The sequence below is a fragment of the Chthoniobacterales bacterium genome (genome assembly GCA_018883245.1).
Taxonomy (GTDB): domain Bacteria; phylum Verrucomicrobiota; class Verrucomicrobiia; order Chthoniobacterales; family JACTMZ01; genus JACTMZ01.
In genome coordinates this window covers 1-55,696 of record VEQL01000004.1, presented here as the reverse complement: position 1 = coordinate 55,696, position 55,696 = coordinate 1, and the positions used below count along the sequence as shown (strand labels likewise).

Here is a 55,696-nt window from a genome sequence, read left to right as displayed (position 1 = left end):
GCCGTTATGAAACAACTGATTACAGCCCTCTGCCTCGTTTTCCTCGGCCCCGCGCTCACGGGCGCCCAAACCGCCGACGCCCCGCCGTCCGGCCCGTTCACACTGCCCGCGCTTCCCTACGCTTACGACGCCCTCGAGCCGCACATCGACACCGAGACGATGAAAATCCATCACGACAAGCATCACGCGGCTTACGTGAACAATGCCAACAAGGCCCTGGCCGGACAGCCCGACCTGGCCAAGATGACGGTCTGGGATCTCATCGCCCACCTCGATGAAGTTCCGGAAGAAATCCGCACCACCCTGCGCAACAACGCCGGTGGCCACGCCAACCACTCGCTGTTCTGGCTCATGATGAAACCCGGCGGGGGCGGCAAACCCTCCGGCAAGTTGGCCGAGGCCATCGATGAATCCTTCGGAAGTTTCGAGCAATTCCAGAAAAAGTTCACCGAGGCCGCGATGAAAGTTTTCGGGAGCGGATGGGCTTGGCTCAGCCTCACTCCCGACGGCGAGATGATCATCGAAACCACGCCCAACCAAGACAGCCCGATCATGAACGGCGGCAAACCGCTCCTCGGCTTGGACGTCTGGGAACACGCTTACTACCTGAAGAACCAGAACCGCCGCGCCGATTACATCACCGCCTGGTGGAACGTGGTCAACTGGGACTACGTCTCCGAGCGATACGCCGAAGCGAAAAAATAACGACACCGCGCCCGTGGCGTCATTGGCTCCCGGCCAAAGATGATCCGGATTCATCGGCAAACCGAAGCATCGCGTGGATGGCCCGCAGGCGAAACCACCGTAATTCCGATGGGTCTTCGCAGTCATTTTCAACAATCTCCGAACAATCGTTGTGCAACCTTTTGTCGCGGCCGCGACAAAAGGTTGTCAACGTTGTTTCCGTAAACTTGCGAGAGCAGGGTGGTCCTTCGAGGCCGAGTAGGGTTCGCCGTGCCAAGATCAGTTCCGATATTAGAGGAGAAGGTCTGGCGGATAAGTCCTAGCATGCCTTCGTGGTGGCTGGTGAAAACGGGACACCACCCTAGTCGTTCTTATAAGCGGTGAATATGCCGATTCAGCAAAAAGTCGTCGTTATCCGCGATGCCGTCGCGGAGAAAAACATTCCGCTTGGTCACGCTCTTGTCCGCCGGGCATGATCGCTTCTGCAAGCGATGCAACAGACCGTTCTCCGTATCCTCGCCTATCCGCTGGCCGCGGTGGCTCTCGCCGCCTTGTGGTCGCTGCGCCCCGTCGCGGAGGAGCGATCCGGCATCACGGAGTTCGGCCGCGTGAGTTGGGCCGAAACGCAGCCGCGAGTTGCGGCCGGCGAATGGTTGCTGGTCGATGCGCGCGACGAGGAACATTACACCGCGCAACATATTCCGGGAGCCATCTCATTGCCGTCACATGTTTATCCCGAAATGCTGCAATTTTTCGCCGAGGACCACGGCACGGAAAAAACGACCGTCGTGTATTGCGGGACGGAAGATTGCAACGTGAGCACAGAACTCGCCGTCCGCCTGCGGGATGAAGCCGGATTGGCCGATGTGCGCATTCTCGACGGCGGTTTCCTCGCGTGGCAACGCAGCCAGTAGAAGCGCCATCCTTGGCACTTCTACTTTTATCACCAGTCTTCCCCGCATCATGATTTATCCTCTTTCATCGTTAGCCGGCATTCTGTTTTCTGAAGATCCGACATGAAACGCGCGGCCATCCTTGCCATCCGCATCTTGCTGGGCGGACTGTTCCTCGCCGCGGGACTTTCCAAAGTCGGCGCACCGCTGCAGACACTCGCCACCGTTTACTCGTATCAGATCGTGCTGCCCGACTGGCTGGCCAACACGATTGCGCACACTTTGCCGTGGATGGAGATTCTGCTCGGACTCGGGCTCATCGCCGGGCTTTGGTTGCCCGTCACTGTGGGATGGACCGCGGCCACGCTCGCTGTATTCACCGCGCTCACCGCGCAGGCTTGGTGGCGCGAGTTGCCGATCGATTGCGGGTGCATCGACTTGAGCGCAATTCATCCGGCCCTGGCCGCCTTGACCACACCCGGCGGCGCAACCATGCGTAATCTGGTGCTGCTTGTGTTGTGCGGAGTGCTGCTGCGGTGGTCGCGCGAGCATTGCGCAAAGTAGAAGCGTCATCCTGCCGCCTGACCGCCAAAAAAAAGCGCGAAGATGGCGCTTCTAATTTTTTCTCAGCGCAAAACGGCGAAAAACTGCGTGTCCATCGAGGGAGGCGTTGGCGGCTCGGTGGTCAACTGAACGCGGACGCGCCCGGGCACGAGTCCCGTTCCGGGTTTCGGGGTCACGACGAGTGTTTGCCGTCCGGGCTCGGGCCCATCCGTGACGGCGATATCAAGAACGTCCGGCGTTGCCTGCGCGCCGGTGATCTTGAGGACATCGTCTTTTTTCAGGCGGATATCGATATTCTTCGGAGTCCGGGATTCGTCCTTGGCCCAGTTGATGACACGCGGCTGGATCGTGACTCGCGGATTGTTCGTCACCTGCAATGTCAGAATGTGCTCGCGTCCCCCGCCCTCGTCGGTCCGCACGTTGATGCGGTAAGCGCGCACGCCGGTCCCGGGCTTGGGCTTGTGCTTGACCGGTAGCACACCGCTCTCGCCCGGGGCGTAATGTGTTTTGTCCGGGCTGCCGACGGTGCAACCGCAAGAGGTGTTGACGGAGCGTATGACAACAGGCCGGGGACCGTTGTTGCGGAATCGGAAAACTGTCTCCTGCGGCGAAGAGGTGCCGTCGGTCTCGAGTTGGACTATGGTCTGCTCCCAGGCCAGTCCCGGGGACGCATCCTGCGCGGTGGCACCAACAGCGACGAACAAAGCAAAAGCCAAAGAAAACGGAGCGACGCGAAGAGACATGCGCAATGAAGAAAGCCTCACCCTTGGCCGCATGCAACCCGGAGTTTCAGAAGAAATCGGCAACTATGCAGTTTCGGAAGATCCGAACCGATCAGCCGCTCAATGGCCCGTGCTTTTGGAAAATAAATTGATCACTGCGACCCCGGCGATGATGAGCGCCATGCCGCCGATGGCGGCTGCATCGAGTTTCTGGCCGAGAACCAGCCATCCGATCAACGCGACGAGCACGATACCCGCACCGCACCAGAGAGCATAGGCAATCCCGACCGGCATGGTGCGCAGCGTGAGCGAAAGGAAATAGAATGCGACCGCATAACCCGCGACGACGAACAGCGACGGGCCGAACCGGGTGAAACCGTCGGAAGCTTTGAGGGCGGACGTGGCGATAACTTCAGCGACGACGGCGATGGCGAGGTAGAGATAGGTCATGAGCCGGAAATTTGGAGTTTTTGCAGTAAGGTAGACGTATTGTGCCGCCTGACCATCAATCACGAAGCGGCAGGGGTGCTTCTACTCGATGAATACGATCAGTCCGACAATGAGCGCCGTGATCGATGCAAAGAGCACGGCGGCGGCGGCGAGGTCTTTCAGTTTTTTCACTTCCGGGTGCTCGTCGGGGTGCGCGAGGTCGGCGACGTATTCGATGGCGGTGTTGAGCGCCTCGGCGGTCCAGACCAAGCCGATGGAGAGAACGACCGCGATCCATTCGCCGGCGGAGATTCCGAACCACCATCCGAGGGCAAGGGCGGCGACCGTGGCGGCCAGATGAAATCGTGCGTGGACTTCGCTCTTGAGTAGCGCGGCAAGGCCGCGGAAGGCACAGGCGAAACTTCCGATTTCGCGTGAGAGAAAACCGCGCCGGTTCATGGCGCCCGACGTTCAGTGGCTTTCCTGCTTCGGGAAAAACGCCGGCGGGTTTTCCGCGGCACCGAGCGGTTGGCCTTCAGACTTTTCTTTGGCGGCTTCTTTCTCGCCGTAGCCGGGGATGCTGACCGAGGGCGGGATGCGCTCGCACGCGGGTGCCAAGACGAGCACCGCGGCGAGGATGAGCAAAGCAGGACGGGCTGGCATGGAATCAGTCGGGGACGACGAGGCGGACCTTGCCTCCGTGCTTGGCCGCGGCGGCATCGAGCAAGCTGCGGATGGCGTGGATGGTTTGACCGCGTTTGCCGATGATACGGGGAAGATCGGTCTGCCGCGCCTGCACGGTAAAAACGTCTTTGCCATCGACGGCGGCGTGGGAGAGGAACACCTCGTCGGGATGGCCGGCGAGTCGGCGGAGGACGAAGTTGAGGAATTCCTCCATGGGTCGCGGCGTCAGGCGGCCTTGCGGGCTTTCTTCACCAAGCTGCGCACGGTGTCCGACATCTGGGCGCCGTTTTTCACCCAGTGATCCACCCGGGCAACATCGATCTTGTAGTTGGTGCCGGTCTTCTTCGGATCGTAGTTGCCGATGATTTCGATGAATTTGCCGTCGCGCGGACTGCGTTTGTCCGCGACCACGACCTTGTAATAGGGCGCGTTGCGCGTCCCTTCCCTGCGGAGTCTGATTGCCACTGCCATAAGTTATTTCGTTAGTTCCGGCCAAGCATGCCCATGGCGCCCGCTCTGGCCATCATTTTTTTCAATTTGCCGGGGCTTTTCATGAGTTTTTTCATGTCGGAAAACCTCAGCAAAAGGCTGTTCACTTCGGTGACCGTCGTCCCGCTGCCGCGGGCGATGCGCTGGCGGCGACGGGCGTTGAGAAGCTCGGGCCGCGCCCGCTCGCCGGGCGTCATGGAGAGGACGATGGCCTCCACCCGGCGCATCTGTTTTTCATCAACGCCGGATCCTTTCAGCTTATCCATCCCGGGCAGGAGACCAAGGAGATTCTCCAAGGGGCCCATGCGGCGGATGGCTTTGAACTGGTCGAGGAAGTCGTTGAGGTCGAAATTCCCGCCGCGGAGCCGCTCCTCCATGCGCGCGGCGTCCTCCACGCGAAAATTCTCGGCCGCTTTCTCGACGAGGCTCACCACGTCACCCATGCCGAGGATGCGACCGGCCATGCGGTCGGGGTGAAACACTTCGAAAGCGTCAACCTTCTCGCCGGTGCCGGCGAACTTGACCGGCTGGCCGGTGACCTCGCGCAGGGAAAGCGCAGCGCCGCCGCGGGCATCGCCGTCGAGTTTGGTGAGGATCAATCCGGTGACACCGACGGCGCCATGGAATTTTTCCGCCACGCCGACGGCCTGCTGTCCGGTGGCCGCGTCGCACACAAGCAGGCTTTCGTCGGGTTGGACGAGATCCTTCACCCTGCGCAGTTCACCGATGAGGTCGTCGTCGAGATCCTGGCGTCCGGCGGTGTCATAAATTTCGACGTTGTGGCCCTGCGACTTGGCCCAGTCCATGCCCTCGCGCACCGCGCGCAGCACATCTTTCTCCCCCGGCGCCGGCCGGTAAACTGGAACGCCGATCTGCTCCGCAAGGGTGGCCAGTTGCTCGATGGCGGCCGGTCGCTGCAGGTCGCAGGCGACAAGCACGGGCTTGCGTCCGTTTTTCTTCAGCCAGGCCGCCAACTTCGCGCAGGTGGTTGTTTTGCCCGCGCCGTTGAGACCGACGACAAGGATGCGGGCCTGCGGGCCGAGTTGCAGCGGGGCAGCGTCGCTACCGAGCAGCGTGGCGAGTTCGTCGTGGAAAATTTTGACGATCTGCTGTCCGGGCGTGACGCTGCGCAGCACTTCCTCGCCAAGGGCTTTGTCTTTGACCCGCGCGATGAAGTCCTTGGCGACCTTGAAGTGCACATCGGCCTCGAGGAGCGCCATGCGCACCTCGCGCAGGGCGTCGTTGACGTTCGACTCGCTGATGCGCCCGTGACCGCGGAGGTCCTTGAAGACATCCTGCAGTTTGTCGGAAAGGCGGGAGAACATGATGCAGGAAGGATTTTAGCAGAGGAGGTGCAGCCGCGCACACGCGGCGAATTCAGAAACAGCGTGAGGGATTTTTCATTCTGGCGGGCAAGCGTTCCGCGAAGGAAACCGGCTGGCGCAATCCACCTACAGACCCAGGTCTTTGAAAACTTTGTCCACGTGTCGGAAATGGCGGTCCAATCCGCAGGCATCCTGCAACTCGGCATCGGTGAGCGCCGCACGGATTTCGGAATCGGCGGCAAGGTTGGCGAGAAACTCTCCGTCGCCAGCCCACGTCTTCAAGGCGGCGCGCTGCACGGCCTCGTAAGCCTTTTGCCGCTCGAACCCTTTTTCGGTGAGTTTGAGCAGCACCGACTGGCTGGCGAAAAGGCCGCGCGACTTCTCCATGTTGGCGCGCATATTCTCGGGATAGACCTGCAGCCCGCGCACGAGTTTGGCCAAGAGAGCGAGCATGTAGTCGAGCAGGATACAGCCGTCGGGCATGATGATGCGCTCGGCGCTGCTGTGGCTGATGTCGCGCTCGTGCCAGAGGGCGACATTTTCCATTGCGGTGACGGCATGGCCGCGTATGACACGCGCCAGCCCGCAGAGACGTTCGCCGGTGATCGGGTTGCGCTTGTGCGGCATGGCCGAGCTGCCCTTCTGGCCTTTGGCGAAAAATTCTTCCACTTCGAGAACCTCGGTGCGCTGCAGATGGCGGAACTCCGTGGCCCAGCGGTCGATCGAACTCGCGGCCAAAGCGAGCACGGTCATGAACTCCGCATGGCGATCGCGCTGGATGACCTGCGTGGAAAGGGTCGCGGGTTTGAGGCCCAGCTTGGCGCAAACTTCCTCCTCGACCCGCGGATCGAGGTGCGCGCGCGTCCCCACCGCACCGCTGAGTTGCCCGACGGCCACGCGTTTGCGCATTTCGACGAGTCGCTCGCGCATGCGGCCGAATTCGTCATACATCAGCGCCATCTTGAGGCCGAACGTCACGGGCTCGGCGTGGATACCGTGGCTGCGCCCCATCATCGGCGTGAGCTTGTGCGCGCGCGCCTGTTCGGCGACGGCCGCGCGGACCTCGTCCACGTCCTTGATCAGAAGGTCGCAGGCCGCAGTCATCTGCACGGCGAGCGTGGTGTCGAGAATATCGGAGGATGTCAGCCCCTGGTGCATCCATCGCGCAGCCGGACCGACCGAGGCGGCGACGTTTTCGAGGAACGCGATAACGTCGTGGTTGGTGCGCTTTTCGATCTCGAGAATCTCGGGAATGGAAAATTTCGCTTTTTGCCGGATCTGCACGGCATCGGCCTCGGGGATCAGCCCCAAGCGCGCCATGGCCTCGCAGGCGAGGGTTTCGATCTCGAGCCATATTTCGTATTTGCGCTGTTCGGACCAGAGGGCTCGCATCTCCGGCCGGGAATATCGGTCAATCACCGCATCACTTTAGCGCAAGCCCGCGTGCATGACCATTGCGGAAAACAAGAAGGGCCGCGGCCCCGCGGCCGCAGCCCTTGCTTGCCATGAAAAAAATTCTTACGCGCAGACCCTCACGCGCTTCAAGTGGCCGTGTTCCCTGATTTGGACACGCCCGGTCTGGAACATGTCCACCAAGGCGGCGATGGCTTCGCGGCTGTCCTGGGTTGCGGATCCGAGTGCTTCCACCAGCTCGCCGAGCGAGTGGCGTCCACGGTTGAATTTGCGGTAGGGGTTGAAGGGCTTTGTTTTCATGAAGGCTTTGACCGCGCGGCGCTGCGGCCGTTCAAAAAATCAAACGGCCGTTTGGCGATCTGCGGCCCGGCAAATGCCTTCTTTTCCATCGGGGTGCGCCTCTGTTATGAAAACACCCTTGGCTCGCGGAACAACAGAAGGAGGCAGCAAGGCTTGGAGTGAAGTGCTGGGGTTGCTTCTCCTCGGCGCCGGGACTCTTTTGTTCCTGGCACTCGTTTCGTATTCCTCGGCCGATGTTTCCTCCTTCTGGTGGTTCGGCACGCAGGAACCGCCCCAGCGTCCGCCGGAAAATTTCATCGGTCCGGTTGGCGCCATCGTTGCCGCATTCTGCTACTTCCACCTGGGAGCGGCATCCTATCTCCTGGCCGTCATGCTGATCGGTTTCGGGGGCGCGAAATTCCTCCATGCCGGACTCGATTTGAAACGCCGCCTCGGATGGATGGCGGCTTTCGTTCTCTCCGGCGCGTGCCTCGCGGGGATCCAACCATGGTTTCTCCAGGGGTGGAAAACGCATTTCAAGATCGAGGGACCGGGCGGGTGGTTCGGACTGGTCTTCGGCGAGAATCTGCTCAAGGCGCTGCTCGGCGGAATCGGCGCCACAATTCTCCTGCTCATTGTTTACCTCGCCAGCCTCATCCTCATGACCGGCATGCATCCGGTGAAATTCTGCAAGGCGGTGATGGCGGCAATCCCGGAAAAACTCCGCCAGTGGCGCGAGGCGCGCATCGAGAAAAAACGTGCCGAGCAGGAAATGCTCGTCGAGGAAGCCCTTGCCACGACACCCAGGAGCAAGCCGCGCACGGCGGCGCCACGCGCGCGGCGCAAGCCGACACCGGCCGCGGAAGAGGAAGAAGACGAAGAGGAGGAGCAGGAGGAAATCGGGCCCGAGCCTCCTTTGCCCGAACCGAAAATCATCGATACCGGCGCGATCCAGCCCCCGGCCAAAAAGCCCCCTGCTCCGCCGCCGAAAAAGAAAAAGGAAGCCGGACCGCTCGGTTCACCGCCCGATGTCCATATCGAGAATTACCAACTTCCGCCGCTCGACCTTCTCGACTCGGCCGATGCCGGTTCGCGCCAGTCGGCCGACCCGAACGAGTTGCTCGCCACTCAGAGCACCATCCTCGAGACGCTCAAGCAATTCGGCCTCGAGGCCAGCGCTGGCGACATCACACGCGGTCCCACCGTCACGCGCTTCGAGGTCTATCCGGCGCGCGGCGTGCGGGTGGACCGCATCACCAGCCTCGAACGTGACATCGCCCGCGCGACGCGCGCCGAAAAAATCAACATCCTCGCGCCGATCCCCGGCAAAGACACTGTCGGCATCGAGATCGCCAACAGCAAAAAGATCAAAGTCGTCTTCCGCGAGCTTCTCGAAAGCGAGGAATGGGCCAACAGCAAAGCCAAGATCCCGCTCGCGCTGGGCAAGGATGTTTACGGGCGCACGATCATCGCCGACCTCGCGCAGATGCCGCACCTTCTCATCGCGGGAACCACCGGCAGCGGCAAAAGCGTGTGCGTGAACGCGATCATCGCCAGCATGCTCTACAAGTTTTCCCCCGAGGAACTGCGGTTCATCATGATCGACCCGAAGGTCGTCGAGATGCAGCACTACGGGAAGCTTCCGCACCTCGCCGCCAACGTCGTCACCGAGCCGAAAAAAGTCCTCCTCGCGCTCCGGTATGTCATCGACGAGATGGAGCGTCGCTACCGCATCTTCGCCAAATGCGGGCTGCGAAACATCCACGGATTCAACGCGCGGCCGTTGGACAAAAAAGAGGCCGGCGACACACCTCCTCCCGAGCCGGAAACCGCGGAAGAGGAAAGCGAAGGCGGCATCGAGGACGAGGTGCTCGGAGCGCCGCCCCCGGCCAAAAAGGAAGAGGAACTCAAAATTCCCGACCGGCTTCCGTTCATCGTGGTCATCATCGACGAGTTGGCCGACTTGATGCAGACCGCGCCGGCCGACGTGGAAAACGCCATCGCCCGCATCACGCAGATGGCGCGGGCCGCGGGCATCCACATGATCGTCGCGACGCAGACGCCGCGGGCCGACGTGGTCACGGGCGTGATCAAGGCCAACATCCCGAGCCGTATCGCTTTCCAAGTGGCATCCAAGCTCGACAGCCGCGTGATCCTCGACGCCAACGGTGCGGAGAAACTGCTCGGGCAGGGAGATATGCTCTATCTTCCGCCGGGCACCTCGACACTCGTCCGGGCGCAAGGCGTGCTTGTCACCGACGACGAGATCCACCGTGTCGTGGACTGCGTGTCCGCGCAGGCGCAGCCGACTTTCGATCCGGGGTTCCATGAGGCCATGACTTCTACTGCTTCCGCCGACGACGACGTGACGGAGGAAGACGAGGAACTCGTGGCCAAATGCCTCGAAATCATCAAGCAGGAGCGCAAAGCCTCGACCTCCATGCTCCAGCGCCGCCTCCGGCTGGGCTACACCCGCGCGGCGCGCGTGGTCGATATCCTCGAGCAACGCGGGATTGTCGGCCCCAAAGATGGGGCCAAGGACCGCGAGATACTTGTGGACTTGGACAGCCTGCCCTGATGAGGCATATTGGGAAACCGATGAATCCTCATCCCGGCCAGGAACTCAGAAAGCTGCGCGAATCCAAGGGCATCAGCCTGGAAAAAGCGGCGGCTGACACCCGCCTGCGCGCCGGCTTGCTGCAGGAGTTGGAGGAAAGCGCGGACGTGAACATCCTTCCCGACGTTTACCGCAAGCTCTCGCTCCGGATGTATGCGCGCTACCTGGGCCTTGATTTTGAAGTCACGCGCCGCGCCACCCAAACCCGCGAGGGAGTCCGCATCATGCCGGTCGGCAAATTCGTCCGCCGCATGGGACGCCCGCTGAAAAGCTCGCGCCTCGATACCGCCCAGCGCAACCGTTTGCTTTCCGTTGCCAAGACTGCCAGTGCGGCCGTCGTCGTCGTTCTGGCCATCGGGCTCTGGTCGCTCAACGCCAAACTCTCGCGCCTCAACCTCGACGATCGTCCATCGACCGGACGCCACGTGGCACAGGCGGCGCCACAGGCCGTGCCGCAAAGCACCGACGCGCCGTCACAACTGCAGATCCACGCGGTGCTGCCGCGGGAAAATGTCGTCCTCGAGGATCCGGTGACCCTCACCCTCGCGCCGGGCCCGCAAACGCAGCACGCCGAAGCGGGATTCTGATCTCCGCCGCGCACCGGCCGCACGCATGCGCCAGAGCAAGGAATCTGCCCGCCCCCGCATCGGCATGGTCAGCCTCGGCTGCGCCAAAAACCTCGTGGATGCCGAAATCATGCTGGGCGGGGCGGCCAAGGGCGAATTCGACCTGACGCGCGATCCGGACCAGGCGGATGTCCTCGTCATCAACACCTGCGGCTTCATCGACTCGGCCAAGGAAGAATCGATCAACACCATCCTGGAAATGCACGAGCGGCGCATTTCGTCGCGCCCCGGGCAGAAACTCATCGTCAGCGGTTGTCTGGCCCAGCGCTACCACGAGGAACTCAAAGCCGAGATCCCTGAGGTGGACGCCTTTATTGGGCTGGACCAGGTCGCCGAGTTTCCGCGTATCGTGCGCGAGGTGCTGGAGCGTCCGTCGGCGCAAAGCGCCGCACCGCTCGACCTTGTCACCCGCGGGTCGCGCTACATCCCGGATTATGACACTCCCCGTTTTCTGCTCACCCCGCGCCACACGGCTTATGTGAAAATTGCCGAGGGTTGCAACCATCCCTGCAGCTTCTGCGTCATCCCCCAAATGCGCGGACGCCACCGCAGCCGCACCATCGATTCGGTCGTAGCCGAGGCGCGCCAACTCGTCGCGCAAGGCGTGAAGGAGTTGAACCTCATCAGCCAGGACACCACGTATTTCGGCATGGATCACTGGGAGCAAAAGGCCGGGCCCCGCCAGCCGGTGGATTCCTCGCGCGGGCCGACGCTTTGCCGTCTTCTCGAGGAACTCGACGGGATCGAAGGCGACTTCTGGATCCGCCTGCTCTACACGCACCCCGCGCACTGGAGCGACGAACTCATCGCCGCCATCGCGCGGAGCAAGAAGGTCGCCCGCTACGTCGATATGCCTTTGCAGCATATCCACGAGGAAATGCTGCGGCTCATGCGCCGCGAAACCTCCCGGGAACACATCGAGGATCTCATCGTCCGGATGCGCGAGGGCATCCCGGGCCTCGCCATCCGCACCACTTTCATCACCGGCTTTCCCGGCGAAACCGACGAGCATTTCGAGTCCCTGCTGGAATTCATCGAACGCGTCCGCTTCGAACGCCTCGGGGTTTTCAAGTATTCGCAGGAGGAAGGATCGCGTGCGGCGAAAATGGACGGTCAGATACCGGCCGCGGTGAAAAACCGGCGGCATGCGCGTGCCATGAAGCTGCAGCAGAAAATTGCGCGGGAACTGGCCGCGGCACGGCAGGGCCGCACAATCAAAGTCCTGGTCGACAAGCCGCAGGTAGCACGTTCGGAGCATGACGCCCCGGATGTCGATTGCCGCGTCCTGTTGGAAAAACCCCTGCCGGTCGGCGAATTTGCCGAAGTCACCGTCACGGGGTCGCAGGTTTACGACCTCACGGCTCAGGCGGTGTAGGAAGCCTCGACCCGTTCGGCCACGTCGAGGTAGCCGTAATCTACCTCGTAGATCTGCTTCATGCAATCGAGCGACTTTTCTTTGTCGCCCATGCGTTCGTAAACAAGCCCCAGATTGTAGATGATGTCTTTTTTCGTGCCATCCATGCCGGGAATTTCCGACGCCGCATCGGCGAGCGTCTTGGCCGCGAGGTCGAGCATGCTGCGCTCGGTGTAGCATTTTCCCAGCAGGTTGAGCGCCTTGGTGCGCGTGTTCGGGTTGGACCGCGCTTTCTGAAGCTCGGGGATGGCCTCTTTGTAATGCCCGGCGATCACCAGCTGCTCGCCGAGTTCGAAGCGGTATTGCAGGTCGGTCGGGTTGCGGTCCACGCGGCGCTGCGCCTCGCCCAGCATCAACTCGGCCCGATCCCGGCGAAGTTGATCGAGTTCCGTCTTTGCTTGCGCGGCCGCGGCTTCGTCCAAGCCCGAGGCTTCAAGCTGCTTTTCCTTGTCGGCGATGGTCTTGGACAGCATGCGCGCCTGCGAGTCGCTGATTTTGCGCAGGAGCCCGGGATCGGTCTCATTGGCGAGCGCCGAAAGGTATCGGTAATATTCCACCGCGTTGCCGTAATCTTCGCGGTTGAAATAAAGATCCGCCAACTTCCTTGCGGCCTCGCGATCGGGATTCCCCGCCTCGTGGGCCTCATATACGATGCGTGCCAGATCCTCGGCGGATTCCGCGGCGGTCACGACCTTCTCGTCGGCACCCGCGGATTGGCGCTGCTTGACGAGATCGGCGAAGGACGCGGTTTCGAGGCGCCCGCGCTGCATCGAGCGGCGCGCCGCCGCTTCCCTTGACTTGTCGCGCGCATCGAGATCCGCCGGGTTTTTGTGCAGGATCTCCTCGAATATTTTGAACGCCTCGTCGTAGTCTTCCGTGGCCAAGAGGTAATCCCCCAGGTCGTGCTTCGCCTGGTTGGCATTCTTGGGGTCGTGCGCGATGGTCTCGAGCGCGAGCCGCGCGATCGCATCGAACGTCTGCATTCTGTCGCGGGCCGCGTGCACCGACTTCGCGGTTTCCGCGTCATTCGGGGCGTTCTTGAGGATGAATTCGATCTGTTCTGCGAGACGCGGGCGCTTTTTGTCCGATTCCACCTTTTCCCCGCCGTGCTTCACGTAGGTTTCGTAGATGAAGTTGCGTTCGGCTTTCGACGCCGTCGAGGCCGCCTCGAAGAGATCTTTGTTGGGGGCGACGCCGAGCGGATCCGCGTCCAGGGCTTTCTCGGCTATCTCGATCGCCGCCTTCCAATCGCCGGACTCGAGGAGTTTTTTGATTTTTCCGCGGCCGAGCGAAATGCCGGTGCCCGAGATCCCGAAAAACGAGGACTTGCCGCGCGAGCGCAAGATCTGGGCCTCGCGCAGAAGACGGCGGCCGACGAGAAATTCCGGCTCCTCGATCACGAGCGGTTGCAACAACTGAACCACCAGCGCCGGATTTTTCATCTCAAGGGCGCTCAGGGCCTTGAGATAAATCGAACGCTTCTGGGTGGGCAGGTCGTGTTCTGTCTTCACGTGCAGCCGCGCAGTTTAACAGGTGCTTCCGCGCGGTGCAATCCGCGTCAGGCAGCCGGAACGTCGGGGTAGCTTCCGAGCAGCCGGGTGAAAGCGCACACGCCTTCGAGCTTGGCCAAGGCTCCCGCCACGGCGGGGTCCGCGGAATGGCCGGCGAAGTCGGCGAAAAAGTAGTATTCCCAGGGGCGCCGCTTCGAAGGACGGCTCTCGATGCGCGTGAGGCTGATCCCGGACTTCTCGAAAGGCTCCAGAGCGCGGGCAAGCGCTCCGGGTTGGTCTTTCACCGCGAACATCACCGAAGTCTTGTCGTGGCCGGACGGCCGTGTGTCCTGCCTTCCGATGACGAAAAACCGCGTGACGTTGCCGGTTGCGTCCTGGATGGAACGCGCGAGGACCGGCAAGCCGAACTCCGCGGCCGCCATGTCGCCCGCGATGGCCGCAGCGCCTTCCTCCGACGCGGCCAGTTCCGCGGCGCGGGCGGTGCTGGAAACCTCGACGCATTCCGCGGAGGGAAGATGCGCCGCCAGCCAGCGGCGGCACTGCCCGAACGGCTGCGGATGCGAGTAAACGCGGCGGACCTTTTCCACCGGCACACGTCCGAGCAGGTTGAGATCGACGGGTAAAAACGTCTGCGCGCAGATGCGGGCCGCAGTGTCCATGAAGCAGTCGAGGGTCGCGTTGACGCCTCCTTCGAGCGAATTCTCGATCGGCACCACGCCATAGCCGGCGCGGCCGCGTTCGACGGCCTCGAAAACCTCGGGAATGGTGCGCTCAGGCTGGAATTTCACCGAGCTGCCGAAGTGCCGGGCAGCGGCCTGGTGGCTGAACGTGGTGCGCGGTCCGAGATACGCCACGGTGATTGTCTGCTCGAGGGCGCGCATGGCCGAGAGGATTTCCCGGTAAATGGCGCGGATTGATGTTTCGGGCAGGGGACTTTTGTTGGCGGAGACAAGACGGCGAAGCAGCGCATCCTCGCGCTCCGGAGCATAGTAGGGTCCGCCGGACTTCTCCTTGAGGCGGCCGATTTGTCCGACCAGCTCCGCGCGCTCGCGCAGCAGGTCGAGAATCCGGTCGTCCACCGAATCCACCGCGGCGCGGAGGTCATCGAGATTCACGGCGTCACCTCCGCGGCCGCCTCCTGCGGCGGCTCCGCTGCGGACTCTGCGGCGCCATTCGCTCCCCCTTCGGCGGGAAACGGCAAATTCGGCTGGGCGTCATCCGTGGCGATGGCGGCCGGCAACTCGATGCGGCGCAATTCCGCGCAGTTGGGAAGTTCGTCGAGCGAACGCAATCCGAAGTGCTCGAGGAAAAATTCCGTCGTCCCGTAGAGCAAAGGCCGGCCGGGCACATCGGCCCGCCCGGTGATGCGTATGACACCGCGCTCGAGCAGCGTCTGCATCACGCCATCGACATTCACACCGCGCACGGCCTCGATATCCGCCCGTGCGATCGGCTGGCGGTAAGCCACGATCGCGAGGGTTTCGAGCGCCGACGGGCTGAGGCGCGCCGGGCGGTTCTCGGGAAAAAGCTGGCGCACCCACGGCGCGGCGTCGGGCGCGGTCACCACCTTCCAGCCGGCGGCGCTTTCCACCACCCGGAATCCGCGTTGCTGCTCCTCGTAAGCGGCCTGCAATTCGCGCAGCACAACGGCCACATCATCCTGTTTGGTCTTGGCCAAGGCCGCGATGTCCGCGTCCTCGGGCGCGGATTCAACCGCTCCCTTGAGATATTTCACGCATTCGGATGCTGAGAGCGGCTTGTCCGAGGCAAACAGCATGGCCTCGAGCACACGGGTGAGATGGTTCATCGGATGGACGGAAAAAGAGAAATGCGAGGATTCGACATTTGCCGCGGGGCATCAACCGAGAAATGCGCTTTTCACGGGGAGACCGCACCGGATCCCCGGCGCTGGAGCAGGATTTCTCCGAAGGCCGCATCCTGCCGGACGAGAACATGGCGCAGCCGCACCAGCTCGAGCAGGGCGAGAAAGGTCGCCACGACCTCGCCGCGCGTTGTCTGACCGGCGAACAGCTCCTCGAAACGCAGGGGCTCCGCCTCCGGGAGCACCTTGAGGACGAATTCGATCTTTTCCGACACCGTGAAACGGTCAGCTTCGATTTCGCGTTCGGCGCCCTTCTTTTTTTCCAGGCGGTCGAGCACGCGCTGGAAAGCGGCGATGAGGTCGAGCGCACCCACCTCGCCCGCCAGCAAGGTCGCCCCGCCGTCGGAAGGAGGGGCGGACGGAGAACGGCCGAAAAGTTTCACCGCCAGTTCCTCGCGGTTACGCAAATCGCCGGCAGCTTCTTTGAACTTTTTGTATTCGATAAGCTGCCGGATCAGTTCCCAGCGCGGATCCTCCTGCTCGCCCTCCTCTTCCTCGGGACCCTGCAAATCGGCGGGCAGCAAGGTGCGGCTTTTGATGTAGAGGAGGTTGGCGGCCATGACGATGAATTCGCCGCCGATTTCCACGTCGATCGATTCCATAGCCCCGAGGTATTCAAGGTATTGGCGGGTGATGCGCCCGATCTCGATGTCATAAACATCGATCTCGTCCTTCCGCACAAGATAGAGCAGAAGGTCGAGCGGACCCTCGAAAACATCGAGTTTGACCTTGTAGGCCGCTTCGGTCACGGCCGTTGTCAGAGTCCGCGCTTGCGGCGCTCTTTGGCCTTTTGCACCTTGTGCTTCTTGCCGTCCACCATGCGCGTCTTGCGCTTGCGCAACTGGCTGGCGATTTTTCCCACCACGAGATCGATGGCGGCATAGAGGTCTCCCTCGCGGTCCTCGGCGTGGATGTCCTTGCCCGGCATGGCGAGGTGGACTTTGACCACGTAGTTGCTCTTGGTCTTCGACTCATCATGCATCAGGACAACGTGCGCGCCGATGATGCGGTCGGATTGGTGGTCGAGGTGGGCCAGTTTGTTGACGACGTAAGAATTGATGGCGCCCGTCAGAACGAGGTGCCGCGGACTCAAATGGATATGCATACAACTCCAATAAACCATCACCCGCCGCCGCGGCCAATCCAAATGGGTCAGACCCTGCCGGCTTCGCCGAGGATCACGCGGGCGGCCGCATCGAAATTCTGCTTGTTTTTCTTGCCCCTGATCGACTGCAAGGCGTTGGCATGGATGGTCCGCGCCGCCTCGGGATCGCGGTAAACCCGGATCCAGATTTCCATCATGCGCAAATGCGGCGCGATCTCGGACGGGTGCGCGGCCGCCAGCTCTGCGTAGGCCTCGAGCGCGCCCGCGTAATCTTCGGCGGCCAAGCGGCCCTCGGGGATGCTATACATCGGTTGCGGGCGCGAATGCCTTTCACCGGGCATGAAAAGATTCGCGCACAAATCACCGAACCAGCCTGCCAAGGGCTTTGCCAGCATGATCGCCGCCACAATGAGAAGTCCGTGGCCGGCAACAATGAGAAGCATGCCGCCGGGGATCCCCTCGGTTTGACCTTTGGCCGACAACCACCACCACAACGCGGCACAAACGAGCAGGCCACCGACGCGGGCAAGCAAACCGGGCATGGCGGGAGCATGACACATCACAATCCGCGGGTGCATTGAAAATGCGATTGATTCCGGACGCCTTATTTGGTGCGTTGTCGCCCCTCTATGCGTATCCGGGCATTCCAAGGACTCATCCCGCGGGCCGATCTGGCCGCTCAACTCGCGTCGCCTCCCTACGACGTTCTCGACACGGAGGAGGCGCGCGCCATCCTCGCCGCGCAGCCGAAGTCTTTCCTGCGCGTCGTGCGGTCGGAGGCCACATTGCCGCAGGCCACCGATCCCTACAGCCCCGGGGTTTACGCGCGGGCGAGGGAAAATTTCCAGAGCCTGCAGAATGACGGCGAACTAATCCGCGAAAAATCCCCGCAGATTTACCTCTACCGCCAGATCATGGGCGGGCATTCGCAATCGGGCATCACGGCCCTTTGCCATGCCGATGACTACAACGCGGGCCTGATCAAAAAACACGAGAAGACGCGACCGGACAAAGAGGACGATCGCGTGCGGCTGAACAGCGCTCTCTCCGCGCACATCGAGCCCGTTTTTCTGGCATTCGAGTCAACGAGCGAAATCCGGCGGCTCATGGACGAAGCCGCGCAAACCGCACCGCTTTTCGATTTCACGGCACCGGACGGCGTGCATCACACGCTCTGGCGCATGCCCGATGCTATGGCGGTGCGCGCTGCCTTCGACGCCGTGCCGCACACTTACATCGCCGACGGACACCATCGCTCGGCCGGGGCGGCGCGCGTGGGTTCGGCACGGCGCGCGGAAAATCCCGCCCACACGGGGGAGGAAGACTACAACTGGTTCCCCGCGGTGCTTTTCCCGCAGGACCAATTGCAGATCATGCCCTACAACCGCCTCGTCGCGGATCTCAACGGCCTCTCGCCGGAGGAATTCCTTGTGCGCGTAGGACACGCCTGCACGCTTGCGCCCCAGGCCGCGCCATCACCCGCCGGGCCGGGTCACGTCTCGATGTATTTCGCCGGGCATTGGCTGGATTTGAAATTCGACGTTCCCGCCGGTGCGGACCCCGTGTCCCGTTTGGATGTGAGCCTGCTGCAGGACCGTGTCCTCGCCCCGATCCTCGGTATCGACGATCCACGCACAAGCAAACGGATCGCATTCGCCGGGGGAATCCGAGGCACCGATTACCTGCGTGACGAAGTGGATGCCAAACGCGCCGCCGTTGCGTTTTCCATGCATCCGGTCAGCATGCGGCAACTGATGGACATCGCCGATGCGGGGCAAATCATGCCTCCGAAAAGCACCTGGTTTGAACCGAAACTGCGCTCGGGACTGTTCATCCACACGTTTTAGATTTGTGACCGGCGTCAGAGGCGGCGGATGTCCCGGGCGCACGCGCTACAGCCGTCCGAATGCGACAAGCTTTCCTTTTTTCCGGAACAGTCCGAGGAACCCTCCGTGTCCGCCGTAGGGTGTTCGCGGGTGAAGCTTGTAAATGCCGACTCCCCGCGAATTTTGGGCACCGGCCATGAGCAATTCGCCCCGTTCGTCGCGGCCCAGATACACCATCACGTGGGTCACCGGGGGTTTGCGCTTCGGTTTGTAGGTGTGTTCCCAGAAAAGCAGATCGCCTGGTTGCAGGCGTTTGGCCCACCACGACTTTTCCGGCACACCACCGAAAAGACCCCCCACTCTTTTAATGCGACCCTCTCGGCGAACATAATTGTATTGGTCCGAGGCGGTGCGCGGCAGCTCGATCCCGCGGGTGCGGCTCAAAAGATACCGGGACGTGTTGGAGCAATCCATCGTCCACGGCGCGGATCCCCCGGCAGGCACCATCGCCCCGCCGTAGGGAATTCCTCGGGAAGCCAGCGCACTCGCTTCGGAGAGAAGAATTCCGGAATCCTCGGCCCATGTTGCCGCATGAACGGCAAGGAAGATCGCGAGCATTGCCGTGACGCGCGGCATCGCAGTCAACAATAACACGGGGCGACGGGCTGTCCACAACCCCGCGGCACCTCTCAAATGGCTTTCGCGAAAGCGCGCCGCATGCGATAGAGAAAAAGGTCTCCATGAATTTGCCGACAAGAGTCAGGATCGCCGCCTTGCTCACCCTGGGCCTTTTGGCCGCGGCATGCGAGACGACGCCCATACAACCTTCCACCAACTTCGCGGGCGACATGGAGGTGGTCACCGACTACGCCTCGTTTTTCCGGCTCGGTCCGCAACAGGCTGGAGGAGCCGACCGCAGCCTCCGGCTCAAAGACCGCGTCATGCTGCTGCGAAAAGAATTCGGCTACAGCCGGGTGCAGTTGGAGGACGACCAGGTCGGATACATGGCGAACGAGGACATCAAGCCCGTTCCCCCGGAGGCGCGCAAAAAGCCCGAATCGCGTCGTTCCTCCCCGGGCCGTGGCCGCGCATCTTCGGAGGAGGAGTTTTACGACCAGATCGATCTGCCCGATCCGAACCTGGACATCATGCCCGAGGATGTTCCGCTCGAGCCCTTGCCTGATCTGCTTCCGGAATCCGTGGATACACCCGCACCCGCGGCGCCCCCCCAACCGCAGGAAACAGCCCCGGCTTCGGCTCCCGCCCCAGCTGCGGAAAACACCCCCGTATCAACCTCAACCTGACGCGGCACAGGGCGCGTCAGACGGAGCTTCCGGCGATCACGGCGGCGACAAACTTTTCGTCTTCGTCGAGCAGCTTGCTCCACTTCGCCCGGTAATCCGGGTCATAACGATGGTCCATGAAGTCCGCCATCTTGGCGCGGCGGGCCACCAATTCTTCGAGCACCGGCCGTAATTCGGCATAGGCATCGCGCAGCACGCGCATGGCGCCGGCTTCCCTCTCCCACAGCATGCCGAAGGATCCGGCAAAGTCGGCCGCGGGGAGCGGTTCCTCGCGCTCGCTCGGATGATAAATGTCCTCGGGGGGCTGCCTTTCACCGAGCAGGCGCGGCGCGATGTAGATATTCGCCATCATGCCCTCCCGGTATTTTTGTCTCGCGCCTTGGTCGTCGCCTTCGAGACAAAGCGCCAAGGCCCAAGCGAAGCTCAACCAAGCGTTGGGCATGTCTCCCGGATAACGCTGCGCGTAGCTGCGGAAAAATGCGATGGCGTCGTCTTGCTCGCCGGCCAGGAGAAGGAAAAGCGGGGTGTAAAAACGCGCGCCCAAATGATCGGTGGCATCTATCTCGAGCAGCCGGCGCCCCGAGTCGGCCGCGTCGGGACTGCGCCCGAGGTGCCATTGGCAAAGCATTTGACCGAAAAGCGAACGCAACAATGGCCGGGTTGCATGGTCGGTCCACCAATCCGCATGCCCGCGCCGGAAACGCGGCGCGTCGATTTGCTCGACCTCGCGCGCCAACTCGAGGCTGCGCGTGTAGCGGCCGGCGTGGAATTCCATCTCGGACAATTCCATGCGCGCTGCAGTGTTGGCCTGGTCCAACTCGACCGCTTTTTCCAGCGAGGACCGACGCTTGCGTTGCGATCGCACACGCCGCACGTTGCGCACCAGACCCTCGGAAATCTCCGCACGGGAAACCGACGGCGCGCTCTTGCCCGAAGAACGGCCCGCCGTGGCGAGTTCCGATTGCATGCGAGCCTCGTGCGGCGGCGGGGTGACGATCTTCACTTTCGTCTTCCAGTCTCGCGCGAAATACTTCCAGTCGCCGGGAACCCATTCGTCCGCCCTCCAGACAAGCAATTCGTCCGGCGTGCCGATATCGTCGAAGATCCGCGCCAGCCATTCCTCCGCTTGGATCTGATCAAGCTCCGCAAAAATCCCGGGCGGTGCCAGTGGTTCGAATTGAGGCCCGGCCAAAAGCAGGATCGTCGGCAGATAAAAATCCCCCTCGACCGGCAGGGGTTCCTTCAAGTCGACCCAGCAAAGCGACCAGACGGACGGTTCGCTCTTGAGCGGTTGGATCATGCCGCCGCGCGCTCCCTCCCCGGACCATGCCAGTCGACCTCGACGCGCTGACGCCGGCCGAGCCTGTCTTGGTAAAAGACATGGCCGTTGGCCAAGCCGAACTCGTGGACCGTGCGCGTGACTTTGACGTCGAAGCAACAATAGCGCGCGACATCGAGCTTGCGCCCCTGTCTCCACCACTTGATGGCATCCAGACCATCAGCGGTTTTGCCGCATCCGAGCGTGCTCTGGGCCACGGCATCCAGACCGATCCGGTGGCCGATCCGCTGCTCCAAAGAAACCATGAGGTCCAATGTCGGCACGCTGTGCGCCAAATCGATCACCGTGTAGCCCATCAACACCTCGTAGTCGAAGTTCACCACATTGAAGCCCACGACCATGTCGGCTGCTTGCAGTTGTGCCACCAGATCATGGACCCGGTTTTCGCCATACACCGCGTATTGTCCAGTGGCCGTGCTGTAGGTCGCGCCGACCGTCATTCCCATCGCGGCCTTCTTGTCCCACCCGCCCGCATCATTGGCGGTGCGCTGTGTTTCCAGATCGAAATAAACAATGTTTCGCGCCATGCGTCATCAATTTCTACCGCTTGGGAGACGCTGCGGCAATCGCCGCTTGAGCCTGCCGCGCCGCTGGGCTTTATTTGCCGTTTGCAAAGCACCCGTAGCTCAACCGGATAGAGCGTCGGCCTCCGAAGCCGAAGGTTGTGGGTTCGACCCCCGCCGGGTGCATTTTGCGGGGGGCTCGGGTGCGGCTGCGCAGCTTACTTGCCGCCGCGGCGGCTGGCGTCCCTTTGCAGAAGGACCATGGTGATGCCAAGGAAGACAGCGATCAGGACCACGGGCAGCCAGCTCACAAGGATGGAAGCTTGCGTGACGGCGATCGCTCCTGCGAGGGTGATCGCGACTCCCCCCGCAAAACCGAGAAGAATGGCAGCGATGATGAGGCCGCGGATGGCGTTTCGTGGATAGGCAGGTTGCACGGGCGCTTTTCTAACTTTGCGACGGCGCCGGATCAAGCATTGCGGACACCAAGGACCAATCTTGTTCACATCGCTGTCGCATTCTCGGCCCAACTGTTTGTGAAAAACATGTGTGTCTTGTGGACAACGTAGTCACAGCCGCCACTTGTGCGGGCATTCTTCCGATTCATTCACATAGCTTTTGTCGCGGGGAACACCTGACGCTGCGATGGTTATGCGGGGAACAAGCAGTTGTTCGCCGGCTTATTGCTGTGTTCTTGTTTCGGTTTCCAGAAAATCAAAACAATCATCGTTGTGAATATCAGGCGGGAGGTCTTCCGTTGTCTCCCGCACCCTGCCGCTGGTATCCTTGATGCAGGTCATGTCCATCCAATCCTTGCTCAAGCCCCTGCGCGTCGGCGCCATCGAAACCCCCAACAGAATTTTCATGGCGCCCCTCACACGGTGCCGGGCCGAGCCCGGTCATGTGCCCGGGAGATTGATGGCGGAATACTACGCGCAACGGGCCAGCGCCGGGCTGATCATCGCCGAGGCGACGATGGCCATGGAGGGCAATTCGGCATTTTATGCCGAGCCGGGGATTTACTCGGAGGCGCAGTTGAAGGGATGGCAGCAGGTGACGCAGGCGGTGCACGGCGCGGGCGGGCGCATCTTTCTCCAGCTTTGGCACGGCGGACGCGCATGCCATCCGTATTTCAACAACAACACGCAACCGGTCGCGCCAAGCGCGATAGCCATCACAAACGATACAGTCAACACGCCGGAGGGGAAAAAGCCCTATGTGATTCCGCGCGAGTTGGGCGACGACGAGATCCCCGGTATTGTGGAGGGATTCAAAAAGGCGGCGGCCAACGCCAAAGCAGCTGGTTTTGACGGAGTGGAAGTGCATGGTGCCAACGGGTATTTGCTCGATGAGTTTTTGCGCGACGGTGCGAACAAAAGAACCGGGCCATACGGGGGTCCGATTCCGAATCGTGCGCGCCTGCTTCTCGAGGTGATCGAAGCGGCCTCGGGCGTCTGGGGCGCGGATCGCGTGGGTGTGCGCGTGTCACCGCTCAACAGTTTCAACAGCATGAGCGACAGCGATCCCGTCGGGTTGGTATCATGGCTCGGGGAAAGACTGAACGGCTATGGCCTTGCCTACTGGCATGTGATGCGCGCGGATTTCCTCGGTCAACAAAGCGGCGACGTGATGACAGCGGCACGCGCGGCATATCGCGGAGTGCTCGTCGGGAACATGGGTTATTCCGCCGATGAGGCGGCCAAGGCCGTGGCCGAGCACAAACTGGATGCCGTGGCGTTTGGAACACCGTTCCTTGCCAACCCGGATCTGCCCGCGCGCTTCGAAAAGGGCGCGCCGCTCAACGCGCCGGACCCCGACACTTTCTACACTCCGGGTGCGAAGGGATATACGGATTACCCCACCCTTTCGGCAGGATAAGCGACAAAAGACGCGCGATGAGTTGATGCGGCACGGCGCTGGCCGGCACCGGTTGCAGATCAGATATGTATCGCGTGGCCCAGCGCTTGCTCCGCGGCCTCGTGCACGGCCTCGCTCAGCGTGGGGTGGGCGTGGATCGTGGAAATAAGTTCGTCGTGGGTTGCCTCCATCTCGATGGCCAGACCAAGCTCGGCGATCATTTCCGTGGCATCGGCCCCGATGATGTGCGCTCCGAGGATTTCACCGTGCGGGTCGGCAAAAATGATTTTCACGAAGCCTTCGCTTTCACCCACGGCCAACGCCTTGCCGCTGGCCATGAAGGGGAATTTTCCGACTTTGTATTTGAGGCCTTTTTCTTTCGCGGCGCGCTCGGTGAGTCCGACGCTTGCGACCTGGGGTTGGCAGTAAGTGCAGCCCGGGAACACGTTGACTTTGCGGGGGGATTTTCCCGCGAACATTCCCTCGACGGCTTGGATGGCCTCGAAGCTCGCGACGTGGGCGAGCCATGGCGGCCCGATGATATCGCCGGCCGCGAAGATGCCGCGCACGGATGTTTCGTAGCAGTCGTTGGTTTGGATCCAGCCCTTGGGGTCGAGGTTGACCTTGAGTCCTTCCGGCATGAGTGGCGAGACGCCGATGGCCACAAGCGCGACCGGAGCATCGAGGGTTTCGCTGACCTTGCCGCTGACCGTCAGTTTGACGCCTTTGTGCGTCGCTTCGGCTTTGTCCACCTTGGTTCCGGTGAGGATGCGGATGCCTTGTTTGGTGAGTGATTTTTCCAGCGCTGCGGAAACATCGGTGTCCTCGACCGGGAGAATGTTGGGCATCATTTCCACGACGGTGACTTTCGTGCCGAAGGCATTGAAGAAATAGGCGAACTCGATGCCGATGGCGCCCGCGCCGATGATGATGATTTCCTTGGGTTGGTCGGGAAGAACCATCGCCTGCTTGCTCCCAATGACGCTTTTGCCGTTGAAAGGAAACCCCGGCATCTCGCGCGAAACGACGCCGGTGGCAACGAGTATCTTCGATGTGGTGTGCGTTGTTTTTTTGCCGTCTTTGTCGGTGACCTCCACCACGCCCGCCTTGGGGATCGCCGCGATGCCGCGGAGGTAATCGACCTTGTTCTTTTTGAAGAGCATCTCGATGCCCCCGGCAAGTTTGTCGGCCACACCGCGGCTGCGGCTGATGACTTTGGCCCAGTCGAATGTGAGCTTGTCGAACGCCAGGCCGAAATCCCCCGCGTGCTTCGACATCAGTTGGTAAAGCTCGGCATTGCGCAGGAGTGATTTGGTCGGGATGCATCCCCAGTTTAGGCATGTGCCGCCGGCCCGTTCCATTTCGACACAGGCCACTTTTTTCCCGAGTTGCGCCGCGCGAATCGCGCCCACGTAGCCCGCGGGACCGCCTCCTACCACAATCAGATCATAAGCCATAGCCCGTCATCTTGGGCGATTGCCTGCGTGGATTGAAGCATATTAACACTTGCGGGCTTCGGCATTTAAAAATTCTCCATCGGCCTGTAGATTCGGCGAATGCCGGAATTGGCCGAGGTAAAATGGTATTCCGGCCAATGGGCGCCCGGACTCGGTCATCGTGTCATCGGAGTTTTTTGCCGGGAGCAATCGCGCATTTACCGGACGGCTGATCCGGCTTCTGTCCGGCGTGGACTGAAGGGTTGCCGTCTCGGCGGCATACAGACCAAGGGCAAACAGATGTTGTTTGTTTTCGAGCGGTGCAGTCTGGGTCTGCATCTCGGAATGACCGGCCAACTTCTCGTCGAGACCCCAGACCACAATCCCGGACGTCATGATCATCTGGTCATCCGGCAGAAAGAAAGATCCCTCGTCTTTCGTGATCCAAGGATGTTCGGCTCGCTGAAGTTTTCACGCAGCGTCGAACCGGTTTGGTGGCGGTCTTTGCCGCCGGAGATTTTGTCGCCGGCATTCACGCTCTCTTTGCTGCGCGGACGCCTGCAGCGGAGCAAGTTGAGCGCGCTGAAGGCCGCCTTGCTTCGGCAGGATTTGTTTCCCGGAGTGGGTAATTGGATGGCCGACGAGATTGTGTGGCGCTGCCGTATCCGCCCTGATACGAAAATCGGAAACTTGAAAGATAATGACTTCAATATTCTTTGGCGCGAAACCATCGAGGTTTGCCGCGCGGCGTTGAAAACCATCGGAACCCACGGCAAGCAGCCGCCCCGGGCTTGGCTTTTTCATTCGCGATGGGCGGATGGCGGTCGGTGTCCGCGGGACGGAACTCTTCTCCTCCGTGCTCAGGTTGGAGGGCGGACCACAGCTTGGTGCCCGCGTTGCCAGCCGATACGTTAAGACGAGGCTCTCAGAACTTCACAGTGGCAATCGACTCATCGAACAACTGGCAACCACTGTCCCGGTAAATCGACTTCGCGGCCGAAAGGTTTTTCCGTGCCCTGCTTTCGTCGCCGGCCTTGCGGGCGAAAACCGCCTGCGCGTAATACCATGCCGGAGTGCTTCCTGTCGGAACGAGGCCCGCGGCGGTTTTTTTCGCATCTTCGTCGCGGTTGAGCACCAGTTGGCAAAGCGCGGTCTTGAACCGGAGCAATTCGTTGCGCGGGTCGCGCGCCAACATGGTTTGGAAAGATTCCAGCGCGGGCTCGTATTGGCCCTGCATGAACAACAGCTCGCCCAAGTTGAAAGCGGCCGGAAAATAATCCGGATTGGCCGCGAGAATACTGCGGAACAATTCGCCGGCTTGGCTGTAGTCGCCGGTTTTGCTCAGGATTGCCCCGCGAAGATTCAGCACAGCGAGATCCTTCGCCGCCGCGCCCTGCACCGTGTCGAGGCGCTGGAGCGCGGCCTGATATTGGCCAGCTTCGTAAAGCTTGGTCGTCTCGCGCAACACCATGGCGAGCCGCTGCTGTTGCAGCACGGCGTTCCCGGTCTCCTGCGCTGCAACGGAAGCCGCGGCAAAAAGGACCAACGCCGCCGCCAGCCGTTTCATTGCCCGCCGCCGAGGAAAAGCCGCAGGGGATTTTCGATGGCTTCTTTGACCCGCACGAGGAATGTCACCGCTTCCTTGCCATCGACCACACGGTGGTCGTAGCTCAAAGCGAGATACATCATGGGTCTGATTACCACCTTCCCATCGATCGCGACCGGACGGTCCTGGATTTTGTGCATGCCGAGGATGCCGCTCTGCGGCGGATTCAGAATCGGCGTGCTCAGCAGGGATCCGTAAACGCCGCCGTTGGAGATGGTGAACACGCCACCCTGCAAATCTTCGACGGTGATCGCGCCATCCCGCGCCTTTTTGGCGTAGTAGGCCAACTCGTGCTCGAGTTCGGGGAAAGATTTGCGGTCGGCATCGCGGATCACCGGGACGATCAGCCCGCGTTCGGTCCCGACCGCCACGCCGATGTCATAAAAATGGTTCTGCACGAGTTCGTCGCCGTCGATGCGCGAATTGAGCTGCGGTTCGCTCTGCAGGGCATCGACGACCGCTTTGATGAAGAACGACATGAAGCCGAGTTTGATCCCGTTTTGTTGGGTGAACGGCTCCTGCACGTCGGTGCGCAACTTCATCAGCGCGCCCATGTCGCACTCGTTGAACGTGGTGAGGATCGCGGCGTTCCGCTGGGCCGCGACCAGTTGCGTGGAAATTTTGCGGCGCAGCGGGGAAAGTTTTTTCCGCGTGACGCGCCGTTCCTGCGGCTCGAGTTGCGCCGACGGAGGGCGCGGGGCGGGTTCGACCGGCGCCGCGGGCTGGGGTGCAGCGGGGGCGGTCGCGCCCGCCGCTGGCTCGGGGGCATCCTCGATTTTTCCGACAACATCCCCGATTTTCACCTCGGTGTCCGCGGGAACGGTGATGCGCAGGAGGCCGGCAGCCGGTGCAGCAACCTCGGTGGAAACTTTGTCCGTATCCAGAGTGAAGATGACGTCGCCGGAACGCACGTATTCCCCGTCCTGCCTGTGCCAGACGGAGATGATCCCGGAGGAAATGGACTCCCCGACGGTGGGGACTTTGATGTCGGCGCTCATGATTCCGGAAGATCCTAGACCTCGAAGGCCCGGCTGACGAGTTCCGCTTGTTGCAGCTTGTGAAGCGCAAGTGCGCCGACAGCCGGGCTCGGGCTTTCCGGACGTCCGGCGTAGGCCACGGGGCGTCCGAGGAGTTCGCGCAGCTGGGCCGACATGTAAAACCAAGCACCCATGTTTTTCGGTTCCTCCTGGCACCAGACGATGCGCTTGAGGTTCGGGCAGGCGTTGACGATGCGTTGGATTTTCTCCCCGTGCAGCGGGTAAAGCTGCTCGACCCGGACGATGAATGCATCCGTCGCGCCGAGCTCGTCGCGTTTGGCAGCGAGGTCGTAGTAGACTTTGCCCGAACAGAGAATGACGCGCGTGATGCTTTCCGGCTTGGACGGAATCGGCGCCATGATCGCGTAAAAGCGCCCCTTGGTGAAATCCTCCGCCTTGGAAACCGCCAGAGGGTGCCGCAGGAGGCTCTTGGGTGTCATAATGACAAGAGGCTTGCGGTAGTCGCGGTGGATCTGGCGGCGCAGCGCGTGGAAATACTGCGCCGGGGTCGTCAGGTTGCACACCTGCATGTTGTTGTCCGCGCACAACTGCAAAAAGCGCTCGAGACGCCCGCTCGAATGTTCCGGTCCCTGTCCCTCGTAGCCGTGCGGCAGGAGCATGACGAGCGAGCTGGGTCGCTGCCATTTCGATTCGGCGGAGGAAATAAACTGGTCGATCATCACCTGCGCGCCGTTGACGAAGTCCCCGAACTGCGCTTCCCAAAGGCACAGCATATCGGGGTAGTCCAGGGAGTAGCCGTAATCGAACCCGAGAACGGCCGCTTCGCTCAGCAGGCTGTTGTAAACGCAGAGTTTCGCCTGCCCCGGCGCCAGATGGTTCAACGGGATGTAGTCCTCGTTTTTCTGCGCGTCGTGCAGGACGGCGTGCCGCTGGCTGAACGTGCCGCGTCGGCTGTCCTGACCCGACAAGCGGACGGGCGTGCCTTCCAGCAGAAGTGAACCGAAAGCAAGCGCTTCGGAGAACGCCCAATCGTAGGGTCCGCCGTCGCGCAGGATCTCGAGCCGGCGCTCGATGAGCATGCGCCGCACCTTGGAAAGAATATGGAAATCCTCCGGAACGCGGCACAATCCCTCGACAATTTCTTTCAGCATCTCCGGGCTGATCGCCGTGTGAACGGGCGCGTAGGAATACGAGGGCTGGAAGACGGCGGTCGATCCGGCGAAACGTCCTCCCTCCGGTTTCGCGCTTTCGCTCTTTTTCACGACATCGAAGGCTTCCTCGAGTTCGCTTTCGGCTTTCTTTTTGATCCCCGCCGCTTCGGCCGATGTCACAGTGCCGAGTGCAGCCAGTTCGTCGGTGAAGGCCTTGCTGACCAGGGGGTGTTTCTGGATTTTCCCGTAGAGGTGCGGCTGGGTGAAGGTGGGTTCGTCGCCCTCGTTGTGCCCGTGGCGACGGTAGCAGAAAAGGTCTATGACAATGTCGCGTCCGAACTCCTGGCGGAAATCGAGCGCGATTTGGGCGACCGTCACCGCGGCCAACGGGTCGTCGCCGTTGACGTGGAAAATGGGCGCCTCGACCATCTTGGCGACGTCGGTCGGGTAAAGGCTCGATCGCGCATCGGCCGGAAGCGTGGTGAACCCGATCTGGTTGTTGACGATGACATGCACGGTGCCGCCCGTGCGGTAGCCGGGCAACTGGGACATTTGGAAGACCTCGGCCACGATCCCCTGTCCGGCGAACGCCGCGTCGCCGTGGATGAGGAGGGGCAGCACCTTTTTTCGGGTGTCCGTGTCACCGATGATGCGCTGTCGCGCGCGCGCCATGCCCTCGACGACAGGATCGACCGCCTCGAGATGGCTCGGGTTGGCGGCAAGGCGGACGCCGACTTTGTAGCCGGTGGCGGTCACTCGGTCCGCCGCATAACCGAGATGGTATTTGACGTCGCCGTTGCCGCCGACCACCTCGGGAATGAAATTCTCGGAAAACTCGTTGAAGATGAGCGCCAGCGGCTTCTCGAGAAAATTCGCGAGCACGTTGAGCCGTCCGCGGTGCGCCATGCCCATCACCATCTCGGCCACGCCGTGCGACTCGCACCCTTCGAGAATGGTGTTGAGGATGACCAGGAGCGACTCGGCGCCCTCGAGGGAAAAGCGTTTCTGGCCGACGTAGCGCGTGTGCAGGAAATGCTCGAACGTCTCGGCCTCGTAGAGCAGACGCAGGACCGATTTGTGCAGCGCTGGATCGCGCTGCGCTTCGTCGCTGCGGTTTTCCATGCGCTCGCGGATCCAGTTGCGCATGAGAGGATCCTGGATGTGCATGAACTCGACGCCGATCGTGCCGCAATAAATCGAGCGCAAGTCGGCGATCATCTCGCGGAGCAGCATCGGTTTTCCTTCGCGGAAATATTTCGACGAGACCGTCCGCTCGAGATCGCTCTGGCTGAAGCCGATCGCCTTGAGCGAGAGCAACGGGTTCTCCGGGGGCTCCGGCGTCAACGGATCGAGGTGCGCGATGGTGTGCCCGAGCGTCCGGTAATTGTAGGCCAGTGAATCCGCGCGCCTTTCCAATGCCGCATCTTCGGGCACCGCGGCTTTCGCACCCTCGGCCAGTTCCTCGGACTGCGTCAGGCCCAGCTCGAAACCCTCGAAAAAAGCATTCCACTCCGGCGTGACGGATTCCGTATCCTGTTTCCAGCGCTCGTAATTTTGCTCGAGCAGCTCCGCGTTCCAGTTTCCCGACAGCGATTGACTCATGGATTTGACAAGTTCATGAGGATTGCCCAGCGCCGCGATTGTTGCAACACGGACCGCGTCCGAGCCGCGCAATTTTTTGTTTTTGGCAGCACCCCGTCGGGCCCTCTTGCCACCGGAGCCCCGTCGCGGCAAGATGACTGTTCGGCCCTGTCGCGCACGGTGCCGGACGACCATGATCAAGGTTGAAGGACTTACCAAGACCTACGCCGGTGTGACGGCGATCAAGAATCTCGACTTCGAGGTGAAGAAGGGTGAGATCGTCGGCTTTCTGGGTCCGAACGGTGCCGGCAAAAGCACGACCATGCGGATTCTCGCCTGTTATCTTCCGGCGACCGAAGGCCGTGCCACGGTCGCGGGGTTCGATGTGGCCAGCCAGTCGCGCGAGGTGCGCTCCCGGGTGGGCTACATGCCGGAAAATGTCGCCCTGTATCCGGAGATGCGCGTGCAGGAATATCTCGAATATCGCGCGGCGCTCAAAGGCGTGCGCGGGCGCAGGAACCGCCAGCGCGTCAACGCGGTGAAGGAGCTTTGCAGTCTGCGCGATGTGGAAAACAAACTGATCGGCGCGCTTTCCAAGGGCTACCGCCAGCGCGTCGGCTTGGCCGATGCGCTTCTTCATGATCCCGATCTGCTTATTCTCGACGAACCGACGATCGGCCTCGATCCCAACCAAATCCGGCAAGTGCGGCAACTCATCCGCGACTTGGGCAAGCGTCACACCATTTTGCTCTCCACCCACATCCTCTCCGAGGTGGAGATGACCTGCAGCCGAGTGCTCATCATCAACAAAGGTCGGATCGCCGCCTCCGACACGCCGGAAAACCTCGCCGCCCGCGTGCGGACCGCCGGGGGTGTGCGTGCCGAAATCCGCGCCGGCGCGGACGAGCTGGAAAAATCCCTGGCGGATCTTCCCGGCGTGCGCAAAACGGAGATCGAACCGCTCGAGGACGGTTGGCTGGCGTGCGTCCTTCGCACCGACGCAGGGGCGGACCCGCGCGAAAACCTGGCGAGACTTGCCGCCGACCGCCGCTGGCCGCTGCGCGAGTTGGGCCGCGAGCAAATCAATCTCGAGCACGTCTTCGCCGAGATCACTCAAGCGGGGGAAATCTGATTGCCATGAACTTTTTCACCCTGCTCAACCGCGAGATCCGCGCCTATTTTCTTTCGCCCGTGGCGTGGGTCGTCCTTTTCTTCTTCCTCCTGCTGACCGGTTTCAATTTTTATGCCGGCGTGGCCGCCCTCAACCGCGGGCCGAGCGAGGTCACCGTGGTCGAGGCGTTCTTCAACACGGTGTTTTTCTGGTTCGGATTCGTGCTGATCTTTCCGCTCATCACCATGCGTCTGTTTTCCGAGGAATACAAAATGGGGACGATCGAGCCGCTCATGACGGCGCCGGTGCGCGACAGCCAGGTCGTGATGGCAAAATACTGCGGCGCGCTGGTGTTCTACATCGTCCTCTGGCTGCCGAGCCTTCTCTATTTCCTTGTTTTCGGCGCCGTGACCCGGCTCTCGGCGGCCGGCGCCGCCGGACCCTTCCTCGGTGCTTACGCCATGCTGCTGCTCATCGGGATGTTCTACCTGTCTGTCGGTTGCCTTGCCTCGGCGCTCACCCGCAACCAGATCATCGCAGCCATCATGTCTTTCAGCATCATCACCCTGCTGTTCTTCATCGGGTTGCTGACGTTTTTCATCCTCAACATCACGCCGGCGCTGCGCGAAATGACGGGTTACTTCTCCGCGCTCGAGCACATGAGCGAGGCGTCGAGGGGCTTCTTCGACACGCGGCCGCTCGTGTTCTATCTCTCGCTCACCGCCTTTGTGCTCTTCCTCACCTTCCACGTTTTCCAGTCGCGGCGCTGGCGCAACTGACATGAACAATCCCCGTGAGTCATCGCGCCGCCGCGCCGGCATCCGTATCGGCGTGGCAGTTCAGATCCTGCTGGCTTGCGTGCTGTTGGGTGCGGCGAACTACGCCGGATACAACTACTATATGAGGGGCGACTGGTCGCCCGCGCAAAAATATCGTCTCAGCGACCAGACGAAGGAACTGCTAAAGCAACTCCCCTCGCCGGCCACCATCTATGTCTTTTTCTCCCCGACGGTCGCCGCGCCCGGATTCGAGATCTACGGCGACGTGGTCAATCTTCTCAAAGAATACCAGTTCGCCGCGGGGGACAAACTGACCGTCGAATACGTCGATTTCACCCGCAATATGGCGCGGGCCAGGGAACTCCAGGCCAAATTCGGATTCGGTCCCGAGGAAAACATCATCGTCGTCGAAATGGGCGGACGGTCGAAGCAGATCAGTGCCGCGGATATGGCAGACTACGATCTGGTTTCCCAACTGTCGGGCGAACCGCCGCGCGTGCAGGCGTTCAAGGGCGAGCAGGAGTTGACCGGCGCGCTCCTCTCTCTCGCGGAAAAGGAACCGCGCACCATTTATTTCCTGCAAGGCCAAGGGCAAGCCGGGGTCGGCGAAGGATCGAAGCTTTCGCTGTTCCAGGAATATATCGGGCGCCAAGGCATGCGTGTTGCGCCGCTCAATCTCGGGGTCAGCGGCGCGGTGCCCGCCGACGCGGCGGCGGTGGTCATCGCCGGTGCTCGTTACGACCCCCCGGAGAATGTCATGGTTTCGCTGCGGGAATATTGGGAGAAGGACGGACGGCTCATGGTGCTGCTCGATCCCGATGCCGAGACGCCCTTGTTGCGCGACTTTCTCGCCACCGCGGGGATCTCGCCGCGTGATGACCGCGTGTTGCGGACCGTGCAACTCGGATTCGCCACAGGAATCCTGAGGGATGTCGCGGGACAATTTTCACCGGAAAACCGGATCACCCGGCGTCTGGCGGGAGCCGAGGCCATGTTCCCCGGCGGCACTTGTTCCCTGCAGATCGACGCGCGTGTCGAAGGTGTGACCGTCGAACCGATGATCATCGCGACGGAGCCGTTCTGGGGGGAGACCGTATACATCACCGACGAAAACAAAGGTGTCGCCTTCGACGATGGCACCGACACGCCGGCGCCCCTGGTGCTCGCCGCGATGGCGGAGAAAGGCGGTGTGGCCGAGGAAAAAGTGGACGTGAGTTCGGGGCGCCTCGTCGCCGCCGGCAACTTCGCGTTCGCCATGGACGGTTCGATCACCGCGGCCAATCTGGATTTTCTCCTCGTTGCGCTGAATTGGATGACCGATCGCAGCCATCTCGTCGGCATTGCGCCCAAGTCGGTGCGCGCCTTCAATCTCAACCTGACCGATATCGAAACCGGCCGCATCGCGCTCTACACGATGGTTGTCATACCCTCCGTTGCTTTGCTTGCCGGTCTCTTTGTCTGGTGGCGCCGCCGCCGCTGATCCGTGAACCCCCGGGCGACTCTCTTTCTCTTGTTTCTCACCCTCGCGGTGCTCGGGGGCTTGTTCTACCTGCGCCGGCACGTTTTGCCCACGCGTGACGCGGAAGAGGCGCGGCGCTACGCGGCTGTGTTCGTTCCCGATGACATTTCCGCCATGGAAATCGCGCGCAGCAGCGACACCGTGGTGTTGGAGCGCGACGATGCCGGGTGGAGAATTGCAAGCCCGGTGGCAGACCGCGCCTCGCCCGAAAATATCGACAGGATCCTTTCGGCCCTGCGTTTCTTGAGTGTCCGTGACCGCGTGGCAACCGACGACCCCGCGGTGCTCACGGAAAGCGGCCTGACCACCCCGCGCGTGCGGGTCAATCTGCGCGGTGGCCCGGAGGAAGTGCGCATAGATTTCGGTTCAGACACGGCCCTTCCGGGTGAAGTATTCGCCCGCGTTGCCGGGCAAGGCACCGTGCTGCGCGTTCCCGGCGACATTGTCGGTCTCTGCACGGCGCCGGTGGAGAGCTTCCGCGACGCGCGGCTCACGGACCTCGTTCCCGGTGACATCGAGAAGTTCACCGTGCGCCGCACCGATGGCGAGATGTCATTGCGCCGCGAGCGCGGGAAATGGTTGATTGAAAAACCCGTGCAGGCTCCCGCCGACCCCCGGGCCGTTGACGCATTTCTCGAGTCCCTGCTCGGTTTGCGCATCGCCAAATTCGACGCGCCTTCCGAGCCGGAGTCCGCGATGATCCCCGGACGCAGTGCTGTCATAAGCCTGACGCCGCGCGGCGGCGGGGAAGCGATGGAAATCGAAATCATGCGCGGCGAAGGCAACTCGGCCGGCGCGCGCTTTGCACCGCGCGGGAACGCGCTCGGGGTGGATGAATCCGCCCTGGGGATTTTCGATGTTTCCCCCGAGGCGCTTCGCGATCGTTCGGTCGGCTATGTGGACCCGGACACCGTTGACCGTATCGATCTGGAGTCCGACGGGCGTCGCTTGGATGTTCGTCGCGCTGACTCCGGATGGAAGACTTCGGACGGCAACGCAGTGGACACCGCGAAGGTCGAAGCGCTTGTCGAGTTGTTCAACAACACGAAGATTGGCGCTTTCCGCCCGAACGCGTCCGGAACCGGATTGGATGCCCCGCGGCAACGCCTGGTGTTCAGCGCATGGCTTTCCGAGAACACGGCCGAGGACGCCGCTGGCGGAGAGCCGCTCGCCGCGGTGGAGATCGGCGCCGAGGAGAATGCTGACTCCGTTTTTGCGCGTGTTCTGGGATCGGAGGATACCGTGACAGTGCCCGCTGCTCTCGGGCGTGAAATCGCGGAATTTTTCGGTCCGCCTGCTACCCCCCGTTGATCCAGCGGCGGCAGCGCGCCGCAAGGAATTCGATCCAGCGGGGATTGTCGTTGAGGCACGGGATCAATTCGAGGTGCTTGCCGCCCGCCTCCTCGAAGGTCTCCTTGCAGCCTTCGGCGATTTCTTCCATCGTCTCCAGGCAGTCGGTCACGAACGAGGGGCAAATCACAAGAACCTTTTTTTTGCCTTCGCGCCCGAGCCTTTCGACGGTCATGTCCGTCTGCGGCGTGAGCCACGGGTCGCGCCCGAGGCGTGATTGGAAGGCCAGGACCGTTTTCTCTTTCGGAATACCGAGGCGATCGATCAGAAGTTCCATCGTCCGCACGCACTGGTGGCGGTAGCAGGTGGCATGGGCCGGATGCTCGCAATGGCAGCAATCCGGAACCGTGAGACAATGGGCGTGCGAAGGATCGCTCTTGCGCAGATGCCGCTCGGGCACTCCATGGTAGCTGAACACAAGCGTGTCATAATCCCCCTGCAGCCGGGGCGCGGTCGCATCGGCGAGCGCGCCGATGTAGTCCGGATCGTCGTAAAACGGCTGGAGCAACGCGACTTTCATCGCCGGCCTCTGGCGCGCCGCTTCCTCCATCGCCTGCACCACGGCCGTCTCGTAGCTCGACATCGCGTAGTGGGGATAAAGCGGAACAAGGAAAAGCTCCTCTGTTTCCGCATGCGCGATTTTCTTCATCACTTCCGGCACCGATGGCGCGCCGTAGCGCATGGCCAAGTGCACGGGGGCGTCGAGCTTCGCCTGGAGCAGTTCGCGCTGGCGTTCGCTCATGACGATGAGCGGCGACCCTTTGTCGGTCCAGATCGACGCGTAAGCCGCCGCGCTTTTGCGCGGGCGGAACGGGAGGATGAAAAGATTCAGAACGATGGCGCGCAGGATCGCGTTGGTGTCCAGGACGCGCGGGTCGGACAGAAATTCGCGCAGGTAAGCGCGGACGTCCGATGTTCGGGTCGATTTGGGCGAACCGAGATTGAGGAGAAGTATGGCTTTTTTTCTCACGGTGTCTGTGTGTTTGTCTTCGCGGCCAGCGTTTCCGCGAGATGCAGACCGTTGCGGATGCACTGTCCCGCCGCGATTCCGCCGCGGTAGTTGCCGGCAAGATGCAGTCCCGGCAGGGTGGTTTCCAGTTTTTCCATCTCGGCAATGTATCGGCCGTATCCGAGGTTGTATTGGGGGATCGCACGGGGCCAGCGGATGATTTTCTGGAACACCGGATCTCCGGACAGGCGCAGCAAATCGCGCAGGTCGCTGCAAATATCGCATACGAGCGCGTCATCACCCGTCGCCGCGATGCGCGGTTGGCGCGCCCCTCCGACAAAAGTCGTGAGCAACACGCAATCCTCCGGGGCGCGCTCCGGGAAAAGGCTGGAGGAAAAAATCGTCCCGAGAATTCCCCGTTTCTCGGCGGAGGGAACGAGCATGCCGAAGCCGTCCAAAGCATGACCGACATCCTTGCGGCGGAAACCCAGGGCGACGACGGTCACCGGCGGATATTCGATGTCCTGCAGAAATTCGAGTTGCGCCCGCAGCTCCTCCGGCCAAGGCAATGGCGGGACGGCGAAGGCCGGCACGGTGCAGACAAGTTCACCGCAGCGGATCTCGCGCGTGGCGCCCCCATCGTTCCAAACGACACTCCACGCACCATCGGTCTGTCGCCGGACGTTTTCCACTTGAGCACCGAAGCGGATATCGTCCCCGAGAAATTCCGCGAGTTGGGCGGGCAAGGCGCCCATGCCTTTGCGGAATGAAATCATTTCTTGCGGTGGACCCGACCGGCGCAGCCGCAGGGCACCACGGATGAACGATCCGTGCGTCTTTTCAAGATTCCAAAGCTTCGGGAACGCGTATCGCGAGGACAGTCTTTCCGGATCGCCGGCGAAAATGCCCGCCACAAAAGGTTCGATGGCGTAGCGCAGCATTTCCGGCCCGAGACGCCGGCGGACGAGGTCGGCCAGCGATTCATCGTCCGTCAGTCCGCGCCTAACGAAGGGCTCGGCCACGACGCGAAATTTTCCGGCAAGGCCGAAGAGAGGGGTGGTCACCGCGCCGAGAGGGCCGGACGGCAACGCCACGGGGATCCCGCGCCGGACGATGAATCTTTTTTTTGCAAGGGGCCGGATGATTTCTTTTTCCAGTCCGGAATCGCGGAGGAATTTGTGAACTTCCGGGTCGTTCACCATCATGGAGTTCGGGCCATGCTCGACGAGAAAGCCGTTCTCTCTGCCGCTCTCGACTGCGCCGCCCGCCCGGGAGTTCGATTCGAGCAGGATCACGGACGCACCGCGCTTTTTGAGTCCGGCGGCGACGGTCAAACCGGTGAGCCCAGCCCCGATCACCAGAACGTGTCGCTGTCCGTTTTCCATCTTCAGATCGTCTTCGAGTGGCGTCCTTCGGCCGGCGCGGTGTAAGCATCGAAGCACATCGCGATGTTGCGGATGAACAGGCGACCGGACTCGGTCACGCGGATGTTCCGCTCGCCGATCTCGACCAGCCCGTCATCGGCGAATTCCCCGAGGCGGGCAAGGCTGTCGGCGAACTTCTGCGCGAAGTTTGTGCCGGACTGTTCCTCGACTGGCGCGAAGTCCAACGAAAAGTCGCACATCAAACGCATGATGATGTGGCGGCGCAGAACGTCTTCGTCGGTCAACTCCACCCCGCGCTCGACCGGAAGCCGCCCGTCCGCAAGTTCGGAATAATATTTATCCAGCGATTTGTGGTTCTGGCGGTAGGTGCGTGCCGTCTGTGAAATGGACGACACTCCGAACCCGCGGATTTCGATGCCCCCGCGTGTGCTGTAGCCTTGGAAATTGCGCTGTAGCGTTCGCGTCTCCAAAGCCCTCACGAGCTCGTCGCCGGGCTTGGCGAAATGATCCATCCCGATGAACGCGTAGCCGGCGCCGGTCAGCGTTTCGATCACGAGCTTTAGCATCGAAAGTTTGGCTTCGGGTCCGGGCAATTCGGCGCGCTCGAGGATCTTCTGAGCCGGCACTATCCAAGGCACGTGGGCGTAGCTGAAAACCGCGAAACGGTCGGGATCCAACGACAGCACCTCTTCGAGCGTCGCGGCGTAGGTTTCCGGGGTTTGTCCGGGCAGCCCGTAGATGAGATCGACATTCACCGATTCGAATCCCTCGTCGCGCAACCAGCCGATGGCCTCGCGGTTGCATTCGGATGTCTGCACTCGGTGCACCGCTTTCTGCACCCGCGCGTTCACATCCTGGATTCCGAAGGATGCGCGGCGCATGCCGATGTCGCGGAAGGCCCGCACGTGCCCGCGCGTGAGCGGACGGGGATCGAGTTCGACCGAGCATTCGGCGTCATCGGCGATGACAAAGTGACGTTGCAGCATTTTGCCGAGGCGGGCGATCTGCGCGGGGCTCAGGAAATTCGGTGTGCCGCCGCCGAAATGGACTTGGACCACGGGCCGATCGCGCAAGCCGTCCGATGGAAACAGGGCAATCTCTTTTTCCAGTGCGTCGAGATAAATGTCCGCGCGGGATGTGTCGGTGGTGATCACCTTGTTGCATCCGCAGAACCAGCAGAGGCTCTCGCAAAAGGGCAGATGGAAATAGAGCGACAGGTCGCCGCCTTCGGCGCGCGCCGCATCGACCAGGCGCGCGGGATCGGGGGTTTCGCGGAACTGCAATGCCGTCGGGTAGGACGTGTAACGCGGCCCCGGACGGTTGTGCTTGCGCACCAGGTCGAGGTCAACGGGCAGAGGCTGCATGGTGATCTTTGCGGAAGTTCTTCACCGATTCCAGGACGGCGGCAACCGATTCGATGCGGGCGGACGGACGGATCCCGTGGCCGAGGTTGAAGATATGGCCCGGGAAAGGCGCCATGTCTTCGAGGACGGCGCGCGCGGCGTCCGCGGCCTCCTGCGGTGCGCCTTCGAGCGCGACGGGGTCGAGGTTTCCCTGCAGGGCGATCTCGCGCGCGAGCGCGCGGCGGACTTGGCTGAGCGGCGTTTCCCAATCGAGCGAGAGCACTGTGGCGCCGGTTGATGCCAGGGCCGCCGCCTCGCGGTTGCGTCCGCGCGCGAAAAAAATCAACGGCACTTGGGGAGGCAAGAGACCGGCGATTTTGCGCACCCAGCGCAAGGACCACTCCTCGTAGCCATCGCACCAAGGTGCCCATGAATCGAAAATCTGGATCGCATCCGCGCCGGCTTCGATCTGTCTGCGGAAATATCCGGCCAGAACTTCGGTGAGTATTTCCAGCAAACGGACGAGCACCGGATCCCCCCGTTCCGCCATGGCACGGACCGCGGCGCCGTTCTCCGACGATCCTCCCTCGATCATGTAGGCGGCCAAGGTCCATGGAGAACCTCCGAACCCGAGCAGCGCGGTTTCCGGGCCGAGAGCCTCCCGCGTCCGCCGCAAAGCCCGGTAGACATAATCGAGCCGTTCCGCCGCCCCGTCCGGGGAGATGCGCCGGAGGTCGTCGGGGGTGCGCAGGCGGAATTCCATGCGCACACCCTTGCCCTCGGCAAAGGAAAACGGCTGACCCAAGGCCTCCGGCACGACAAGGATGTCGCTGAAAATGATCGCTGCATCGAAGGCGAACCGTCTCAGCGGCTGCATTGTCACTTCGGCCGCGAGTTCCGGAGAGCGGATCATCTCAAGGAACGAATAGCTTTTCTTGAGATCCCGGTATTCGGGCAAATAGCGGCCGGCCTGTCGCATCATCCAAACCGGGGGACGATCGACCGGTGCGCAACGGCAAGCGGCGAGGAAGCGTTCTTTACCTGTCATGAAGAATACGGCGGAACCGCCGCAGCCGAACAAGTTCGCAGGGATGCGGCCGCGGCTCAAGTTTGCACCGGTGGCCGGTGGCCCCAATATCCTTGACCTAGCAGGGCACGGACGGGTTTATTGGTCGTTCATAGCCAAGCCTTTTCCCAAGGTTTGGACCACTTGCCATGTTCAGAAAATTTTTCGGACTTTTTTCGAGCGATATCGGAATCGATCTCGGAACGGCCAATACGCTCGTCTTCGTCCGCGACCAGGGCATCGTCCTGCGCGAACCGTCCGTTGTCGCCGTGCAAGCCGGCACCAACAAAGTGCTGGCCGTCGGCAACGAAGCCAAGCGCATGCTCGGCCGCACACCGGGCAACATCGTGGCCATCCGTCCGCTGAAAGACGGCGTGATCGCCGACTTTGAAATCACCGAGGCGATGCTCTCGCACCTGATCAGCAAAGCCCACGGAGGACGCCGCATGGTCCGGCCCCGCGTGGTTATCGCCGTTCCTTCGGGAATCACCGAGGTGGAGAAACGCGCGGTGAAAGATTCGGCCACCCACGCCGGTGCGCGCGAAGTTTATCTCATCGAAGAACCCATGGCCGCGGCGATCGGCGTCGGCCTGCCCATCCAGGAAGCCGCCGGCAATATGATCATCGACATAGGCGGCGGCACGACGGAAGTGGCCCTCATTTCCCTCGCCGGCATCGTCTTCAGCCGCAGCGTGCGCGTGGCGGGCGACGAGCTGGACGAAGCCATCGTCCAATACCTCAAGCGCAACTTCAACCTGGCCATCGGCGAGCGCACGGCCGAGGACATCAAAATCAAACTCGGTTCGGCCATCAAGTTGCCGAAGGAAACTTCCATGGAAGTCAAAGGCCGCGACCTTGTGGCCGGTCTTCCCAAAACCATCACCCTCACCTCGCAGGAAGTGCGCGAGGCTCTCGCCGAGCCGCTCAACAGCATCGTCGATGCGGTCCGCACCACGCTGGAGCGCTGCCCGCCCGAGTTGTCGTCCGACCTCGTGGATCGCGGCATGGTGCTCGCCGGCGGCGGAGCGCTGCTGCGCGGGCTTGACCAATTGCTGCGCGATGAAACGGGCCTTCCCGTCCACATCGCCGACGATCCCCTCAGTGCCGTGGCCGAAGGAACGGGCCGGGTGCTGAGCGAGATCGAGGTTCTCCGCAGCATCGCCCAGAGCAGCCTGCGCACAACCACCGCTTCTTGAGACGCGCCCTCCGCCTCCCGCGCGGAAACACGCAACAGAACCGATGAAAAAGTCGCACCTCATCCTCCTGGGAGCGGCGCTCCTCGTCGGCCTCGTGTTTCTCAGCCTCTCGACGCAATGCATGAAGTCGATGCAGGGGCGCTTCCTCGATGTTTCGACTCCCGCGCTGAAAGCGGGATCGGCGGTCTCCCAAAAAATCTCCAAGCTCAACAAGGGCCTCAAGACCCTCGACGAGTTGGAGGCCGACAACGCCCAGCTGTCCAGTGAGAACAACCAGCTCAAGGCGTCCAACCAGCTCCTCGGCGATTTGGAGGGCGAAAACAAACGCCTGCGCGCAGCCCTCGAATACCGCGAGCGCTCGGCCTTCCGTCTCCTCCCCGCTCAGGTGATCACGCGCGACGCCTCGAGTTGGTGGAGCACGCTGAAAATCAACCGCGGGTTCGCGGAGAAAGTGGACGCCGCGCAACCGGTCCTTACCGCCGAGGGTTTGGTCGGCCGCACCACCACCGTGGCCAAAGACATTTCGATCGTCATGCTCCTCACCGACGAAAACTGCAAAGTGGCCGCCCGGGTCGAAGGAACCAACGAGCAGGGCATCCTCACCGGCCGGCGTGTCACGGGCAACGCGCCACCCGAACTCGTGCTCAATTTTCTCAACCGCGACGCCAATCTCCAGCCGGGCATGAAAGTGTTCACGGCCGGCGTGAGCGGCGCCGTATTCCCCGCGGGTATCCTGCTGGGGACAGTCAAAGAATTCCGGACACGTGAACTTGACGGGCAGGCCGTGGTTGAACCCGCGGTGGATTTCTCCCGCTTGGAAGACGTGTTCGTGGTTCTCGGGACCAAATGATCCGCGGAATCATCCTTGTGCTCGCCGTTTACGCCGCCGTGGTGGCGCAGGAATTTTTGCCGTCGATCCCGTTTCTCGCCGGCGCACGTTTGCTCGTGGTCCCGGTGGTCTTCTGCTACGGGGCGCTCTGGATGCCCTTTCCGGCGATGCTGGGTTTCGCTCTCTACACCGGTTTGTTGAGCGATCTTTCGGTTCTGCACGTCGTGGGCGACCAAGTTGAAATCGGGCTTGGCTGGTCTATGCTCTTTTATGTTGTCGCCGGCACGTTTCTGCACGCAGCTCGCCCCCTTTTCCTCGAGGGCCGGTGGGAAGTTCACTGTCTCGGATCGGCGGCCGTGACTTTGGTTCTGCTGGTCGGTCAATACCTCATGGTGTGTCTCCGTCGCGGCTCTTTCCTCCTGGATGGCGCCGTGTTCTGGAACATCACCGGCCCCGCCCTGGCCGCGCTTTTTCTCGCGCCGCCGGTTTACTTCTTCTTCCAGCTCTTGCCCGAAGGCGCGTCCGGTCGCGTGCGCCGCGGGGGGCGCTTGAGCCCATGATCAGGCGATCCCACGAATTTCGTATCGCAGTGATCGCGGCAGTCGCCGCGGCGTGCTTTGCCCTGCTCGCCGGGAAACTCTGGTATGTGCAGGTCGCGCGCGGCGCAGAATACACCGCACGCATCCGCAGCAACTCGCAGGTGAGCGTGCGCCTGCCCGCGGTGCGCGGGGAAATACTGGACCGCGCGGGCGTCCCGCTGGCGCAGAACCGCGCCAGCAACGCGATCGAGTTCTATCTTCCCGACATGGTTCGGGAATACCGCACGCGATTCGGCGACGTGCCCAAACACACCTACCAGACGACTGTGGCGGGCATGATGACCGAAAAGAGCGAGCCCGACATCGTCAAGATTGTGAATGACACGGTCATGCCGCGCCTCGCGGAACTGGGGCTGGCGCGCGATTACAACGCCAATGCGTTGCGCATGCATTTCCGCAACAACACCGAGGTTCCCTACACCTACATGGAAGACCTCGATTTCGACACGATGGCGAAGTTCGCCGAGAACGACGTGGACCTCCCCGGTGTCAACGTGACCGTGCGCCCCGTGCGCCGATACGTTTACGGGGCGCTGGGTTCGCATTTCCTCGGCTACGTCGGCGCACCCAACGAGATCGACAAGGAAGAGGCCGCAAACTTCAACTTCTACCAGCCCGACACCGAGGGCAAAGCGCAGCTGGAGCTGGTGCTGGATTCGGATCTGCGAGGCACCGCCGGTTCGCGCGTGCTGCAGCGCAACGCCAAGGGTGTCATCGAGGGGGAAATCGCCAATGAGCCGCCGGTGCAGGGCAACGCCGTCCAGCTCACCATCGACGCGCGCATCCAATACATCACGGAGAAAGCCCTGCGTGCGGTCGGACGCGCCGCGGCGGTCGTGGTGGACCCGAACAACGGCGACATCCTTGCCATGGCCAGCGTGCCTTCGTTCGACCCGAATGCCTTCATTCCCGCGATCTCCGCCCCCGAATGGAACGAGCTGACCAACGACCCGACCGACCCCCTCATGAACCGCGCCACCAGCGCCTATGCCCCGGGATCGACTTTCAAAATACCCACCGCACTGGCCGGGCTGCGCGCTGGTGTCGGCGAACGGCGATTCAATTGCAGCGGCGGCGTGCAGTTCGGCGACAAGCTCATGAAGTGCTGGATCGCGGACAAGAACGGGGCCCACGGGACGCTCGGTCTCGAGCCGGCTATCCAGTTTTCCTGCAACGCGTTTTTTTACCAGTATGGCAATGCCGCCGGCATCGACCAGATAGACGCCGTGGGCAGCATGCTCGGCCTCGGACAAAAATCGGGACTTCCCCTCTCCGGCGAATCGGCCGGCATTCTGCCCGGCCCCGAATGGCTGCAGGCGAATTACCCCCGCGAGCGCTGGTCGCGCGGACAAACCGCCAACGTCTCGATCGGCCAAGGCTTCGTCCTCGCCACGCCGCTGCAGATGGCCATGATCGCGGCGGCGGTCGCCAACGGCGGAACCAGCTACTACCCCCGCTTGGTGGACAAAATCGTGGCACCCGACGGCACTGTGATCCGACAGGAACCCGTTAAAGTGCGCGCCAACCTTGCCGAGAACGGAATCGACGCGGAACATATCGAGATCGTGCGACGCGGCATGTGGGACGTGGTGAACCGCGGCGGCGGAACCGCGCCCGCAGCGCGCATCAAAAATTACGAAGTGGCCGGCAAAACCGGCACCGCGCAGTTCTGGCGCGGACGCGTCAAAGACAACCACACGTGGTTCATCTGCTTCGCGCCTTATGACAAACCCCGCTATGCCGTGGCCGTCATAGTCCAGGGTGCCCAGTCCGGCGGCGGGGTCGCCGCGCCCATCGCCTCGAAGATTCTCGCCGACATTTTCAAGATGGAAGAAGGCGAGTCGCTCGAGGTCGCCGCCCTCGAGCCGGCCAAGGGCAGCTTCCAGTTCGTTTCCGGCGTGGATTTCGGTCGCGCCATCCCCGCGGCTCTCGCGGCCGCTCCGCCCGAGGATATGACAGCCTCGGAGGGCGCGCCCACAGCCGCCGCCCCGACCGTCCGCCCCGTGGCCGATGCCGAGGGCACGGTGCAGAAGAAACCCAACATTTTCCAGCGCCTGTTCGGCGGCGGTAAGAAAAAAGAGAAACCCGAACCATCCCGGCAGCGCTGAAACCAAACTCACCCCACCTCTCAACACCATGATTGAAAAAGTCAAAAAACTCCTCGGGCTGCCCTCGAAATCCGGCGCCGGCGCCCGTCTCATCGTCAACGCCGAGAAACTTGAAAAGCGCGTGGCCGTGCTCGAAGACGGACAACTCGAGGAATACAACGTCGAGCGCGTCTCCGACCGCAATATCGTCGGCTCCATCTACAAGGGCCGCGTGAAAAATATCGAGCAGGGCCTCAAGGCCATGTTCGTCGATATCGGCTTCGAGAAAAACGCGTTCCTTCACTTTTGGGACGCCATCCCCGCCGCGCTCGACAGCGGCATCGAGGAAGTGCGCCGCAACAACGGCAAAAAGATCCCGAAGAAAATCACGGCGAAGGACATCCCGACGATCTACCCGCCGGGGTCCGATATCATGGTCCAAGTGAGCAAGGGGCCCATCGGCACCAAGGGACCGCGGATCACCACCAACATCAGCATGCCGGGACGCTATCTCGTCCTCATGCCCTTCAGCCCGCAGTGCGGCATCTCGCGCAAGATCGACGATCCGAAAGAACGCGAGCGGCTGCGCAAAATCCTCAACGAGCTGGAAATACCCGACGGGATGGGTGTGATCATCCGCACGGTCGGCGCCGGCCAGCGTTCGCGCTTCTTCGTCCGCGACCTGCATCTGCTTCTCGAACAATGGCAGGAGATCGAGAAAAACATGGAGTCTCAGCGCTCCCCCTACCAACTCTTCGAGGAACCCGATCTTGTCGAGCGCACCGTGCGCGATTTTCTCACCGAGGAAGTGGACGCCGTCGTTTGTGATGACCTTCCGTCCGTCGAGCGCATGCAGGAACTGGTGGCCCAAGTTTCCCCGCGCTCGAAAAAGCGCATCCAGTTTTACCAGGAAGAACAGCACATCTTCGACAAATACGGCGTCAACAAGCAGATCGAGAAAGCGTTCCACCGCCAAGTCTGGCTGCCTTGCGGCGGCTACATCGTCATTGACGAAACCGAGGCCCTGATTTCCGTGGACGTCAACACCGGCCGCAACAAAGGCGGCAAGGACGTCGAGAGAACCATCCTTCAGACCAACCTCGAGGCGGCGGACGAGATCGCGCGCCAGATGCGCCTGCGCAATATCGGCGGACTCATCGTCGCCGACTTTATCGACATGAAATCGCGCAAGGACCAGCAGGCCGTTTACCAGCGGATGAAGCAACGCCTCAAGCGCGACAAGGCGCGCACCCACGTGCTTCCCATCTCGCAACTCGGGCTCATGGAAATGACCCGCCAGCGCGCGGCCGAAAGCATGCGCATGTCGCAGTTCGACCCCTGCCCTTATTGCGAGGGTCGCGGCCTGATCAAGAACACCATGACCATGAGCGTGGAGCTCCAGCGTGCTCTGCACGCCGTGATGCGCAAGCACATCGACTCGATCCACGAGATCAAGGTCATCGTGAACCCCGACCTCCTCAACCGCCTGCGCACCGAGGACGAGGAGCTGCTCGTCGATATCGAGCGACGCTACGGCGGACGGCTCTCGTTCAAGCCCGAACCGGCCATGCACCGCGAGAAATTCGTCATCACCGATGCGACCAGCGGCACTGAGTTGTTCAAGATGTAACCGGCCAATGTGCCATCGGTCACCGCTGCGGTGATCGTGGGTGGCGCGTGAATCCGTCGCCGGAGAAAATAATCAGGGGCGCGCGGTAGTCAAGCCGCCGCCGCCCCGCTTCACCCCATCCTTTTCTACGCCATCAAGCGTGTTGCTGCCTCCCCTCCCCGCTGCTTGCGCAGCCAGACGGACAACAGCGCGATGTCCGCCGGAGTCACGCCACTGATGCGCGATGCTTGGCCGAGCGTCGCCGGACGAAGTTCGGCAAATTTTTGCCGCGATTCGTTGCGCAGCCCGGGAATGGACGCATAGTCCAAATCGGACGGCAACGCCTGTTCCTCCTGCCTTTTCTGCCGCGCGACAGAATCCAGTTCGCGACGGATATACCCTTCATATTTGAGGTCCGTTTCGACAAGTGTCCAAATATTCTCCGGCGCCAGAGCGCGCAGATCTTCGGGTAAGGCGGATACGAAATTTTCCGGACGTCGTATCCATTGGAAAATTGTAATATCTTCGTGGCGAAGAACTTGTAATTTGTTTTTCAAATTTTCAACCGCGTTGGCCTTGTCCTCGGTCTTTGCATACCGATCCGCCGAAATAAGGCCCGCTCCCCTCGCCTTTCCAGCGAGACGAAGGTCCGCATTGTCCTGCCTAAGCAGGAGACGGAACTCGGCCCGACTCGTGAACATCCGATAAGGCTCTTGGGTGCCGCGCGTGACCAAATCATCGATCAAAACCCCGATGTAGCCCTCGGAGCGTTCCACGTGGAACGGCGCTTTGCCGTCCAATTTCAGCGCGGCATTTGCCCCCGCCACCAAACCTTGGGCCGCAGCTTCCTCATAGCCCGATGTGCCGTTGATTTGTCCTGCCAAATAGAGCCCCCCAACCGCCTTGGTTTCGAGCGTTCGCTGAAGCTGGGTCGGCGGACAATAGTCATACTCCACCGCATAGCCGGCGCGCAGAATGTGGGCGTTTTCCAGCCCCGGAACGGAGCGTATGAACGCCAACTGGACCTCGAAAGGCAGGCTCGTGGAAACGCCGTTGACATAGTATTCGCCGGTTTGCCGACCTTCCGGTTCCAAGAAAAGTTGGTGCCGCTCTTTGTCGGCGAACCGCACGACCTTGTCCTCGATCGACGGACAATACCGCGGCCCAACACCCTCGATGATGCCCGCATACATTGGTGATTTGTCGAGGTTGGTGCGGATCAGGTCATGCGTTCGCTCGTTGGTGTAAGTGATCCAGCATGGCAATTGTTCCACATGGAACATCCCGTCCTTCCAACGGTTCAATGTGAAAGGATTGCCCGGTTCATCGCCCAACTCTTCGGGATAAAAACCGAATGTCGGCGGCGGCTCGTCGCCATCTTGACGCTGACATTTGGAAAAATCGATGGTCCGCCCGAGGATACGGCAAGGTGTTCCAGTCTTGAACCGTTCCGTGGCCAAGCCGATCTCGCGCAAGGAGTCGCTCAGCGTCGAAACTGCATCGCCCATGCGCCCGCCCGTCGTTTGCTGGAGTCCCACATGGAGCAGCCCGCGCATGAATGTCCCGGTAGTCACAACCACTGTCTTGGCGCGATAGCGGAGGCCGAGGTTCGTTTCGACCCCGGTCACGCAGTCGTCCTCGACGAGGATTCGCACCGCATTGCCTTGGAGCAGATGCAGGTTGGGGGAGTGTTCAAGGACCCACTTCAAGCGAAACTGGTATGCCTTCTTGTCGCACTGCGCCCTGGGCGCTTGGACGCTCGGACCCTTCCTCGCGTTGAGCATGCGGAACTGGATGCCCGTGGCATCCGTATTTTGAGCCATCACACCCCCCAAGGCATCGATCTCGCGGACCATGTGGCCTTTGGCCAGACCGCCAATGGCCGGATTGCACGACATCTGCCCGATCGTATCAAGATTCTGGGTTAGTATGCCGGTCTTTGCCCCCAAGCGCGCGGCAGCCAAGCCCGCCTCGACACCCGCATGGCCAGCACCCAAGACCAACACGTCGAAGACATCGGGGTATTCATAAATGCTCGCCATAGAGTTGGTGTTCCACGTGGAACGTTAAGCATGTCCCAATATGCCTTTGGAAGGGCGGGGGAGCAGCGCGGATAAACGAAAGCGCTCAATCCTGCCCTTGAAGTTCGCCAGCACGATTTCCAAATCGGGATTGAATTCGGCCAGCACTTGACGGCAGGCCCCGCAGGGCGAAATCGGTTCGTCGGTGTCCGCCACCACCACAATCTTGGAGAAGTCCCGGCAACCATCCGCCACCGCTGCGAAGACCGCGTTTCGCTCGGCACAGATCGTCAATCCATAGCTGATATTCTCCACATTGCACCCGGTGAAAATGTGGCCATCGCTTCCCACAAGCACCGCGCCGACTTGAAATCCGGAGTAGGGGGCATAAGCGGCTTTCGAAGCGCTGATAGCTTTCGCAACTAGTTCTTGGTCAGATGTTTGCATGCGTTTTTTGTCATTTGTGCTCATGGAGCCATCTCGCCCTCCAGATCCGCCAGGAAATTTCCGAAATTCATCAGCAGTGAAACACCCTGTCACTCTACCTACGGATGCCCAAAAAATCAGCGAAGAATTCATCGCATTCCTCAAGACGAAAAATCAGCGCGCCTCGGCCACGCTCAAGAACTTTCAACGCCGTTTCTCCTCGATAGGAAAGCGCTATTTCCCCGCGTCTTCCGTTTCGTTTCGCGTTGCCAAAGTTGCCGGATTCCTCCACATTTTTGGGACTCGTGCGGGTGCAAGTCTTGCCCCTGCAAATGACGTCAAGCCGTAACCAGCAACACCGACTTTTCAAGTGAGCGTAGCCCAAGCTGACAAGCCCAAGACCGGAGACAATCCGGTCGACTATGCCAAGGCCTCGATTAATGCCGGCCTTACGCTGGAGCAGAAACTCGGCTTCCTTCGTGACATGCTGCGCATCCGCCGGTTCGAGCAGGCCTCTCTCAAACTCTACCAGCAGGGAAAGATGGGTGGTTTCCTCCACCTGTATATCGGCCAGGAATCTGTTGCCGTGGGCACCTGTTCGCTCCTCGGACCGAACGATCACGCCATCACCGCTTACCGCGACCACGGGCATGCCTTGGTCGTCGGTATGTCGATGAACGAGTGCATGGCCGAATTGCTCGGCAAGGCCACCGGTTGCTCGAAAGGCAAGGGCGGCTCGATGCACTTTTTCGCGCCGGACAAAAACTATTGGGGCGGTCACGGCATCGTTGCCGGGCAAACCCCGCTCGGCTTGGGTATCGCCTACGCGCTCAAATACAAGGGACTCAAGGGTTGCTGCCTCACCTATCTCGGCGATGGCGCGGTCAACCAGGGCGTCTTCCACGAGTCTCTCAACCTCGCCGCGCTCTGGAATATCCCGGTGGTCTATGTCATAGAGAACAACCAGTATTCGATGGGCACCAGCCTCGCGCGTTCCTCCGCGATCAAAGCCTGCCTCGCTGAACGCGCCGAGGCCTACGCCATGGATTGGGACATCGTCAACGGGGAGAATCTTTACGAAGTGCGGGCCAAGACGTTCGACGCCATGGAGCGCGCTCGCGAAAAGTGCCGGCCGAGCATTCTCGAGATCGATACCTACCGCTACTACGGACACTCGGTAGCCGACGCCAATGCCAAGGTTTACCGCAAGGCCGAAGAAATCGAATTCTACAAGCAGAACCATGACCCGATCATGCTCTGGGAAAAGCGGCTCAAGGATGAAGGTGTCGCCGATGATGCGCTGATCGAAAAAATCGACAACGAGGCCAAGGCCGAAGCCGCCGCCTCCGTGGCTTTTGCCGAAGACAGCCCGTTCCCCGAACTCGAGGACATTTTCACCGACATCTACCACGAGGTCGACATGGGCACGGAGGCCGGCCGCACCGGGCGGCATTTCTTCAACGACTAGCCCCGCCCCGACTTAATCCTTCTTACTTGTAATTTTCCCGCGATGCCTGTCATCACCTACCGCCAAGCCCTCAACGACGCCCTCTCCGAGGAACTCACCCGCGACGAAAACGTCGTCATCATGGGCGAGGAAGTGGCCGAATACAACGGCGCCTACAAGATCACCGAGGGCCTTTGGAAAAAATTCGGCAGCAAGCGCGTGGTGGACACACCGATCAGCGAGGCAGGCTTCATCGGCCTCGGGGTGGGGGCGGCCATGATGGGCATGCGCCCCGTGATGGAACTCATGTTCTGGAGCTTCGCCTACGTGGCATTCGACCAGATCATCAACAACGCCGGCTGCGTGCGCTACATGTCCGGCGGCCTCATCAATCTTCCGCTCGTCATCCGCGGGCCCGCCAACGGAGGCACCAATGTCGGCGCCACGCATTCGCACACGCCGGAAAATTTCCTCGCCAATACACCCGGACTCAAAGTCGTCTGCCCCGCTACGCCTTATGACGCGAAAGGGCTGATGAAAACCGCCATCCGCGACAACGACCCTGTTTGCTTCATGGAGAACACGCTGCTCTACGGCGACCAAGGCGAGGTTCCGGAGGAAGAATATCTCATTCCTCTCGGCGTGGCGGACATCAAGCGCGAGGGCGCCGACGTTTCGCTTATCGGACACGGACGTGCCGTCATCACCGCACTCAACGCCGCGCACCGTCTCGCCGAGGAGTTCGATATTTCCGCCGAGGTCATTGATCTCCGGTCGATCCGTCCTCTCGACGAGGAAACCATCCTCGACAGCGTGCGCAAAACGCACCGCGCCGTGCTCGTGGACGAAAACAAGCCCTTCTGCGGCGTATCCTCGCAAATCGCCACGTTGATCCAGGAAAAAGCCTTCGACGATCTCGACGCTCCCGTCCAACGCGTCTGCTCGCTCGACGCTCCCGCGATCTACAGCCCGCCTGTCGAGGCACTTCAGCTGCCGACCGTCGATCGCATCATTCAAAAAGTTTTAGCCATCTCATAACCAGTCGGCGCGGGCGTCGCGCCCATGTCTTTTCAAAGCTTCACCTTCCACTTTTAACTTTTCACCTTCCCGCCATGCCTGTTGTCACCATGCCCAAACTCAGCGACACGATGCTCGAGGGAACCCTCGTCAAGTGGCGCAAAAAGAAAGGTGACAAGGTCGATGTCGGCGACATCCTGGCCGAGGTAGAAACCGACAAAGCCACCATGGAGATGGAGGCCTTCGATGACGGCACAATCACCGAGATTTATGTCGATGAAGGCGCGATCATCAAAGTCGGAGACCGCATCGCGCTGATTCTCGGTGCCGGCGAAACAGCCGAGAGCGCACAGAAAAAGTTGGAAGCCGCGCCGGCGGAAAAGGCCAAAGCGGATGCCAACGCACACAAGCCGGTCGACCATCCGGTCAAAGCGCCGGCACCGCGGCTGCACGGACCGCTTGGAAGTGCGGCCAAATCCGCATCGGCCAAAACATCCGGCCGTGTCAAAGCTTCTCCGCTCGCCCGCAAAATCGCCGCTGCCCGCGGTGTCGATTTGACCGTGATTTCCGGAACGGGTCCGGCCGGGCGCATCGTCAAACGCGATGTGGAAAATGCACCCGCAGGCGGGACGAGGGGAGTTGCTGCTTGTTCCGCCGCGCCCACGATCCGCGCCGCCCGCGGAATCGCCGGAGAGGAAAAGACGATCGCGCTCACCGGGATGCGCAAGACGATCGCCGAGCGCCTCCTCGCCAGCAAAACTCAGATTCCGCACTTTTACCTGAGCGTTGCGATGGATGGCGGACCGCTTATGGCCTTGCGCGCGGAACTCAACGTCATGGCGGAAAAAGAGGGCGGACAAAAACTCACCGTCAACGACTTCATCTTGCTCGCTGCCGCCCGTGCAGCCGCCGCCGTGCCGAAGATCAACGCCGCCTACGATGGCGATGTCATCATCGAATACGCCGATGTGAACCTCGCCGTCGCCGTGGCCGTTGATGACGGCCTCATCACCCCGGTGATCCGCAAAGCCAACACGCTTTCTTTGCGCGAAATCAGCGCGGCCATGAAGGAACTCGCCGCCAAGGCGCGCGGCAAAAAACTCAAGCCCGAGGAATACCAGGGCGGAACCATTACCCTTTCCAGCTTGGGTGGTTTCGGCATCGACGATTTCATGCCGATCATCAATCCGCCGCAGGCGTTCATCCTCGGGGTAGGGGCGATCACCAAACAACCGGTCATCGATGAACACGAACAAGTTGTCGCCGGTCACCGTCTCGTCATCTCCGCCAGTGGCGATCACCGTGTCATAGACGGTGCCGTTGCGGCGGACTACATGAACACCCTCCGCCGCCTTGTCGAGAAACCTGCGCTGCTGCTCCTCTGACGTTTGGCTTTCGTGCACAGTTCGGATGTTTCGGGCTCTTTCGCTGAACCGAAGGTAGCCCTTAGGTAAAACTGAACACTGAGCCGGGTTTTCGAGACAGGCGTTAGCCAACACTGCCAACTGTGCTTTTAGCACTAAATAAACCCCACGGCGTGCTCTCGCAATTCACGCCCGATCACCCCGGACAACGCACGCTCGCCGAATTCGGTTTCCCCAGAGGCGTTTATCCGCTCGGCCGCCTTGACCGTGACAGCGAGGGTTTGCTGCTTCTCACCGATGAGCCCGGATTGAACACGCGGCTGCTTGATCCACGGCACGCGCACCCGCGAACCTATTGGGCGCAAGTAGAGGGAACAATCAACGAGCCGGCGCTTCAGATTCTGCGTTCAGGGGTTGTTATAGAGGGACAACGGACGCTGCCCGCCAAAGCGACAACGATCGCTCCGGATCTTCCCCCGCGTATTCCTCCGATACGCTTCCGCAAGAATGTCCCCACATCGTGGATCGAACTTGAGCTCACCGAAGGCCGCAATCGGCAGGTGCGAAAAATGACCGCCGCCGCCGGTTTTCCCACATTGCGATTGGTTCGTGTCCGTATAGGTCGTTTCAAACTTCCCGCAAGTCTTGCCCCCGGCCAATGGCGGGAACTGGACATCGACGAACGCAACGCAGTCTTTGCATGACTTCCAGCACAGGCCTTTGACCCGAAGCCGCTGAATTTGTGCCATTGGACAGCCATAGATGGATCGCCTCCGAAAGTGGGTTGCGCCGACTGGAAATCCATCCACCGCTTGCTCAAAACCAACATCTGGCTATTCTGGCCATATGAAAACCGCCAGCGTTTCTGACCTTAAAAATAATCTGTCTGCCCGGCTCAAATTGGTCATCGCCGGCGAACCGCTGGTCATCACGGACCACCGCAAACCGGTAGCCGTGGTCTATCCGATTGAACAGGAACTTATGGATGAACATGTGCGCTCTCTTGTTGCCGAAGGCCTCGTCTATCCGCCGCGGAAGCATGGCAAACTCGATGTAAAATCCTTCCTCGAGTTGCCCAAAGCCGAGTGCAATGCAGCTCTCACTCAGGCCATCTTGGAGGAGCGCAGCGAAGACCGATGAAGTTTTGGGATTCCTCCGCCATCATACCCCTGCTGGTGCCTGAGGCTGACTCCGCCAGGCGTGAGCAGCAGCTTTTGGATGATCCCGATATGATTGTGTGGTTCGGAAGTTTGGCAGAGGTGGAGTCTTCGCTCAGTCGCCGCTTGCGTGAGCACGAGATGACATCAATAGACGAATCCAGAGCGCGTCAGCATATGGAAAAACTGACGACGCATTGGATCGAGGTCGCCCCCACGCGCGAAGTCCGCAGTCGGGCGATCCGCCTGCTGCGCGTCCACCCTCTTCGTGCAGCCGATGCTTTCCAGCTAGCCGCCGCACTCATCTTTTGTCGCGAGCAACCGGAGACGTTTTCTTTTCTCACCGCCGATCAACGTCTGCGATCCGCCGCCATCGCCGAAGGATTTATATCCCAGTAATAGACCAATGCGGGTATTTTCCTAATCGATAGCCGTGATTTGCATTTCTCTACGGATTTCATTTTTTATTGAAGCCTCCGAAGCAGCGGTTATCATCACTGCTTCTGATGCCAGTTCTTGAAGCAGCCCCGCCAAAGCGCAAGCGATCCGATCTGACGCTGCTCGAGGTGGAGTCGATCGAAATGTTCATCAATCTCCTCCGGCTGTTGGGCTGGCCGAAATCAGTCGGGGAAATCTACGGGCTCCTCTTCGTCGCCAGCACACCCTTGGCGATGGATGACATCATGGCCCGGCTGGGAATCAGCCTCGGCGCCGCCAGTCAAGGGCTCAAATTGCTGCGCGAATTCGGTGCCGTTCGGGTGACCTACCAACCGGGCGCACGCAAGGATTACTATGTGGCGAGCGGCGAACTCAGCCGATTCGCCACCTCGTTCATCGAAGACGAACTCCTACCCCGAATGCAAACCGCACAGGAACGCATCGAGCGCATGAAGACGATGATGATCGACCTTCCCGCTCCCGAGCGGCAAACACCCGCGGAGCGTATCGAGCGCCTCGAATACTGGCTCGATAAGGGACAAAAAGTTCTGCCTTGGATCATGCGCTTTTTGAAACTTTAGGGAGAGATTTTCACGCTTTTCCGACCCGACGCGGAAAAGTGCTCAGCACGAAATGTCGGAAGCCCACAACTTGATTAAGCCTGGTCCTGCGGAGCCCTCCGCCGCGACCAAGGGCGGCAGCTTGCCTGCATACAATGAGGGCATCATCGCCGAATACTTTGCCAACTGAGAGAACGGCATCTGCCTAAGTGCCTGTTTTGGATCCGGCCACAGCTTCTGTTGAGGAAACCGACGAGTGGATTCTGGCCATGGGTGGTCAGCGACTCACTGCGGAGGAGTTGCGCGTCGTCGCGCGCGAAGTTCGTTGGGCCGATGTGCCGGGTGAACTTCTCCGCTCCGCTTGACCACATGTTTTGCAATGGTATTTTGGACGCATGAAACGCCCTGTTCGAGTATCGTCGCTGCCTGGCGGCAAGATCTCGGTGGTCTTTTCAGACGGTTTGGAGGGTGTGATCGATATGTCCTGCTCTGTTGGTCGCGGGGTCTTTGCGCCTCTTGCGGATCCGCAGGTTTTTGCCGGTGTGCATATCGGTGATCATGGGCAGATCGCTTGGAGCGAAGATATAGAGATTTGCCCGGATGCCGCTTACCTTGAGGTTGTTGAGCTGAACGCCCGACAACCGGTCCATGCTTGAGGTCAGCCGGTTTTACGGAATCGTCATCCGGTTCTACTACCGCGAGCACCCTCAGGAACACTTTCATGCGATTTACGGCGGGCATGAAGCCTTGATTGAAATTCATACTGGTCGCATTCACGAGGGACATCTTCCGCCGAAGGCCTTGCAGTTGGTCAACGAATGGAGGCGATTACACCTTGAGGAACTTATCGAAACATGGCATCGCAGTCGCGAGGAGTTACCTCTCAAATCGATCGAGCCGCTCGAATGACTACTGAGCGCAAAAATGACTCGCCGCGATACGCTTATAGCGTTCCGATGCCGACGTATTGCCAAAGCGCAATCCCCGCTCTCCGCTCCATGCGCGGCTGACAGCCGCCTCATCTCTTGACATTTCCGAGCAATTGTGAGCATATTTGAGCATGGCCTCAGAGAACATACTGTTCCGCACAAGGGTGCCGGCGCGCCGCCTTCGGAAAGCCGAGAAGATTCTCGATCGCTTGGGCCTCAAGCCCGGTGATGCCTTCAACATGCTGCTGGCCCAGATCGAACTCCGCAACGGCGTGCC

Annotated in this window: 59 protein-coding genes and 1 tRNA gene; 31 read left to right on the top strand and 29 right to left on the bottom strand. The window is 61.2% G+C overall.

Features of this window, described 5'->3' with window-relative positions; all coding sequences use genetic code 11:
- The first annotated feature begins 6 nt into the window (after positions 1–6).
- The 3 genes from FGM15_02465 (at position 7) to FGM15_02455 (ending at position 2,141) form a co-directional block, all read left to right on the top strand.
- On the top strand, positions 7–705 hold the full coding sequence (locus FGM15_02465) for a superoxide dismutase (GenBank protein MBU3664731.1): 699 nt from the start codon (positions 7–9) through the stop codon (positions 703–705).
- 470 nt (positions 706–1,175) lie between these two features.
- Positions 1,176–1,598, top strand: coding sequence for a rhodanese-like domain-containing protein (locus tag FGM15_02460; GenBank protein ID MBU3664730.1), 423 nt, complete (start codon positions 1,176–1,178; stop codon positions 1,596–1,598).
- 102 nt (positions 1,599–1,700) lie between these two features.
- The gene (locus tag FGM15_02455; protein MBU3664729.1) at positions 1,701–2,141 is read left to right on the top strand and encodes a DoxX family membrane protein; all 441 of its coding nucleotides are present in this window, start codon (positions 1,701–1,703) and stop codon (positions 2,139–2,141) included.
- Between the two features lie 62 nt (positions 2,142–2,203).
- Here FGM15_02455 and FGM15_02450 read toward each other — a convergent pair whose 3' ends face one another.
- The 9 genes from FGM15_02450 to FGM15_02410 form a co-directional block, all read right to left on the bottom strand.
- Positions 2,204–2,917 carry a DUF1573 domain-containing protein gene (locus FGM15_02450; protein ID MBU3664728.1) on the bottom strand — a complete coding sequence of 238 codons (714 nt, stop codon included), beginning with the start codon at positions 2,915–2,917 and terminating at the stop codon, positions 2,204–2,206.
- Positions 2,918–2,983: 66 nt separating this feature from the next.
- Positions 2,984–3,313 (bottom strand): QacE family quaternary ammonium compound efflux SMR transporter, encoded by a 330-nt coding sequence (locus tag FGM15_02445; GenBank protein ID MBU3664727.1) that lies wholly within the window; start codon positions 3,311–3,313, stop codon positions 2,984–2,986.
- Positions 3,314–3,394: 81 nt separating this feature from the next.
- Positions 3,395–3,751: a diacylglycerol kinase family protein gene (locus FGM15_02440; protein MBU3664726.1), complete on the bottom strand. Its 357-nt coding sequence runs from the start codon at positions 3,749–3,751 to the stop codon at positions 3,395–3,397.
- A gap of 12 nt (positions 3,752–3,763) precedes the next feature.
- Positions 3,764–3,955 (bottom strand): hypothetical protein, encoded by a 192-nt coding sequence (locus tag FGM15_02435; GenBank protein MBU3664725.1) that lies wholly within the window; start codon positions 3,953–3,955, stop codon positions 3,764–3,766.
- 4 nt (positions 3,956–3,959) lie between these two features.
- Positions 3,960–4,190, bottom strand: a complete 231-nt coding sequence (locus FGM15_02430; GenBank protein MBU3664724.1) for a KH domain-containing protein — start codon at positions 4,188–4,190, stop codon at positions 3,960–3,962.
- Positions 4,191–4,201: 11 nt separating this feature from the next.
- On the bottom strand, positions 4,202–4,447 hold the full coding sequence (gene rpsP, locus FGM15_02425; protein MBU3664723.1) for a 30S ribosomal protein S16: 246 nt from the start codon (positions 4,445–4,447) through the stop codon (positions 4,202–4,204).
- Between the two features lie 11 nt (positions 4,448–4,458).
- Positions 4,459–5,790: a signal recognition particle protein gene (locus FGM15_02420; GenBank protein ID MBU3664722.1), complete on the bottom strand. Its 1,332-nt coding sequence runs from the start codon at positions 5,788–5,790 to the stop codon at positions 4,459–4,461.
- 126 nt (positions 5,791–5,916) lie between these two features.
- Complete coding sequence (locus FGM15_02415; GenBank protein MBU3664721.1) at positions 5,917–7,209, bottom strand: adenylosuccinate lyase; 1,293 nt, start codon at positions 7,207–7,209, stop codon at positions 5,917–5,919.
- A gap of 99 nt (positions 7,210–7,308) precedes the next feature.
- Positions 7,309–7,503, bottom strand: a complete 195-nt coding sequence (locus tag FGM15_02410) for a hypothetical protein (GenBank protein MBU3664720.1) — start codon at positions 7,501–7,503, stop codon at positions 7,309–7,311.
- Positions 7,504–7,576: 73 nt separating this feature from the next.
- On the opposite strand from FGM15_02410, the gene FGM15_02405 reads away from it, so the two are divergent.
- From FGM15_02405 to rimO, 3 genes are read left to right on the top strand one after another with little or no spacing between them, the layout of a single operon-like run.
- Positions 7,577–10,060, top strand: coding sequence for a DNA translocase FtsK (locus FGM15_02405; GenBank protein MBU3664719.1), 2,484 nt, complete (start codon positions 7,577–7,579; stop codon positions 10,058–10,060).
- A complete protein-coding gene (locus FGM15_02400; protein ID MBU3664718.1) occupies positions 10,060–10,686 on the top strand; it encodes a hypothetical protein in 627 nt (208 codons plus the stop codon). Before FGM15_02405 ends, FGM15_02400 begins: the two co-directional genes overlap by 1 nt.
- 25 nt (positions 10,687–10,711) lie before the next feature.
- Positions 10,712–12,100 carry a 30S ribosomal protein S12 methylthiotransferase RimO gene (rimO, locus tag FGM15_02395; GenBank protein MBU3664717.1) on the top strand — a complete coding sequence of 463 codons (1,389 nt, stop codon included), beginning with the start codon at positions 10,712–10,714 and terminating at the stop codon, positions 12,098–12,100.
- On the opposite strand, the gene FGM15_02390 is transcribed toward rimO, so the two are convergent.
- The 6 genes from FGM15_02390 to FGM15_02365 all read right to left on the bottom strand — a co-directional run bounded on the left by FGM15_02390 (position 12,088) and on the right by FGM15_02365 (position 17,179).
- Positions 12,088–13,650 carry a tetratricopeptide repeat protein gene (locus FGM15_02390; protein ID MBU3664716.1) on the bottom strand — a complete coding sequence of 521 codons (1,563 nt, stop codon included), beginning with the start codon at positions 13,648–13,650 and terminating at the stop codon, positions 12,088–12,090. The two genes, rimO and FGM15_02390, sit on opposite strands and share 13 nt — an antisense overlap.
- Before the next feature lie 47 nt (positions 13,651–13,697).
- Entirely contained in the window at positions 13,698–14,765 is a 1,068-nt protein-coding gene (gene pheA / locus FGM15_02385) for a prephenate dehydratase (GenBank protein ID MBU3664715.1), read from the bottom strand.
- Positions 14,762–15,457: an SMC-Scp complex subunit ScpB gene (scpB, locus tag FGM15_02380; protein ID MBU3664714.1), complete on the bottom strand. Its 696-nt coding sequence runs from the start codon at positions 15,455–15,457 to the stop codon at positions 14,762–14,764. The genes pheA and scpB overlap by 4 nt, the downstream gene beginning before the upstream one ends.
- Positions 15,458–15,528: 71 nt before the next feature.
- Positions 15,529–16,281 carry a chromosome segregation protein ScpA gene (locus FGM15_02375; protein MBU3664713.1) on the bottom strand — a complete coding sequence of 251 codons (753 nt, stop codon included), beginning with the start codon at positions 16,279–16,281 and terminating at the stop codon, positions 15,529–15,531.
- 8 nt (positions 16,282–16,289) lie between these two features.
- Positions 16,290–16,679 (bottom strand): ribosome-associated translation inhibitor RaiA, encoded by a 390-nt coding sequence (gene raiA, locus FGM15_02370; protein MBU3664712.1) that lies wholly within the window; start codon positions 16,677–16,679, stop codon positions 16,290–16,292.
- A gap of 5 nt (positions 16,680–16,684) precedes the next feature.
- On the bottom strand, positions 16,685–17,179 hold the full coding sequence (locus FGM15_02365; protein ID MBU3664711.1) for a hypothetical protein: 495 nt from the start codon (positions 17,177–17,179) through the stop codon (positions 16,685–16,687).
- An 87-nt stretch (positions 17,180–17,266) separates the two neighbouring features.
- On the opposite strand from FGM15_02365, the gene FGM15_02360 reads away from it, so the two are divergent.
- Positions 17,267–18,484, top strand: a complete 1,218-nt coding sequence (locus FGM15_02360; protein ID MBU3664710.1) for a DUF1015 domain-containing protein — start codon at positions 17,267–17,269, stop codon at positions 18,482–18,484.
- A gap of 45 nt (positions 18,485–18,529) precedes the next feature.
- Here FGM15_02360 and FGM15_02355 read toward each other — a convergent pair whose 3' ends face one another.
- Positions 18,530–19,099 (bottom strand): NlpC/P60 family protein, encoded by a 570-nt coding sequence (locus tag FGM15_02355; protein MBU3664709.1) that lies wholly within the window; start codon positions 19,097–19,099, stop codon positions 18,530–18,532.
- A 104-nt stretch (positions 19,100–19,203) separates the two neighbouring features.
- On the opposite strand from FGM15_02355, the gene FGM15_02350 reads away from it, so the two are divergent.
- Positions 19,204–19,767, top strand: coding sequence for a hypothetical protein (locus tag FGM15_02350; GenBank protein MBU3664708.1), 564 nt, complete (start codon positions 19,204–19,206; stop codon positions 19,765–19,767).
- 16 nt (positions 19,768–19,783) lie between these two features.
- Here FGM15_02350 and FGM15_02345 read toward each other — a convergent pair whose 3' ends face one another.
- Entirely contained in the window at positions 19,784–21,067 is a 1,284-nt protein-coding gene (locus FGM15_02345; protein MBU3664707.1) for a hypothetical protein, read from the bottom strand.
- Positions 21,064–21,633, bottom strand: coding sequence for a helicase (locus FGM15_02340; GenBank protein MBU3664706.1), 570 nt, complete (start codon positions 21,631–21,633; stop codon positions 21,064–21,066). Before FGM15_02340 ends, FGM15_02345 begins: the two co-directional genes overlap by 4 nt.
- Before the next feature lie 88 nt (positions 21,634–21,721).
- On the opposite strand from FGM15_02340, the gene FGM15_02335 reads away from it, so the two are divergent.
- A tRNA-Arg gene (locus tag FGM15_02335) sits at positions 21,722–21,795 on the top strand.
- Positions 21,796–21,827: 32 nt separating this feature from the next.
- Here the strand turns inward: FGM15_02335 and FGM15_02330 are convergent.
- Positions 21,828–22,046 (bottom strand): hypothetical protein, encoded by a 219-nt coding sequence (locus FGM15_02330; GenBank protein ID MBU3664705.1) that lies wholly within the window; start codon positions 22,044–22,046, stop codon positions 21,828–21,830.
- 361 nt (positions 22,047–22,407) lie between these two features.
- Between FGM15_02330 and FGM15_02325 the strand changes: the two genes are divergently transcribed.
- Positions 22,408–23,487, top strand: coding sequence for an alkene reductase (locus tag FGM15_02325; GenBank protein ID MBU3664704.1), 1,080 nt, complete (start codon positions 22,408–22,410; stop codon positions 23,485–23,487).
- A gap of 59 nt (positions 23,488–23,546) precedes the next feature.
- Here the strand turns inward: FGM15_02325 and lpdA are convergent, their stop codons facing one another.
- Complete coding sequence (gene lpdA, locus FGM15_02320) at positions 23,547–24,923, bottom strand: dihydrolipoyl dehydrogenase (protein MBU3664703.1); 1,377 nt, start codon at positions 24,921–24,923, stop codon at positions 23,547–23,549.
- A 99-nt stretch (positions 24,924–25,022) separates the two neighbouring features.
- Between lpdA and FGM15_02315 the strand changes: the two genes are divergently transcribed.
- Positions 25,023–25,817 (top strand): Fpg/Nei family DNA glycosylase, encoded by a 795-nt coding sequence (locus tag FGM15_02315; GenBank protein MBU3664702.1) that lies wholly within the window; start codon positions 25,023–25,025, stop codon positions 25,815–25,817.
- A 10-nt stretch (positions 25,818–25,827) separates the two neighbouring features.
- Here FGM15_02315 and FGM15_02310 read toward each other — a convergent pair whose 3' ends face one another.
- The 3 genes from FGM15_02310 to FGM15_02300 are packed head-to-tail and all read right to left on the bottom strand — an operon-like array spanning position 25,828 to position 30,259.
- Complete coding sequence (locus FGM15_02310; protein MBU3664701.1) at positions 25,828–26,469, bottom strand: tetratricopeptide repeat protein; 642 nt, start codon at positions 26,467–26,469, stop codon at positions 25,828–25,830.
- Positions 26,466–27,506, bottom strand: coding sequence for a dihydrolipoyllysine-residue succinyltransferase (gene sucB / locus FGM15_02305; GenBank protein MBU3664700.1), 1,041 nt, complete (start codon positions 27,504–27,506; stop codon positions 26,466–26,468). The genes FGM15_02310 and sucB overlap by 4 nt, the downstream gene beginning before the upstream one ends.
- 14 nt (positions 27,507–27,520) lie before the next feature.
- Positions 27,521–30,259, bottom strand: coding sequence for a 2-oxoglutarate dehydrogenase E1 component (locus tag FGM15_02300; protein ID MBU3664699.1), 2,739 nt, complete (start codon positions 30,257–30,259; stop codon positions 27,521–27,523).
- Between the two features lie 172 nt (positions 30,260–30,431).
- On the opposite strand from FGM15_02300, the gene FGM15_02295 reads away from it, so the two are divergent.
- Genes FGM15_02295 through FGM15_02280 form a run of 4 tightly spaced genes read left to right on the top strand, consistent with a single transcriptional unit; the run spans position 30,432 to position 34,958 of the window.
- A complete protein-coding gene (locus FGM15_02295) occupies positions 30,432–31,370 on the top strand; it encodes an ATP-binding cassette domain-containing protein (GenBank protein MBU3664698.1) in 939 nt (312 codons plus the stop codon).
- Between the two features lie 5 nt (positions 31,371–31,375).
- Entirely contained in the window at positions 31,376–32,128 is a 753-nt protein-coding gene (locus tag FGM15_02290; protein ID MBU3664697.1) for an ABC transporter permease, read from the top strand.
- A 1-nt stretch (position 32,129) separates the two neighbouring features.
- On the top strand, positions 32,130–33,608 hold the full coding sequence (locus FGM15_02285; GenBank protein ID MBU3664696.1) for a hypothetical protein: 1,479 nt from the start codon (positions 32,130–32,132) through the stop codon (positions 33,606–33,608).
- A 30-nt stretch (positions 33,609–33,638) separates the two neighbouring features.
- Positions 33,639–34,958 (top strand): DUF4340 domain-containing protein, encoded by a 1,320-nt coding sequence (locus FGM15_02280; GenBank protein MBU3664695.1) that lies wholly within the window; start codon positions 33,639–33,641, stop codon positions 34,956–34,958.
- Here FGM15_02280 and FGM15_02275 read toward each other — a convergent pair.
- Genes FGM15_02275 through FGM15_02260 form a run of 4 tightly spaced genes read right to left on the bottom strand, consistent with a single transcriptional unit; the run spans position 34,945 to position 39,722 of the window.
- Positions 34,945–35,967: a ferrochelatase gene (locus tag FGM15_02275; GenBank protein ID MBU3664694.1), complete on the bottom strand. Its 1,023-nt coding sequence runs from the start codon at positions 35,965–35,967 to the stop codon at positions 34,945–34,947. The genes FGM15_02280 and FGM15_02275 overlap by 14 nt on opposite strands.
- The gene (gene hemG / locus FGM15_02270; protein MBU3664693.1) at positions 35,964–37,331 is read right to left on the bottom strand and encodes a protoporphyrinogen oxidase; all 1,368 of its coding nucleotides are present in this window, start codon (positions 37,329–37,331) and stop codon (positions 35,964–35,966) included. The genes FGM15_02275 and hemG overlap by 4 nt, the downstream gene beginning before the upstream one ends.
- A 2-nt stretch (positions 37,332–37,333) precedes the next feature.
- A complete protein-coding gene (hemN, locus tag FGM15_02265) occupies positions 37,334–38,695 on the bottom strand; it encodes an oxygen-independent coproporphyrinogen III oxidase (GenBank protein MBU3664692.1) in 1,362 nt (453 codons plus the stop codon).
- Positions 38,676–39,722 carry a uroporphyrinogen decarboxylase gene (locus tag FGM15_02260; protein MBU3664691.1) on the bottom strand — a complete coding sequence of 349 codons (1,047 nt, stop codon included), beginning with the start codon at positions 39,720–39,722 and terminating at the stop codon, positions 38,676–38,678. Before FGM15_02260 ends, hemN begins: the two co-directional genes overlap by 20 nt.
- A gap of 167 nt (positions 39,723–39,889) precedes the next feature.
- Here FGM15_02260 and FGM15_02255 point away from each other — a divergent pair, with 167 nt between their 5' ends.
- The 5 genes from FGM15_02255 to FGM15_02235 are packed head-to-tail and all read left to right on the top strand — an operon-like array spanning position 39,890 to position 46,081.
- Positions 39,890–40,936 carry a rod shape-determining protein gene (locus FGM15_02255; protein ID MBU3664690.1) on the top strand — a complete coding sequence of 349 codons (1,047 nt, stop codon included), beginning with the start codon at positions 39,890–39,892 and terminating at the stop codon, positions 40,934–40,936.
- Positions 40,937–40,979: 43 nt separating this feature from the next.
- Positions 40,980–41,786 (top strand): rod shape-determining protein MreC, encoded by an 807-nt coding sequence (mreC, locus tag FGM15_02250; GenBank protein ID MBU3664689.1) that lies wholly within the window; start codon positions 40,980–40,982, stop codon positions 41,784–41,786.
- A complete protein-coding gene (locus FGM15_02245) occupies positions 41,783–42,325 on the top strand; it encodes a hypothetical protein (GenBank protein MBU3664688.1) in 543 nt (180 codons plus the stop codon). The genes mreC and FGM15_02245 overlap by 4 nt, the downstream gene beginning before the upstream one ends.
- On the top strand, positions 42,322–44,472 hold the full coding sequence (gene mrdA, locus FGM15_02240; protein MBU3664687.1) for a penicillin-binding protein 2: 2,151 nt from the start codon (positions 42,322–42,324) through the stop codon (positions 44,470–44,472). The genes FGM15_02245 and mrdA overlap by 4 nt, the downstream gene beginning before the upstream one ends.
- A 28-nt stretch (positions 44,473–44,500) precedes the next feature.
- Complete coding sequence (locus FGM15_02235; GenBank protein ID MBU3664686.1) at positions 44,501–46,081, top strand: Rne/Rng family ribonuclease; 1,581 nt, start codon at positions 44,501–44,503, stop codon at positions 46,079–46,081.
- A gap of 125 nt (positions 46,082–46,206) precedes the next feature.
- On the opposite strand, the gene mnmG is transcribed toward FGM15_02235, so the two are convergent.
- Positions 46,207–48,102 (bottom strand): tRNA uridine-5-carboxymethylaminomethyl(34) synthesis enzyme MnmG, encoded by a 1,896-nt coding sequence (mnmG, locus tag FGM15_02230; protein MBU3664685.1) that lies wholly within the window; start codon positions 48,100–48,102, stop codon positions 46,207–46,209.
- A gap of 24 nt (positions 48,103–48,126) precedes the next feature.
- Positions 48,127–48,552 (bottom strand): cytidine deaminase, encoded by a 426-nt coding sequence (locus FGM15_02225; GenBank protein MBU3664684.1) that lies wholly within the window; start codon positions 48,550–48,552, stop codon positions 48,127–48,129.
- 52 nt (positions 48,553–48,604) lie between these two features.
- Here FGM15_02225 and FGM15_02220 point away from each other — a divergent pair, with 52 nt between their 5' ends.
- From FGM15_02220 to FGM15_02170, 11 genes are all read left to right on the top strand, one after another.
- Positions 48,605–48,856, top strand: coding sequence for a hypothetical protein (locus tag FGM15_02220; GenBank protein ID MBU3664683.1), 252 nt, complete (start codon positions 48,605–48,607; stop codon positions 48,854–48,856).
- A 135-nt stretch (positions 48,857–48,991) separates the two neighbouring features.
- On the top strand, positions 48,992–49,975 hold the full coding sequence (locus tag FGM15_02215; GenBank protein ID MBU3664682.1) for a pyruvate dehydrogenase (acetyl-transferring) E1 component subunit alpha: 984 nt from the start codon (positions 48,992–48,994) through the stop codon (positions 49,973–49,975).
- A 42-nt stretch (positions 49,976–50,017) separates the two neighbouring features.
- Positions 50,018–50,992 (top strand): alpha-ketoacid dehydrogenase subunit beta, encoded by a 975-nt coding sequence (locus tag FGM15_02210; GenBank protein ID MBU3664681.1) that lies wholly within the window; start codon positions 50,018–50,020, stop codon positions 50,990–50,992.
- 74 nt (positions 50,993–51,066) lie between these two features.
- On the top strand, positions 51,067–52,356 hold the full coding sequence (locus FGM15_02205) for a 2-oxo acid dehydrogenase subunit E2 (protein ID MBU3664680.1): 1,290 nt from the start codon (positions 51,067–51,069) through the stop codon (positions 52,354–52,356).
- A 122-nt stretch (positions 52,357–52,478) separates the two neighbouring features.
- Entirely contained in the window at positions 52,479–53,039 is a 561-nt protein-coding gene (locus tag FGM15_02200) for a pseudouridine synthase (protein MBU3664679.1), read from the top strand.
- 58 nt (positions 53,040–53,097) lie between these two features.
- Positions 53,098–53,475, top strand: coding sequence for a type II toxin-antitoxin system Phd/YefM family antitoxin (locus tag FGM15_02195; GenBank protein ID MBU3664678.1), 378 nt, complete (start codon positions 53,098–53,100; stop codon positions 53,473–53,475).
- Positions 53,472–53,891, top strand: a complete 420-nt coding sequence (locus FGM15_02190; protein MBU3664677.1) for a type II toxin-antitoxin system VapC family toxin — start codon at positions 53,472–53,474, stop codon at positions 53,889–53,891. The genes FGM15_02195 and FGM15_02190 overlap by 4 nt, the downstream gene beginning before the upstream one ends.
- Before the next feature lie 107 nt (positions 53,892–53,998).
- Complete coding sequence (locus FGM15_02185; protein MBU3664676.1) at positions 53,999–54,511, top strand: hypothetical protein; 513 nt, start codon at positions 53,999–54,001, stop codon at positions 54,509–54,511.
- Positions 54,512–54,885: 374 nt separating this feature from the next.
- The gene (locus tag FGM15_02180) at positions 54,886–55,146 is read left to right on the top strand and encodes a DUF2442 domain-containing protein (protein ID MBU3664675.1); all 261 of its coding nucleotides are present in this window, start codon (positions 54,886–54,888) and stop codon (positions 55,144–55,146) included.
- A complete protein-coding gene (locus FGM15_02175) occupies positions 55,139–55,399 on the top strand; it encodes a DUF4160 domain-containing protein (protein ID MBU3664674.1) in 261 nt (86 codons plus the stop codon). Before FGM15_02180 ends, FGM15_02175 begins: the two co-directional genes overlap by 8 nt.
- Positions 55,400–55,550: 151 nt before the next feature.
- On the top strand, positions 55,551–55,696 hold a 146-nt coding region (locus FGM15_02170), incomplete at its 3' end, for a damage-inducible protein J (protein ID MBU3664673.1).

Bases quoted from the DNA above. Each gene is read 5' to 3' on its own strand.
- FGM15_02195 (MBU3664678.1), top strand. From the start codon at position 53,098: ATGGATCGCCTCCGAAAGTGGGTTGCGCCGACTGGAAATCCATCCACC.
- scpB (MBU3664714.1), bottom strand. From the start codon at position 15,457: ATGAACCATCTCACCCGTGTGCTCGAGGCCATGCTGTTTGCCTCGGAC.
- FGM15_02285 (MBU3664696.1), top strand. From the start codon at position 32,130: ATGAACAATCCCCGTGAGTCATCGCGCCGCCGCGCCGGCATCCGTATC.
- sucB (MBU3664700.1), bottom strand. From the start codon at position 27,506: ATGAGCGCCGACATCAAAGTCCCCACCGTCGGGGAGTCCATTTCCTCC.
- FGM15_02290 (MBU3664697.1), top strand. From the start codon at position 31,376: ATGAACTTTTTCACCCTGCTCAACCGCGAGATCCGCGCCTATTTTCTT.
- FGM15_02365 (MBU3664711.1), bottom strand. From the start codon at position 17,179: ATGCCCGGTTTGCTTGCCCGCGTCGGTGGCCTGCTCGTTTGTGCCGCG.
- FGM15_02445 (MBU3664727.1), bottom strand. From the start codon at position 3,313: ATGACCTATCTCTACCTCGCCATCGCCGTCGTCGCTGAAGTTATCGCC.
- FGM15_02405 (MBU3664719.1), top strand. From the start codon at position 7,577: ATGCCTTCTTTTCCATCGGGGTGCGCCTCTGTTATGAAAACACCCTTG.
- FGM15_02350 (MBU3664708.1), top strand. From the start codon at position 19,204: ATGAATTTGCCGACAAGAGTCAGGATCGCCGCCTTGCTCACCCTGGGC.
- FGM15_02460 (MBU3664730.1), top strand. From the start codon at position 1,176: ATGCAACAGACCGTTCTCCGTATCCTCGCCTATCCGCTGGCCGCGGTG.
- FGM15_02260 (MBU3664691.1), bottom strand. From the start codon at position 39,722: ATGACAGGTAAAGAACGCTTCCTCGCCGCTTGCCGTTGCGCACCGGTC.
- FGM15_02440 (MBU3664726.1), bottom strand. From the start codon at position 3,751: ATGAACCGGCGCGGTTTTCTCTCACGCGAAATCGGAAGTTTCGCCTGT.
- FGM15_02175 (MBU3664674.1), top strand. From the start codon at position 55,139: ATGCTTGAGGTCAGCCGGTTTTACGGAATCGTCATCCGGTTCTACTAC.
- FGM15_02420 (MBU3664722.1), bottom strand. From the start codon at position 5,790: ATGTTCTCCCGCCTTTCCGACAAACTGCAGGATGTCTTCAAGGACCTC.
- mrdA (MBU3664687.1), top strand. From the start codon at position 42,322: ATGATCAGGCGATCCCACGAATTTCGTATCGCAGTGATCGCGGCAGTC.
- FGM15_02295 (MBU3664698.1), top strand. From the start codon at position 30,432: ATGATCAAGGTTGAAGGACTTACCAAGACCTACGCCGGTGTGACGGCG.
- mreC (MBU3664689.1), top strand. From the start codon at position 40,980: ATGAAAAAGTCGCACCTCATCCTCCTGGGAGCGGCGCTCCTCGTCGGC.
- rpsP (MBU3664723.1), bottom strand. From the start codon at position 4,447: ATGGCAGTGGCAATCAGACTCCGCAGGGAAGGGACGCGCAACGCGCCC.
- FGM15_02315 (MBU3664702.1), top strand. From the start codon at position 25,023: ATGCCGGAATTGGCCGAGGTAAAATGGTATTCCGGCCAATGGGCGCCC.
- FGM15_02355 (MBU3664709.1), bottom strand. From the start codon at position 19,099: ATGCCGCGCGTCACGGCAATGCTCGCGATCTTCCTTGCCGTTCATGCG.
- FGM15_02205 (MBU3664680.1), top strand. From the start codon at position 51,067: ATGCCTGTTGTCACCATGCCCAAACTCAGCGACACGATGCTCGAGGGA.
- FGM15_02430 (MBU3664724.1), bottom strand. From the start codon at position 4,190: ATGGAGGAATTCCTCAACTTCGTCCTCCGCCGACTCGCCGGCCATCCC.
- FGM15_02235 (MBU3664686.1), top strand. From the start codon at position 44,501: ATGATTGAAAAAGTCAAAAAACTCCTCGGGCTGCCCTCGAAATCCGGC.
- FGM15_02190 (MBU3664677.1), top strand. From the start codon at position 53,472: ATGAAGTTTTGGGATTCCTCCGCCATCATACCCCTGCTGGTGCCTGAG.
- FGM15_02465 (MBU3664731.1), top strand. From the start codon at position 7: ATGAAACAACTGATTACAGCCCTCTGCCTCGTTTTCCTCGGCCCCGCG.
- FGM15_02245 (MBU3664688.1), top strand. From the start codon at position 41,783: ATGATCCGCGGAATCATCCTTGTGCTCGCCGTTTACGCCGCCGTGGTG.
- FGM15_02345 (MBU3664707.1), bottom strand. From the start codon at position 21,067: ATGATCCAACCGCTCAAGAGCGAACCGTCCGTCTGGTCGCTTTGCTGG.
- FGM15_02300 (MBU3664699.1), bottom strand. From the start codon at position 30,259: ATGAGTCAATCGCTGTCGGGAAACTGGAACGCGGAGCTGCTCGAGCAA.
- FGM15_02435 (MBU3664725.1), bottom strand. From the start codon at position 3,955: ATGCCAGCCCGTCCTGCTTTGCTCATCCTCGCCGCGGTGCTCGTCTTG.
- hemG (MBU3664693.1), bottom strand. From the start codon at position 37,331: ATGGAAAACGGACAGCGACACGTTCTGGTGATCGGGGCTGGGCTCACC.
- FGM15_02225 (MBU3664684.1), bottom strand. From the start codon at position 48,552: ATGAGCACAAATGACAAAAAACGCATGCAAACATCTGACCAAGAACTA.
- FGM15_02360 (MBU3664710.1), top strand. From the start codon at position 17,267: ATGCGTATCCGGGCATTCCAAGGACTCATCCCGCGGGCCGATCTGGCC.
- FGM15_02325 (MBU3664704.1), top strand. From the start codon at position 22,408: ATGTCCATCCAATCCTTGCTCAAGCCCCTGCGCGTCGGCGCCATCGAA.
- FGM15_02210 (MBU3664681.1), top strand. From the start codon at position 50,018: ATGCCTGTCATCACCTACCGCCAAGCCCTCAACGACGCCCTCTCCGAG.
- rimO (MBU3664717.1), top strand. From the start codon at position 10,712: ATGCGCCAGAGCAAGGAATCTGCCCGCCCCCGCATCGGCATGGTCAGC.
- FGM15_02310 (MBU3664701.1), bottom strand. From the start codon at position 26,469: ATGAAACGGCTGGCGGCGGCGTTGGTCCTTTTTGCCGCGGCTTCCGTT.
- FGM15_02455 (MBU3664729.1), top strand. From the start codon at position 1,701: ATGAAACGCGCGGCCATCCTTGCCATCCGCATCTTGCTGGGCGGACTG.
- FGM15_02410 (MBU3664720.1), bottom strand. From the start codon at position 7,503: ATGAAAACAAAGCCCTTCAACCCCTACCGCAAATTCAACCGTGGACGC.
- FGM15_02255 (MBU3664690.1), top strand. From the start codon at position 39,890: ATGTTCAGAAAATTTTTCGGACTTTTTTCGAGCGATATCGGAATCGAT.
- FGM15_02450 (MBU3664728.1), bottom strand. From the start codon at position 2,917: ATGCGGCCAAGGGTGAGGCTTTCTTCATTGCGCATGTCTCTTCGCGTC.
- FGM15_02185 (MBU3664676.1), top strand. From the start codon at position 53,999: ATGCCAGTTCTTGAAGCAGCCCCGCCAAAGCGCAAGCGATCCGATCTG.
- hemN (MBU3664692.1), bottom strand. From the start codon at position 38,695: ATGCAGCCTCTGCCCGTTGACCTCGACCTGGTGCGCAAGCACAACCGT.
- mnmG (MBU3664685.1), bottom strand. From the start codon at position 48,102: ATGGCGAGCATTTATGAATACCCCGATGTCTTCGACGTGTTGGTCTTG.
- FGM15_02215 (MBU3664682.1), top strand. From the start codon at position 48,992: ATGCTGCGCATCCGCCGGTTCGAGCAGGCCTCTCTCAAACTCTACCAG.
- FGM15_02180 (MBU3664675.1), top strand. From the start codon at position 54,886: ATGAAACGCCCTGTTCGAGTATCGTCGCTGCCTGGCGGCAAGATCTCG.
- FGM15_02400 (MBU3664718.1), top strand. From the start codon at position 10,060: ATGAGGCATATTGGGAAACCGATGAATCCTCATCCCGGCCAGGAACTC.
- FGM15_02340 (MBU3664706.1), bottom strand. From the start codon at position 21,633: ATGGCGCGAAACATTGTTTATTTCGATCTGGAAACACAGCGCACCGCC.
- lpdA (MBU3664703.1), bottom strand. From the start codon at position 24,923: ATGGCTTATGATCTGATTGTGGTAGGAGGCGGTCCCGCGGGCTACGTG.